We start from the raw sequence: 56,978 nt of genomic DNA, 5'->3' as shown, positions 1-56,978 counted from the left end.
CATACCCGCCGTCGCACCCCAGATAAAGCGGTGTCCACCGTCTTCGCGCGGGTACGGCATCGCATAAAACATCCGTTCACCATCGACCCAGCGGAACAGCCTGCGTTCATGGTGCGAAGGATCCATCAGGAAGGCCAGCGGCACTTCGAAGACGTCGGCCACCTCTGAAGCATCTGGCTGCAGCGTGAAGCCGTCGCGGACGAGTCCTACTACCGGACTGACATGAAAGCCGGTGCCGGTGATGTAGTCCGGCAACGCGCCCAGCACTTCCACGTAGTCCCGCACCAGGCCGACCTCCTCCTCGGTTTCCCGCAAGGCCGTATCGATACGGTTGATGTCATAGCTTTCCTGTCGACCGCCGGGAAAGCTGATCTGACCCGCGTGCGCGCTCAGGTTGGCATTGCGCTCGGTGAGCAGCACGGTCAGGCCATCGCGGCGCTCGACGATCGGCACCAGCACCGCGGCATCGCGCAAGCCGCGGCTGCGGTCGTAGACGCGCGATTCATCGGTGAGTTCGGGTGCCCAGGCGGGCGGCAGCTGCAGCCGGTGGCGGATAAATTCCGACTGCAGACGCGGCGCGCTCAGGGCCGGGCGCTGCGTGTCGGTATCGATGACCGGAAGGGATTCGGGATCAAAGGCGGGGCGCATAACAGGCTCAAGTATGACAGATGCGCGCATTCCGGCAGCGCAGCAATCCTGCACAGTTGCCAAAACGCAAAAAGGGCACCTTGCGGTGCCCTTCCCGAGGAAACGTCCGGCCGGTAATCCCGGCCGGCATGTCCGGCTTACTGAGCAGCCTTGGCTGCCTTCGAAACCAGCTTTTCCTTGATACGTGCGGACTTGCCCGAGCGCTCGCGCAGGTAGTACAGCTTCGCACGACGCACGTCGCCGCGACGCTTCACTTCGATGCCGGCGATCAGCGGCGAGTACAGCTGGAACGTACGTTCCACGCCTTCACCCGACGAGATCTTGCGCACGATGAAGGACGAATTCAGGCCACGGTTACGCTTGGCGATCACCACGCCTTCGTAAGCCTGCACGCGCTTGCGGTTGCCTTCCACCACGTTCACGTTGACGATCACGGTGTCGCCAGGTGCGAATGCGGGGATGGTCTTGTTCGCGGTCAGACGCGCGATCTCTTCCTTCTCGATCTGCTCGATGATGTTCATCGTTTTTTCTCCGTAACCATCGTGCCAGCGTTGTATGCCCCAGGCATTGCCCGGGCCCCGGCAGAGGATGGGGTTTACCTGGCGGGAGACATCTCCCGCCCTTCTTTCACCAACCATTCCGACAAGAATTTCTCATCGGCACGTGTCAGCAAACCTTGCTTGCGAGCCGCCTCGATCAGATCGGGACGCTTTCTCGCAGTATTGGCCAACGCCTGCTGGCGCCGCCACTTTTCAATCTCGGCATGATGGCCACCGAGCAGGATCTCGGGTACCCGCACACCTTCGTACTCTTCGGGCCGCGTGTAATGCGGACAATCGAGCAGCCCGTTGACGAAACTGTCCTGCACCGCCGATTGCGCATCGCCCAGCACACCGGGCAGATGACGCACCACGGCATCGATCAGCGCCATGGCCGGCAATTCACCGCCGGACAGCACGAAATCGCCAAGGCTGATTTCCTCGTGCACGCGACGGTCGATCAGGCGCTGGTCGATGGCCTCATAGCGGCCACACAAGAGCACCAGACCGGGCCGCTGCGCCAGCGACATAACCTTTTCATGCGTCAGCGTCGCGCCCTGCGGCGACATCAGCACCACATGCGGCGCTTCCACGCCAGCCTGCGACTGCGCCGCCGAAGCGGCATCGATCGCATCGTCGAGCGGCCTGGGCAGCATGACCATGCCAGGACCACCGCCGTACGGACGATCATCGATCGTGCGGTAGTTGTCCGTGGTGAAATCGCGTGGATTCCACGTACGCAAGGCATACCGCTGCTGCTTGGCTGCCCGGCTGGTGATACCCCAGTCGGTCAGCGCGCGAAACATTTCGGGAAACAGCGTGATTACATCGAACTGCATCCGCCCTCCCCTCCGAACTGCCGGCTTCGGCAATTCAGTAGTCGAGCCCCCAGTCCACCACGATGCGCTTGCCCGCGGTGTCGACCGTGCGCAGGAACGCATCGACAAACGGAACCAGCCGTTCACCGGCCTTGCCGTCGGGCAATGCGTAAGCCACCTGCAGGATCTGGTGAGCCCCGTTATCGATCAGACCGGACACCTCGCCCAGCAACTCGCCTTGCTCGTTGCTGACAGTGCAGCCGATCAGGTCTACCCAGTAAAACTCATTCTCTTCCGGCGCGGGAAAGTCCGCACGCCGGATCCACACGCGACGGCCCTTGAGCGCTTCGGCCAGATTGCGGTCCGATACGCCGGTCGCCTGCGCAACCACAGTCCCACTGTGCTCGCGCGATTGCGCAACCCGGACGCAGACTGCCTGCGCGCGTGACGCTTCCGCCGTGGCTACGATGCCCGCCTGCGGCGGCGTGAGCAGCCACCACCGGCGCGCATGCAGCAATGCGGATGCGTCGTTGGCATGCGGCTCGACCTTGATCCAGCCACGGATGCCGTAGGCAGCACCGACATAGCCAACCTCCACCAGATCATCCGGCAGCGGATCGGCATACAGGAGCGTCGCCGGAAGCTTGGTCGCCTTCGGCGACTCGCCTTGGGGCCGGTTCAATGGCCTCGGCGCAGCGGCGCCCTGTTTTTGTTCAGTCACGTGTGCAATGAAAACGCGCCCCGCCAGGGGGCGCGTGACAAACTGCTATCAGGCAGCGGCCTTGGCGGCGTTCTGCTTGACCAGGCGAGCAACGGTCGGCGACAGTTGAGCGCCAACGCCTTGCCAGTAGGCCAGACGGTCAGCAACAACGCGCAGACCTTCTTCGCCTTCCGAAGCCAGCGGGTTGTAAAAGCCAACGCGCTCGATGAAGCGGCCATCGCGACGGTTGCGCGAATCGGTGGCGACGATGTTGAAGAACGGGCGCTTCTTGCTGCCGCCGCGAGCCAGACGGATGACGACCATGAGATGATTCCTCAGAAAACTTGGTGTTCGAACACGAAACGCAAGAGTATAGCCCAATTACCGTGGTCAAACAAACACTTAGGTGGTTGACGCGATGTTCGGGCGCGCGCATCGTGGCGAAATCGGCGACTGGGGGCAATCCATGGGAATCGTCCGGCACTTCATCGATCGCACCGCGCGCCTTGCGGCGCTGGTCGGCATCATCCTGCTGACCAGCCCCGGCGCGGCTCTCGCAGCACTGCCGCTGGCGCAGATCCAGTTGCCGCCGGGATTCCGCCTGGAAGTCCTCAGCGATGCCGTCCCCGGCGCCCGCGGCATGGCGCTGACACCGTCCGGCACGCTATTCGTCGGCTCGCGCTCGGAAGGCAAGGTCTATGCGCTGCCCGCGGCGCTCGGCGGCAATCCAGTGGTGCGCGTGGTGGCAAGCGGGCTGACCATGCCGGCCGGCGTGGCGTTCCGCGACGGCAGCCTCTATGCGTCGTCCACCTCCCGCATCGTCCGCCTCGACGACATCGAGGCACGGCTGAACAACCCGCCTGCGCCCGTCGTCGTGACCGACCGGTTCCCGAAAGAAACGACCCACGGCTGGAAATTCATCGCGTTCGGCCCGGACGGCTTCCTCTACGTGCCCGTCGGGGCGCCGTGCAATATCTGCGCGCCGGACGAGAACCGCTACGCCAACATCATGAAGATGAAGCCCGATGGCTCCGACCTTCAGGTGGTGGCCCGCGGCGTGCGAAATTCAGTCGGCTTCGACTGGCATCCGGCAACGCGCGAGCTGTGGTTCACGGACAACGGCCGTGACTATCTCGGCGATGACCAGCCCGACGACGAACTGAACCGCGTCACGCAGGCCGGCCAGCATTTCGGCTATCCGTTCTGCCACGCGGGCACCATCTCCGACCCCGAGTTCGGCAAGCGGCACGCGTGCTCCGAGTTCGTGCCACCGGTCGCAAAGCTCGGCGCCCACGTGGCTGCGCTCGGCATGCGCTTCTATACCGGCACGCAGTTCCCCCCTGACTACCGCAACAACGTCTTCATTGCCGAACACGGCAGCTGGAACCGCAGCGAGCGGGTTGGCTACCGCATCGTGCGCGTGACACTGGATGCCGACGGCAAAGCCGTGCGCCAGGATGTCTTTGCGCAAGGCTGGCTCCAGCATGGCACGCCGTGGGGACGCCCGGCCGATGTGCTGGTCGCTCCAGACGGTTCACTGCTTGTCAGCGACGACCTTGCCGGCGCCGTTTACCGAATACGCTACGCGCCCTGAAACCCGCTGCAGGGCCCGAAAAAAACGGGCGAAACAATCCGTTACACCGGTAACGCGATTGGCATAGGCGGGCCGATGCCCCATGCGTACCATGAACCCAACTTTGAAACTACTACGCTGCGCGTCAGGACCCTGGGATTCCGCATGTTCACCCGCTCACTCCTGCGCGACTTGGTGGCTGGCATCCTCGCAGCTGCGGGCTTGATCGGCGCCGTCGCCGCAAGTCATGCACAAGTCACGTTCTGGCCTCGCGTGAATGCCGAGGCCCGCGTCCCCCGCGTCCAAGCGGCGGGAGGCTGGCAGATGGCCAGCGTGCGCGCCGAGAGCCGTGACCACGTGCAGGCACAGATCGATCGCATGGAGGCGCGTGCGCGCGCCGATGACCGGCTGAGCGGCCGACCGAACGGCCCCAACGGGCCGAACGCCCGCGACGACAACCGTCCCCGCCAGACCGAACGCACCAGCCAGACCGAAGGCGCACGCAACGACAACCGGCCGACCAGCGTTGGACCGGGCTGGCAGGCGCGGGGCCGCGACGGCGGACGCTGAGCGCTGCGGAACTCGCCTCGTATATCGCTGTCTCTATCTCAGTGCGCCCCCAACGCGCGCACAGGCTGCTGCCCGACGCTGCCCGGATTCCCGCAGCGTACCGCCTTGTGCAGACGGCATACCAAACTGACCTGCCTCTGCCCGGCACCTCCCGCAGGGCCGGGATAAAACCCGCCGGGCGCAGCCTCCCAAGCAAAGACCCAGCAAATTGCCGAGGCCTGTCATGACCCGCCTGTTGAGCGACCTGGCTGAGCACGCCGGACAACTGTCGTTATCGATACTTTTCATGCTGTTATTAACGGTGGTCCTGTATGGCGAAACCCATATCAGCGAACACGCCAGCAACCTCTTCCATCACCTCTTCTCTTCCGGCTGGCGTTAGCTGGCCTCCGCGGTAAATCTCCTTCGCGCGAGCTGACGGGACGACGTCGTACAATGTGTCCCGGCTGGCACCTGTTGCCTGCCGAATCCCATTGACCGTTGCCGGCGCGCCCGCAGGCAACCCTTTGCCACGTTGCCCCATGCCCGCAGCCAGCCAAGCGCCTCAAGCATCCCGTTCGACCGCCATGCCGTCCGCGCGGTCCCGATCGAAGCTGCTGACGGTGGCGCTGGCGTTCCTGCTGGGCAGTCTCGGTGCGCACCGGTTCTATCTGGGCGGACTGCGCGACCAGTACGGATGGCTTCACCTGCTGGCCACGTTGGCCGGCGCGATCGGCGTTGCCTCGATGGTGACCGATTCCGGCTCGCCCGCGCTGAACTGGACCTTCGCCGTGGCCGGCGGCGCGTCGGTAATCAGCGCGTTCCTGGCCGCGATCGTCTACGGACTGCGGCCCGATGACAAATGGGATGCCCGCTTCAATCCCGGCGGCCCGCCCACGCGTTCGGGCTGGCCCGTGGTGATCCTGGTGATCCTGTCGTTGCTGATCGGCACGGGTCTGCTGATGGCCGGGCTGGCCATCAGCTTCCAGACCTTCTTCGAGTCGCAGGTCGAAGCGGCACGCGCGCTGTCGCAGTAGCCGTTCCTCCCACGCCGGGCAGCCATGTACTTCGACCTGCTCGACGTCGCGGTCTTTACGCGCGCGGCGGCGCTGGGCAACCTGTCTGCCGCCGCGCGCGACCTCCAGCTTTCCACGTCCACCGCGAGTGCTCGCCTGGCCAGGCTCGAACAAACCCTTGGCACGCGCCTGCTGCACCGGACCACGCGCCGGTTGTCACTGACCGCCGATGGCGAGCGCTTCATCGAGCATGCGCAGCAACTGCTGGCCACCGCCGAGGCCGCCGAACAATCGGTCGGAAAGGGAGCACAGGCACCCCATGGATTGCTGCGCGTCACCGCGCCAGCTTCGTTCGGGCGGCAGCATGTCTCGCCGGCCATCCCCGCTTTTCTCGAGACTTATCCTGAGATACGGCTCGACCTACGCCTGAGCGATCAGGTCGTGCCACTTGTCGACGCCAGCATCGACGTGGCGCTGCGCATGGGCGCGCTGCCGGACTCCTCGCTTGTGGCCCGCGCGCTTGCGCCAAGCCGCCGCGTGATCTGTGCGGCGCCCTCGTATCTCGACGCGCACGGCATCCCCAGGCATCCCGATGACCTGCACGCCCACAATTGCCTGATCCTCGGCGACCAGTCCGCGTGGCGCTTCGACACGCCGCTCGGCGAGACCGCGGTCACCGTGCATGGCAACCTGCGCGTGGACAATGGCGAAGTCATCCGCGATGCGCTGGTGGCAGGCATGGGCATCGCGCTCAAGTCGACCTGGGATGTGGGCGCCCTGCTGCGAAGCGGACAACTCGTGACCGTGCTAGACGAGTATCCGGTCCTGCCGGCCGTTTCCATCTGGGCGGTCTATCCGAGCCGCCATCTTGTTCCCGCCAAGACACGCGCCTTCGTCGATTTCTTTGCGGCACGCTTCGGCAATCCGCCCTACTGGGACCGGGACCGCACCTGAGACGCCACGCCACACGGAGCTGGCGCTTCTGGCAATGTCCAGTGCGATCCCCTTCCAACTTGTCCGCGCGCAAACCCCACCGATGTCAGGTTCCGCTTCCGTGCAAATCGCCCATACTGGAAGCACCCCGCTGGCTTCTGGCGGTAACCAGCCCGGCCGGCCATGACACCGACTGTGCAAAGGAGCAAGACTGACATGCCTACGTATGAAGAAGGACGCCTGGCGGCCATCGCAGTCAGGCTCGCGCTGTCTTCGGGCCTGCCTGCGGCCCGCGCGAGGGCCGCGCTCGAATTGGCAAGCAGCATGATCGGCGACCAGGAAGCGGCCGCCAGCAGTCAGAACAAGGTGCCTTGCGCGTCGTCCGCGACGGTCGTCCAGCTGGGCGGCACGCGGAACCGCGACGTATCAAGCTCGAATCGGTTGTAACGGTATCCCAGCCGGTCTGCCGCCTTGTAGAAGCGCTGGCGCATCAGGTCGGCCCACACCCCAGTCCCGCGCATGCGTGCGGCAAAGCTAGCGTCATAGGCCTTGCCCGCGCGCATGTCGCGCACACGGTTCATCACCCGCTCTGCACGGTCCGGAAAATGGGCCTGCAACCACTCCTCGAAGAGCGGGTGAACTTCCCACGGCAGCCTCAGCACGATGTAGTTGGCGTAGACCGCGCCAGCCTCGTGCGCGGCTTCGAGCACACGCTCCAGGTCGGGTTCGGTGATGAACGGAATCACCGGCGCAATGCTCACGCCGACCGGGATGCCCGCTTCCGTCAACGTCCGAATGGTGCGCAGCCGACGTGACGGCGTCGCCGCCCGTGGCTCGAGCGTCCGTGCGATGCCGGCATCGAGTGTGGTAATCGTCACGGCGGCCACGGCCAGCCCTTTGGACGCCATCGGCGCGAGCAGGTCGATGTCGCGCTCGATCAGCGACGATTTGGTGATCAGTGCGACGGGATGGTCGCAAGCACTGAGCACCTCAAGGATGCCGCGCGTCACCCGATGCTCGCGCTCGATCGGCTGGTAGGCATCGGTATTGACGCCCAGCGCGATCGTCTCGCATCGGTAGGAGGGCCGCATCAGCGCTTCCCGCAGCCGCTCGGCGGCGTTGGTCTTGGCATACAGCTTGGTCTCGAAATCGAGTCCCGGCGAGAGGTCGAGGTAGGCGTGCGTTGGCCGTGCAAAGCAATAGATGCAACCATGTTCGCAGCCGCGGTACGGATTCAGCGAGACGTCGAACGGGATATCCGGCGACGCGTTGCGCGTGAGGATGGAGCGCGCGCGCTCGATGGTGACCTCGGTGCGAAGCGGTGCGAGAGGCACCGCCTCGGCCGGGACGATCGGAATGACGGGCTTGGCAGCCTCTGCAGGATCGTCGGTTCCGGCACTCTCGTCGTCGTAGCTGGTCGCGCTCCAGCCGTCATCGAAAGGCTCACGCTGATCGCGCTCGTACCGGCCCTGGATATTGCTGACCGCGCCGCGCCCCTTGCGCGCCACCGGCGGACGAGGGCCGGCTGCGGTGCCAGTGTCATCGGCATCGCGTTCGCGTCGACTCTCCGGGTACGTATCGGGGGCGGAATCCGGCGGGGAACGTCTCATCGTCAAGCAGCTTGCGCCTTCTCCTCCACGGAAATGGCCAGCGTCTCCTTGATCTCTTCCATCACCACATAGCTCTTCGACTGCGCGGCGCCGGGCAACTGCAGCAGGATGTCGCCGAGCAGCCGCCGGTATTCGCCGATCTCCCGGATGCGCGCCTTGATCAGGTAGTCGAAATCGCCCGATACCAGGTGGCACTCGAGCACTTCGGGAATCCGCAGGACTTCACGGCGGAACTGCTCGAACATATTGCCCGACTTGTTCCCCAGCGAGATCTCCACGAACACCAGCAGCGCGCTGCCAAGCAGCGACGGATTGAGCCGTGCGTAGTAGCCCATGATGACACCATCGCGCTCCATGCGCTTAACGCGTTCGATGCATGGCGTGATGGTCAGCCCGACTGCCTCGGCCAGGTCCTTCATCGACATCCGGCCGTCCGCCTGCAGCAGCGCGAGTATCTTGCGGTCGAGCCGGTCAAGGGCGCGTACGGGCTGGCGACTCGTTCTCATGACTTATTCCTGTTTTCCTGAGAAATTCAATAACTATGACTGGATTAGTTTCAATAGTATAGACACAAATCCTTCAATACCCTGACATCCTGGTTAGGAGCCCCCGAAACATGCGCGTTCTCGTACTTGGCAGTGGCGTCATCGGCGTCACCAGTGCGTGGTATCTGGCCAAAGCCGGTCATGAAGTGACTGTTGTCGATCGCGAGGCCGGGCCCGCGCTTGGCACCAGCTTTGCCAATGCCGGACAGATCTCGCCCGGCTACGCGTCGCCATGGGCGGCTCCGGGCGTGCCTCTGAAGGCGATCAAGTGGATGTTCCAGGAACATGCCCCGCTGTCGATCCGCCCGGACGGGACCCTGTTCCAGCTCCAATGGATGTGGCAGATGCTGCAGAACTGCAGCGCCGAGCGCTACGCCGTCAACAAGGAGCGCATGGTGCGTCTGGCCGAATACAGCCGCGACTGCATCCGCGCGCTGCGCGCTGACACCGGCATTGCCTATGAAGGCCGCCAGCAAGGGACGCTGCAAGTCTTCCGCACGCAGGACCAGCTCGATGGTGCGGCCAAGGACATCGCCGTACTCGACGAAGCCGGCGTGCCCTACCAGTTGCTTTCGCGCGAAGAACTCGCCGCGAGCGAACCGGCGCTTGCCGCCGTCAGCCACAAGCTGACCGGAGGCCTGCGCCTGCCCAACGATGAAACCGGCGACTGCCAGCTGTTTACCCGACAGCTGGCAGCCATGGCCGAGGCGCTGGGCGTGAAATTCCAGTACAACCGCTCGATCAACAGCCTGATGACCCAGGGCGACGCCGTGACCGGCGCCGTAGTGGACGGCGAGCCAATGGCGGCCGACCTCGTCGTCGTGGCGCTCGGCAGCTGGTCGACGCAGCTCGTCAAGCCGTTCCTGCATGGCATGTCGAACCTGCCGGTCTATCCGCTCAAGGGCTTCTCGATCACGGTGCCGATGACCGACGCCGCGCGCAGCCCGGTGTCGACCGTGCTCGACGAAACCTACAAGGTGGCGATCACGCGTTTCGAGGATCGTATCCGCGTCGGCGGCATGGCGCAGATCGTCGGCTACGACCGCTCGCTCGATCCGGCCAAGCGCCGCACGCTCGAGCACGTCGTGACCGACCTGTTCCCGGGCGCCGGCGACGTCAGCGAGGCCACCTTCTGGACCGGCCTGCGCCCAATGACGCCGGATGGCACGCCCATAGTCGGCCCGACCCAGGTGCGCGGCCTGTGGCTGAACACGGGTCATGGCACGCTTGGCTGGACCATGGCCTGCGGTTCGGGCAAGCTGCTTTCCGATCTGGTATCGGGCCGCTCGCCCGCGATCCGCGCCGATGACCTGTCGGTCGGGCGCTATCTGAAGCCGCAGCGCATGCACGGCGTGCCGCGTCCCGCGACCGCCTGAACTTCCGGCGCTGCGCGCCGCACCAGCAAAAAGGGCGACCCAATGGGCCGCCCTTTTTATTTGCCGAGTACCGCCAGATCAGAACTGATCGGGCGAGACAGCATTCACCGGCGCGGCACCCGCGACGATGGCATCGCGCAGCGCGGACGCCTGCGACAGGATGTGCTCCGCAAAGAAGTGCGCCGTCGCGATCTTGGCGTCATGGAAGCCCGGATCTTCAGCACGCTTCGCGTCAGCCGCCAGCATCGCGCGGCCCAGCTGCCAGCCCGAGAACACGATGCCGCACAGTTTCAGGTACGGCACGCTGCCAGCAAAGACCGCGTTCGGGTCCGACTTGGCATTGGCAACCACGAACTCGACCACCGCTTCAAGCGCGGCACGACCCTTGGCCAGTTGCGCCTGCACGGCCGTGAACGCGGCACCGCCATGCTTGCCCAGCGCCGCTTCGGTTTCAGCAATGCTGGCGCAGATGGCACGCGCGACGGCACCGCCATCACGCACCGTCTTGCGGCCGACGAGGTCATTGGCCTGGATGGCCGTGGTGCCTTCGTAGATCGGCAGGATGCGTGCATCGCGATAGTGTTGGGCCGCGCCGGTTTCCTCGATAAAGCCCATGCCGCCATGCACCTGCACGCCCAGGCTTGTCACATCGATGGACAGCTCGGTGCTCCAGCCCTTCACGACCGGCACCAGGAACTCGTAGACCGCCTGGTTTTGCTTGCGCACGGCCTCGTCCGGATGGTTGTGTGCAGCATCGCAAATGCCTGCGGCCACGTATGCCACCGAACGCGCACCTTCAGTCAGGCCGCGCATCGTCATCAACATGCGTTTCACGTCGGGATGATGAATGATCGTCACCGCCTCGCGCGCGGAACCATCCACCGGGCGGCTCTGCACGCGTTCGCGCGCATAACCCACGGCCTGCTGGTAGGCGCGCTCCGAGACCGCGATGCCCTGCATGCCGACCGAGAAACGCGCCGAGTTCATCATGATGAACATGTACTCGAGGCCGCGATTCTCTTCGCCGACGAGCGTACCGATGGCACCGCCGTGGTCGCCGAACTGCAGCACCGCGGTCGGGCTGGCCTTGATGCCCAGCTTGTGCTCGATCGACACGCAATGTGCGTCGTTACGTGCGCCGAGGGAGCCGTCCGCATTGACGAGAAACTTCGGCACGATGAACAGCGAGATGCCCTTCACGCCTTCCGGTGCGTCCGGCGTACGCGCCAGCACGAGGTGGACGATGTTGTCCGCCATGTCGTGCTCGCCGTAGGTGATGAAGATCTTGGTGCCGAAGACCTTGTACGTGCCATCGCCCTGCGGCTCGGCGCGCGTGCGTACCGCGGCCAGGTCCGAACCGGCCTGCGGCTCGGTCAGGTTCATGGTGCCGGTCCACTCGCCAGAAATCAGCTTGGGCAGGAAGGTGGCCTTCTGTTCATCCGAACCGGCCGTCAGCAGCGCTTCGATGGCGCCGTCCGTCAGCAGCGGGCACAGCGCGAACGACAGGTTCGCGCTGTTCAGCATTTCGTTGCAGGCCGTGGCGATCAGCTTGGGCAGCCCCTGTCCCTCGAATTCCTGCGGATGCAGCACGCCTTGCCAGCCGCCTTCGCCGAACTGGCGGAATGCGTCCTTGAAACCAGGTGTTGTGGTGACCACGCCATCTTTCCAGCTGCTGGGGTCCAGGTCGCCCGCACGGTTCAGCGGCGCCACCACCTGCTCATTGAACTTGGCCGCCTCTTCCAGCACGGCCTGCGCCGTTTCCGGCGTGGCTTCCTCAAAGCCAGGCAACTGGCTCACGGCGTCCAGTCCGGCCAGCTCGTTCATCACGAACAGCATGTCCTTGAGCGGTGCGCGGTAGGTCATCGATGTCTCCAATCGTGTATAAAAAAGCCGTTCGCGGGACACGCCCGGAACGGCTTATGCAGCATCTCTGCAGGGCCGGCCACAAGGGCCGGCGATATATCAGCCCAGTGCCGCGACCAGCTCCGGCACCACGGTGTTCAGGTCACCAACCAGGCCGTAGTCAGCCACCGAGAAGATCGGGGCTTCAGCGTCCTTGTTGATGGCGACGATCACCTTGGAGTCCTTCATACCGGCCAAGTGCTGAATCGCGCCCGAGATACCGACGGCGATGTACAGCTGCGGCGCGACGATCTTGCCGGTCTGGCCGACCTGGTAGTCGTTCGGCACGAAGCCGGCATCGACTGCGGCGCGCGAAGCGCCCAGCGCGGCGCCCAGCTTGTCGGCCAGCGGCGTCAGCACCTTGGTGTAGTTCTCGCCCGAACCCACGCCACGGCCACCCGAGACGATGATCTTGGCAGCAGTCAGTTCCGGACGGTCGCTCTTGGCCACTTCGCGCGAAACGAATTGCGACACGCCTGCGTCGGCCACGGCCGGCAGGTTCTCGACAGCAGCCGAACCACCTTCAGCGGCAGCGGCGTCGAACGCGGTGCCACGCACGGTGATGACCTTGATCTTGTCCGAGGACTTCACGGTCGCGATGGCGTTGCCGGCGTAGATCGGGCGCTCGAATGTGTCCGGAGCGTCGACCTTCGAGATTTCCGAGATCTGGGCCACGTCCAGCTTGGCGGCCACGCGCGGCAGGATGTTCTTGCCGTACGGGGTAGCCGGAGCCAGGATGTGGCTGTAGTCGTTGGCGATCGCCAGGGCTTGCTCGGCGATGTTTTCGGCCAGGCCGTCGCCGAAGTAGGCGGCATCGGCCAGCAGGACCTTCGACACGCCGGCGATCTTCGCGGCTGCGGCAGCAGCGGCAGCGGCGTTGGCGCCAGCCACCAGCACGTGGACATCGCCGCCGCATTGGGCAGCTGCCGTCACCGTGTTCAGCGTGGCGGCCTTGATCGATTGATTGTCGTGTTCAGCAATGACGAGTGCAGTCATGTTCTATCTCCCCCGCGCTCAGATAACCTTGGCTTCGTTCTTCAGCTTCTGCACCAGCGTCGCAACGTCCGGCACCATCACACCTGCGCTGCGCTTGGCAGGCTCGACCACCTTCACGGTCGACAGGCGCGGCTTGACGTCCACGCCGAGGTCTTCCGGCTTGACGGTATCGAGCTGCTTCTTCTTGGCCTTCATGATGTTCGGCAGCGTGACGTAGCGCGGCTCGTTCAGGCGCAGGTCGGTCGTCACCACGGCCGGCAGCTTCAGCGACAGGGTTTCCAGGCCGCCGTCGACTTCACGGGTTACCGATGCCTTGCCATCAGCCACGACCACCTTCGAGGCGAAGGTCGCCTGCGGCAGGCCAGCCAGCGCGGCCACCATCTGGCCGGTCTGGTTCGAATCGTCATCGATGGCCTGCTTGCCAAGGATCACCAGTTGCGGTTGTTCCTTGTCGATCAGCGCCTTGAGCAGCTTGGCCACGGCCAGCGGCTGCAGGTCTTCGTTCGACTCCACCAGGATGCCACGGTCGGCGCCGATGGCCATGGCCGTGCGCAGGGTTTCCTGGCACTGGGCCACGCCGCACGACACGGCGATGACTTCGGTCACAACACCTGCTTCCTTCAGGCGGACGGCCTCTTCGACGGCGATTTCGTCGAAGGGGTTCATGCTCATCTTGACGTTGGCCAGATCCACGCCGGTGCCGTCGGCCTTGACACGCACCTTCACGTTGTAATCCACCACCCGCTTGACTGCGACGAGTACTTTCATGCGCTCACTCCACTGATAGCTGATAGTCAGAAATTTGTCCGCTCATCATTATAACCACCGGGTTGGCGGCCTATATATTTTTCGAACGATCGTACTATTTTATAGGCAAAAATTTGCCGGGCATAGCCCGGCTGGCTCTTGCATCCTCGTGATTGTGCCGCAACACGGGCGGCACGCACATCGTCGAATTGGATGAGATCCCCGGCTTACCAGGCCGTAATCACCGATTCCTTGAAGGTAGAAGTGATGTACTGTTTGATTTCCGGCGACTGATAGGCCTTTACGAGCTTGGCGACCCACGGCTTGTTCTTGTCAGCCTCGCGGATGGCAATCAGGTTCGCGTACGGCCCTTTCGGCCCTTCGATGGCGATTGCGTCACGTGTGGGCGACAGGCCAGCCGACTCGGCGTAATTGCCGTTGATGGCGGCGGCGTCCAAGTCATCAAGCGAACGCGGCAGTTGCGCGGCGTCCAGTTCGACGATGCGGATCTTTTTCGGGTTCTCGACGATATCCAGCGGCGTTGCCTTCAGGCCTGCGTTCGGCTTGAGCTTGATCACGCCCTTGCTCTGCAGCAGCAGCAAGCCGCGTCCACCATTGGTCGGGTCGTTCGGCACGCCGACACGCGCGCCGGCCTTGAGCTGGTCCAGCGACTTGATCTTCTTCGAATACACGCCCATCGGGAATGTGACCGTAAAGGCCACGTGCGTGAACTTGTAGCCGCGATCCTTGATTTGCGCTTCCAGGTACGGCAAGTGCTGGTAGCTGTTGGCGTCCAGGTCGCCTGCGGCCAGCGCGGCGTTGGGCTGGATGTAGTCGCTGAACTCGACTACCTGGATGTTCAGGCCGTCCTTGGCGGCGACCTTCTTCACCTGTTCCATGATCTGGGCATGCGGGCCGCCAGTCACGCCAACCTTGATCGGCTTGTCCTCGGCCACCGCACCGGTAGCCAGCGTGGCGCCAAGCGCGGCGCCAAGAATCCATTGCAGCAGGTTGCGACGTTGCATGTCTTGCCTTCTTTCTTGAGTAGCGGCGTAGCGCCTCGCGGCGCGTCGCCTGAATCGTTGATGAATCAGCGGTGGCTGATGCGGCGGACCAGCCAGTCGCCGAAGCTCTGCACAGCCTGCACGAAGATGATCAGGATCACTACCACCGCGACCATCACCTCGGTGATGTAGCGCTGGTAACCATAGCGGATGCCCAGGTCGCCCAGGCCACCGCCGCCAATCGCGCCCGCCATGGCCGAATAGCCGACCAGGCTCACGAAGGTGATGGTCAGGCCGGCCACGATGCCGGGCATCGCTTCGGGCAACAGCACCTTCCAGACGATCTGACCGGTCGTGGCGCCCATCGACTGGGCCGCCTCGACGAGACCCTTATCGACTTCGCGCAGGGCGCTTTCCACGAGCCGCGCGATGAACGGGACCGCTGCGATGGTCAGCGGCACAATCGCCGCCGTGGTGCCGATTGACGAGCCGACGATGAACCGCGTGAACGGAATCACCACCACCAGCAGGATGATGAACGGCACCGAGCGCACGGCATTCACCACCACGCCAATGGTGCGGTTGAACAGCGGGTGCGACAGCACGCCGCCGCGGTTGGTCAGGTGCAGCAGCACGCCGAGCGGCACGCCCAGCAGCGAGCCAACCACGCCCGAGATCACCACCATCAGCAGCGTCTCGTTGAAGGACGTCAGGAACAGGTCAAACATTTCAGACCACATGTTCGATCTCCTCTACCACCACGCCCTGTTGCTGCAGGTATTCCATTGCCGCCTTCACGTCGGCCAGTTCGCCGGTCGCCATGATCGCCAGCGAGCCGAAGGCCTGCCCCTGGATCTCGTCGATATGGCCGTGCAGGATATTGAAGTCGAGACCGTAGCGGCGGATCGCCTGGGCCAGCACCGGCTGGTCCACGCCCTCGCCGGTGAAGGCAAGCCGGTAGACATGGTCGCGCCCGTTGCCGAGCCGACTTTCCACGCGCTTGAGCACGCTTTCGGGCAGTTCCTGCGCGATCACGTCGCCGATCATGGCGCGCGTGACTTCATGCTGCGGGCGCAGGAACACGTCGATCACGCGACCCTCTTCCACCACGCGTCCGGCTTCGAGCACGGCCACGCGGTCGCAGACCTGTTTGATCACCTCCATCTGGTGCGTGATCATCACGATGGTCAGGCCTAGTTCGCGGTTGATCTGCTTGAGCAGGTCCAGGATCGAGCGCGTCGTTTCCGGATCGAGCGCGGAAGTCGCTTCATCGGACAGCAGTACCTTGGGCTTGCTCGCCAGCGCGCGCGCAATGCCCACGCGCTGTTTCTGGCCACCGGAGATCTGCGACGGGTAGCGGTCCTTCAGCACGGACAGGCCGACCAGGTCCAGCAGCGGCAGCACCGTGGCTGCGATTTCCGATTTCGACTTGCCCGCCAGCTCCAGCGGCAACGCCACGTTTTCGAACACGGTGCGCGACGACAGCAGGTTGAAGTGCTGGAAGATCATGCCGATGTCACGGCGTGCCAGGCGCAGCGCGCCGTTGTCCAGCGCGGTCAGGTCCTGGCCGCCAACGATCACGCGGCCGCTCGTCGGGCGGTTGAGCAGGTTGATGGCGCGCACCAGCGTGCTCTTGCCGGCGCCGCTGCGGCCGATGATGCCGAAGACCTCGCCCGCCCCAATGGACAGGCTGACGTCCCGCAAAGCATGCACTTCACCCGACCCGCCGGGGAAACGCTGCGAGAGTCCTTGCAGTTCGATCATGAAAAGTGACCAAAAGAAAACGGCAACAGGCGAGAAAGGTCTCCAGCGCTGTTGCCGCCACGTTATGTTTTATGAAGCGAGCATTTTAAGCGATCCGCTTCATGCAATAAACGAATTTTTTTCGATGGCTTTATGCGTTCAAGGCATATAGCTGCGCCTCATATGCCTCATGAGGCACGCCAGCTGGGCGATCGCTTGTCGATGAAGGCCTGCACGCCCTCGAGCGCGGACTCGTCCATCATGTTGCAGGCCATGGTCTGTCCGGCCAGCTGATAGGCCGCCTCGATGCCCATTTCGAGTTGCCGGTAGAACAGGCCCTTGCCCGCCGCCACGGCAGCCGCCGGCTTGGCGCAGATGCTTGCCGCCAGCCGTGCCACGTCTTCATCGAGCTGGGCCAGCGGCGCGATCCGGTTGACCAGCCCGCGCGCGCAGGCGGTCGCAGCATCGATCATGTCGCCGGTCAGCAGCATCTCCATGGCCTGCTTGCGCGACAGGTTGCGTGACAGGGCCACGCCGGGCGTGGAACAGAACAGCCCGAGATTGACGCCCGATACGGCAAAGCGCGCATCGTCCGCGGCCACCGCGAGGTCGCACATCGCCACCAGCTGGCAGCCCGCTGCCGTCGCAATGCCATGCACGCGTGCAATGACCGGCTGCGGCATCTTCTGGATAGCCATCATCATGCGGGTGCAGCGGTCGAACAGGCCCCGGTAGTAGTCATGCGACGGCGCGGCGCGCATTTCGCGCAAATCGTGCCCGGCGCAGAAGGCCTTGCCCGCGCCGGCCAGTACCACCACACGCACCGACTCGTCCGTGGCCAGGCGGGCGAAGGCGGCAACCAGTTCGTCCAGCAGGCCTTCGGACAACGCGTTGAACGCTTCCGGGCGGTTCATGGTCAGGCGCGCCACGCCGGCGGCATCGCGCGACTCGGTCAGCAGCGGCGCATTCGCGCGCGGGTCGGTATCGGCCATGCGGGCTTGCTCCTTATCGTTCCAGCAGCACTTTCAGGTGCGCCAGCACGCTGCGGCCCAGTGCGCTGAGGTTGTAGCCGCCTTCCAGGCTGCTGACGATGCGGCCGTTCGCATGCGCGCGGGCCACGTCGACGAGCTGGCCGGTGATCCACGCATAATCCTGCTCGACCAGGCCCATCTGACCCAGGTCGTCCTCGCGATGAGCGTCAAAGCCGGCCGAGATGAACAGCATCTGCGGGCGGAATTCGTTCAGGCGCGGGAGCCAGATCGTGTCGACGACCTCGCGCACCGCAAGCCCGTTGGTATAGGCCGGCAGCGGGATATTCGCCATATTCGTGGCGATATGCTCGGTGCCGCTGTAGGGATAGAACGGGTGCTGGAAGAAGCTGCACATCAGCACGCGATCGTCGCCGCGGAACGCTGCCTCGGTGCCGTTGCCGTGATGGACGTCGAAGTCGACGATGGCCACGCGCTCCAGCCCGTGCGCTTCCAGCGCATGGCGGGCCGCGACGGCCACGTTGTTGAAGAAACAGAAGCCCATGGCGCGGTCGGGCTCGGCATGGTGTCCGGGCGGACGCACGCAGCAGAACGCGTTTTCCACCTCGCCCGCCATGACGGCATCGGTAGCCGCTACGGCCGCCCCCGCTGCCAGCTTCGCGGCTGCCAGCGTGTGCGAATTCATCGACGTGTCGGGATCGATCGGGTAGTAACCGCTGGCGGGGCTCGCACGCTCCAGCGAATCGATATAAGCAGCCCCGTGCACGCGTTCGATCTGCTCGCGAGTCGCGGGCGCCGCTTCACGGCGCTCCAGCAGGCCGTCCATGCCGTGGGAAATCAGGTGATCCTCGATCGCCTGCAGGCGTTCCGGGCACTCGGGATGGAAATGACCCATCTCGTGCAGCAGGAACTCCGGATGCGTGTAATAGCCCGTCGGCATGTCTTATCGTCTTTGTTTTGTCTCCAAACGTTACGTTAGCACAGGACAAGCCCCCCAGCGGACCGCCAAGGCCCATGGCGGCGCCATATCCGCGGCAATTGAGCGGCAGACAGGCGGCAGTTCGGCGTCGGAACGTGCAGTGCCATCCGCTATACTCGCTGCGACTTGCTAAGGACACCATGACCGACACCCAGCGTTCATTGCGCCGCCCATTGCTGGGCGCTGCGTTATCCGCTGCCGCACTGGGACTCTGCGGCCTCTCCCCAAGCCTCCTCGCCGCCGGCAAGCGCCGCGTGAGCGTGCGGGAAGAAGAAATCGAGCCCGGGCGCTATCGCGACAATGCACAGACCCGCGCCTTTATCGACGACATGGTGACTCGCCACGGATTCGACCGCGGCACGCTGGAAGGCTGGTTCGGGCAGGCGGTCTATTCCGCCACCGTGGTGCGGCTGGTCATGCCGCCGGCCACGCCGGGGCGCAAGAGCTGGCGCGCCTACCGTTCGCGCTTTATCGAACCGATCCGCATCAACGCGGGCGTGCGCTTCTGGCAGGAGAACCGCGACACGCTGCGCCGCGCCGAAGCCGAATTCGGCGTGCCGGCTTCGGTCATCGTCGGCATCATCGGCGTGGAAACCATCTACGGGCGCGACATGGGCACGTTCCGCGTCATCGACTCGCTCTCGACGCTGGCCTTCGACTATCCGTCCACGCCCAACCGCGACGCCCGGTCGACGCTGTTCCGCAACCAGCTCGCGGATTACCTGATCTGGTGCCGCGACACCCGCACTGATGTCTTTTCGGTGCTGGGCTCGTTTGCCGGCGCCATCGGCATCCCGCAGTTCATGCCGACCAGCCTGCGCGAATATGCGATCGACTATGACGGCAACGGCCGCATCGATCTGCGCAACAGCCCCACCGACGCCATCGGCAGCGTCGGCCGCTTTCTGCAACTGCACGGCTGGGAAGCCAACCGGCCCGTGGTCTGGCGCCTGGCCGGCGACGAAGGCAGCCGCGGCATCGCGGCGGCGGCGGCCGACGGGGAACCGTGGCCGACCCGGACGCTAAACCAGCTCACCCGCGCGGGATTGCGTCTCGATGAACCCGTCGACCTCGCGCGCGAAGGCGAAACCGGCGTCCTGGTGGTCGATCTGCCCACGCCCGACCAGCCAACCGAGTACATGATCGGCCTGCGCAACTTCTATGTGTTAACCCGCTACAACCGCAGCTTTTTCTACGCGCTCTCGGTGTACCAGCTCGGCGAAGCCGTCAAGGCTGCAATGGCCTGACGCCACGCCTGTTGCCGGATACGCCACCGCCTGCCAGCACTCGCCGGCAGGCGGAATCACCGCGTCCGGCGATTGTGCGCCCAAAGCCACCGCAATTTCCAGGCCAGTCCTTGCCCTCCCTTACAATAACGGGCTGACGACGCCACGTGACTTCCCGCGAGCCATTCGTGACACAACCCCAGACCCTGATTCCCGCAGACTTACTGAAGCGGTCGAAAAAGATACTGTTCATCGCCCACCTCGCACTGGGCGACTTCACTTATCTGCAGAACTTCTTCAAGGCCTTCGCGCAGGCGAACCCGCACCTGGACATCCACCTGTGGGTCGACGAAGTGCGCCGCACCAGCGATACCAAGGCCTGGGAGCACCTGCGCAAGTATTCGCTCTACGACTGGCTGGCCGCTTGCCCGTTTTTCAGCAAGGTCTATACGCGCACCTATAGCCCGGAACTCTACGAGGCATCGATCCGCGAGGCGCAGCAGGAGCACTACCCGATCGTGGTGTCGCTGGCGACGCTACGGCCGCCGCAGTACGCGGACCTCGCACGCACGATCAGTCCGGACGGATTCGTGGTCGGCATGACACGGCCTGTCCGGTTCTATCAGCCGCACCACCTGTTTGCCTACCGCAAGCTCGACGCCTCGATTCCGCCGTACAAGGTCGACCGGGCCTCGCCGCAGCACATCAGCGACGTGTACGCGCACTGGTTCCGCCAGATCGGCGGCCTGGACGTCAGACCGGCCGAGCGCTTTCCTTTTGTCGACATTCCTGCGCAATGGCAGCAGTATGCGCAGGACACGCTTGCCGCCTGGGGCTTTTCCCCGCGCGAGGGCAAGCTCGTATTCATCAACCCGTACGCCAAGACGAAGAAACGCTGCTGGACGCTGGAACAGGTCGCCGCGCTGATCCAGGCCATGCAGCAGCACCCGCGCTGGCGCGACAGCTGCTTCATCGTCAATGCGGTGCCACAGGAGCTGGCACATGCGCGCGAGGTCCTCAGCAGCTACGCCTTGGCGCGCACCGAGCTGTTCAGCGCCGAAGACAACTTCTTCCAGCTGCCAGCGATCCTGGCGCAATGCGACCTGATTATCTCGGTGGAAACGGCCGTGATGCACCTCGCGAACGCCGTGCATGTGCCGGTCATCGCGCTGATGCGTCAGAAGAACCCCGAGTGGGTGCCGATCGACAGGCAGAACAGCACTGTCATCACCGCAGCGAATCGCCGGGACTGGGTCAAGGCCATTCCCGTCGAACAAGTCATGAAAGCCATCCAATGAACCTGCCCGCATCCGACAACACCTCAATGGCTCCGATGACAGGCAGCAATGGCAAGCCGTCGTTCCATATCGCCTTCTGCGTCGACGACAACTATTTCCGCGCGATGGGCGCGACGATCGCGTCGATCATCGACAACAATCCGGGACAGCATTTCACCTTCCATGTGCTGACGTTCTCAGCGCTGGAAGAGAATCAGCGCCGCCTGAAGCAGCTCGAAGAGATGTACCCGGTCAGCACCCAGCTGCACGTGCTGGACCTGGCGTCGTTCACGCAGTTCTCGCATTTTCTCGGGCACTCGCACTATTCGCTGTCGATCTTCACCCGGCTGGTAATCCCCGAGGTGCTGCAAGGGCAGACCGACCGCGTGCTGTACCTCGATGCCGATATCCTGTGCGTCAACCGCCTCGATGAGCTCGTGGACATGGACATCAGCAACGAGATCGCGGTCGTCGTGCCCGATGCGCCCGTCACGCTGCGCCGGCGCGTCGCCGCGCTCGGCCTCGCTCATGCCGAGTATTTCAATGGCGGCGTGCTGTTCATCAATATCGAGAAATGGCTGGCCGAGAACATCACGCCCCAAACCCTGGAAGCGTTGCTCGATACCAGCACCGATATGCGTTTCAACGACCAGGACGCGCTCAACAAGGTGCTCAACGGCCGCGCGAAATACATCTCGCCGCGATGGAATTACCTGTATGACCTGATTCACGACCTGAACGTCAACAGCTTTGCGATGCGTCCGGTCGGCAAGGCGGTCTTCATCCATTTTGCGGGCTCGGTCAAACCGTGGGCCGACTGGAGCGGCCATGAAGCGCGCGGACTGTTCCGCAAGTATCTGGCCTTGTCACCGTGGCGCGACATGCCGCTGGATCCGGAACCGAGAAACACCAAGGAAATGCGCATGCATTCGCGCTTCATGTTCCGTCAGCACAAGCCGGTGGAAAGCCTGAAGTGGTATTTGCGGTATTTGCGCAAGCGGGCGCAACGGTAATGCCCGGATGGCATGCCCCTACCCTGCTCTCACATCGAAGATAAATGGCAATCCGAAGCAACCACATACTGGTCAGCCGCACCGACAATATCGGCGACATAGTACTGACTTTGCCAATGGTCGCTCGACTGAGGCAATTGAATCCGACAGCGAAGATCAGCTTCCTGTGCCGCGCCTATGCCGCGCCGCTGGTCCGCTTCTGCACGGATATCGATGAAGTCATCGAACTGGAAAGCATCGCCAGTGACCCGGCCGGATTCTTGAAAAAGTCAGGCATCGATACCGTGATCCTGGCGCAGCCCGACCGCAAGCTGGCACTCGCCGCATTTCGCGCCGGCGTCCGGCACCGTATCGGCAATGCGCGCCAGAAGCTCTACCTGCTGTTCTATTGCAACCGCAGGGTGCGTTTCAGCAAGCGGACCACGGAAGACCACGAGGCGCAGATCAACTTCCGCTTCCTGAGCCCGTACGGCAGCCGCGACATTCCGACTCGCGAGGAAATCCCCGGCCTGTATCACTTCGATATCCCGGTGGACAAGGCCATTGCCGACATGCAGGCCCCTTATGCGTTCAATCTGGTCCTCCACACCAAGTCCAACGGCCACGGCCGCGAATGGCCGATCGAACACTACGCTGCGCTCGCGGAACTGCTGTCGGCGAGACGCGATGTGCATCTGTGGCTGTCGGGCAGCGCAAAGGAAGGAGAGTGGCTGAAAGCCAATGGCGGCGCGTTGCTGGCCAAGCCAAACGTCACGAGCCTTTGCGGAACCCAGACGCTGGGTCAGCTGACTACCTTCATCCACCAGGCAGATGGCTTGATCGCGAGTGGCACCGGACCGCTGCACCTGTCGGCCGCGATTGGCCAGCGCACGTTGGGGCTATTCCCGCCGACGCGTCCGATGCATCCGGGCAGATGGGCGGCACTGGGGGAAAGAGCCCAGAATCTCGTGCGGGACAAGAGCTGCAGGGATTGCGAAAAGCTCGATACGATCAGTTGCGACTGCATGTATCAACTCAGCCCGCAATCCGTCCTTGAAATTGTCGAGGGCTGGATCCGCGACAAGTCCGCGAGATAAGAGCATCAGTACCCTGCAACGGAATCATCCATCGCAGGGTGCTTTAGATCCCCGGCTTCGACGGAAACTCAGGCGGGAAATACGCCTGTGGACAGGTATCGATCTCCCCGGTCGCAAACCACGAAAACGATCGTCGCGTTTTCCACCTCTTCAGCGACTCGCAAGGCGACGCATAGCGCGCCTGCTGCCGAGATACCGCTAAAGATGCCTTCCTCGCTCGCCATGCGCCGTGCCATATGCTCGGCATCGGCCTGACTGACGGGTTCGGTACGGTCCACAAACTTCGCGTCGTAGATCTTCGGCAGATAAGCCTCCGGCCACTTGCGAATACCGGGAATCCGCGAGCCTTCCGCCGGCTGCGCACCGATGATCTCAATGGCCGGGTTCTGCTCTTTCAGGTAACGCGAAACACCGGTGATGGTGCCAGTCGTACCCATGGCCGATACGAAATGCGTAATCCGCCCTTCCGTATCGCGCCAGATTTCCGGGCCGGTGGTTTCATAATGGGCCAGCGGATTATCCGGATTCGCGAACTGGTCCAGGATGACGCCCTTGCCGTCGCGCTCCATGGAATCCGCGAGATCGCGCGCATACTCCATGCCGCCCTTTACCGGAGTCAGGATGATCTCGGCCCCATACGCGGCCATGCTCTGGCGGCGCTCCAGGCTCAGATCTTCCGGCATGATCAGCACCATCTTGTAGCCGCGGATAGCCGCAGCCATGGCGAGTGCGATGCCGGTATTGCCGGACGTGGCTTCGATCAGCGTGTCGCCGGGCTTGATGCGGCCGCGCGCCTCAGCGCGGGCGATCATCGACACGGCCGGGCGATCCTTGACCGACCCTGCCGGGTTGTTACCCTCGAGCTTGCCCAGGATGACGTTGCCGCGTGCGTCGTTGGCGGCACCGGGAATGCGCTGCAGTCTGACCAGCGGCGTATTGCCGATGGTGTCTTCGATTGTCTTGTAGGCCATGGTGCGGGGTCGAAAATGTCCCGCACATTGTAATCCAGGCCCCAGACCCGCGCCGGCAGCGGCCCGTTGGGCCCACTGCCAGTGTGGATGCCCCGGCTTAGGCCTCCTTGTTGCCTTCGCCGAGCAGGTGATAAAGCAGGATGCAACCGAACGTCGCAGTGCCAATACCGCCCAGCGTCATGCCACCGAGCCTGAGCGTCAGGTCGCCGGCCGCTACCGTCAGCGTCGCGCCGACCGTGATGAGGTTGCGCGAGCTGGAAAAGTCCACGTGATTCTGGACCCAGATGCGGCCAGCCGTGGCGGCAATCAGACCAAACACCACGATGGTCAGCCCGCCGATCACGGGGCCCGGAATGGTCAGGATCAGCGCACCGAACTTCGGCGAGAATCCGAGCAGGATGGCAACCGCCGCGGCCACGACGAAGATCAGCGTCGAATAGATCTTGGTGACAGCCATCACGCCCATGTTCTCGGCATACGTCGTGACGCCAGTACCGCCGCCACTGGCAGACAGCATGGTCGCCACACCATCGCCAATAAATGCGCGGCCGATATACGGATCGAGGTTGCGGCCCGTCATCACGCCAATGGCCTTGATGTGGCCGAGGTTCTCCGCGACCAGCACGATGGCCACCGGTGCGATCAGCAGCATGGCGCTGCCTTGGAATACCGGCGCGGTGAACGCCGGCAGGCCGAACCAGTTCGCGGCGGCCACGCCAGCGAAATCGATCGGCTTGCCCAGGCCCATCAGGTTCGTGCCGACGAAATAAATCAGGTAGCCGAACAGGCCGCCGATCAGCACCGGAAGGCGTCCGATCATGCCAGGCGCGCGCACCGCCACCAGTCCGACCGCCAGCACGGTCAACAATCCGACCCACGTATCGAACGACGATCCGCTCACGGCCTTCACCGCCACCGGCGCCAGGTTCAGGCCGATGGCCGCGACGATCGCGCCAGTGACCACGGGCGGCATCAGCTTTTCCACCCAGCTATAGCCGACCGCCTGCACAACGAGGCCGATCACCGTGTACAGCGCGCCCGCGGCAATGATGCCGCCCAGCGCGACCGGGATATTGGTATTGGGTCCGCTGCCCGCATACCCGGTGGCCGCGATCACGACGGCGATGAACGCGAAGCTGGAGCCCAGATAGCTGGGCACGCGGCCACGCACGCACAGGAAAAAGATCAGCGTGCCGATGCCGGAGAAGAGGATGGCGATGTTCGGGTTGAACCCCATCAGGATCGGCGCGATCGCCGTGGAACCGAACATCGCCACCACGTGCTGGATGCCGGCAAGCACCGTCTGCCCGGTCGGCAGGCGCTCGTCCGGACCGATAACCCCTTCCGTCTTCAGCCGCCACTTCGGCAGGAACCCTGTGTCCTCGCCATTGGTCATTGTTATGCTCCCTGTTGTTCTGCCGGGCTCTCCCTGGCCCACTGGAAAGTGGCGAGCCTGGCCTGGTTATACAGATCGCGCGGCCGGTGAATCCGTCCGGCCCGCGCTGGCTGCCGCATGATACTCCGCCGCTCCCGGCAAGCGAAGAACAGTGCGCCTGACTAGCACAAGCCATACCAATGGCACAACATCGAATCTGACACAAGGAACAAGGAGGCGAAGGACCTCGGCACCCCGGCGGCCCCCTTTGCGCCGGGGTGCCATGCGTGATCAGCGCTTGGCGGAGCCGCTGCTGCCGGCGCAGCCTTGGCGCCGATCGTCAGGCCCGCCTCCTGCATGCGGGCAACCGATTTGGTTCCCACGCCGCTGACGCGTTCGGCAAGATCAGCCGCACTCTTGTAGGGCCCGTGTTTGGTGCGTTCGTCGATGATGTTCTTTGCGGTCGCTGGCCCGATGCCTTTCACCGAAGTCAGCGCGGTCGCGTCGGCCGTGTTGACATCCACAGCAGCCATCGCCGCACCGGTGAGCGCCATCCAGACCGCGGCGGCCATGCAGCCGCGCTTGAACAATGCCTTGAACATTTGTGAGTTCCCCTTCCGTTTGAGTTGCCTTGCCGGGATTGGCAAGGTGCGCTCAGGATAGGACCCGCCGCATGCGCCAGCGCATGCGGCAACAAACGTTCACGTGGATTGCACGGAGATGTTTCCGAGCGTCGAAGCTTCGTTGGGCGCGCTCACTGGCCGCGTTCGAGCAGCCACTGGCAATAGCGCGTCACGCCTTCCTCCATGGGAACGAAGGGCGCGGTGAAGCCAACTTCGCGAAGGCGCGAACTGTCCGATTGCGTGAAGCTCTGGTACCGCCCACGCAGCGCATCGGGAAAGCGCAGGTATTCCAGCAACCCTTCCTGCACGAGTTCCTCCAGCGTCAACGGCGGCTTGTCCTCTGCCGCGCGCAGTGTATTGACGACAACACCGGCGACATCGTTGAACGAACGCGCATGGCCGGAACCGACATTGAAGATGCCCGATCGGCGCGGATGGTCGAGGAAGAACAGGTTCACCTTGACCACATCCTCGATGGAAACGAAATCGTGGCTTTGGCACCCCGGCCCATGGCCGCCGTGCTCGCCGAACAGCTTGACGGTGCCTTCGGCACGGAATTGCTCGAACTGCTGGCACACGATCGAGGCCATGCGGCCCTTGTGCGCCTCGCCCGGGCCATACACGTTGAAATAGCGCAGGCCGACGACCTGCGACAGCGCGCTATCCAGCCTGTCGCGCACGGCCTGGTCGAACAGGAACTTGGAATAGCCGTAGACGCTCAGCGGCCGCTCGTACTCACGCGCTTCACGAAAGGAACGCGACTCGCCGTAGACCGCCGCAGACGACGCATAGATGAACTGGGTGTCCTGCGCGAGGCAGAGCTCCATCAGCGTCTTGCTGTAGCGGTAGTTATTCTCCATCAGGTAGCGCCCGTCCTGCTCCATCGTGTCGGTGCAGGCCCCAAGATGGAAAACAGCGCGTACCCGGCCGAACTCGCCGCGCTCGAAGCGGGACAGGAAATCGTCCTTGTCGAGGTAGTCGCGGATTTCACAGTCCACCAGGTTGTGGAATTTGTCCGCGCGGTGGAGATTGTCGACCGCGACAATGTGGTTCTCGCCGCGCGCGTTCAATCCCTTGACGAGGTTGCTGCCGATGAATCCCGCAGCGCCGGTGACGATGATGGTCATGATCGGTCCGACAGAGAGTTCAACACGACGCGCCGGCAGACACTGGCGCTCAGCCGGCCGCGCCGAACAGTTCCGGGTAGCTGACGACGGCAGTACCCAGCTTGCCCACGACAATGCCGCCGGCGCGGTTGGCGAACTGCACCGCCTGCTTCAGCGACACGCCGGCCGCCAGCATGGTCGCCAGCGTGGCGATCACGGTATCGCCGGCACCTGATACATCATAGACTTCCCGCGCCTGTGCCGAGACGTGCAGCACCTCCGCCTCCGTGTACAGGGTCATGCCCTCTTCCGAACGGGTGAGCAGCAGCGCTTCGAGCTGCAGGTCGCGGCGCAGGTTCTGGGCGCGCGCGGTGAGGTCCTGTTCGCTTTTCCAGGCACCCACGACGCGCCGGATCTCGGCGCGGTTGGGAGTGATCAGCGTGGCACCGCGATAGCGCGAATAGTCGTCGCCCTTGGGATCGACCAGCACCATGCGCCCGGCCGCGCGGCCGGCCTCGACCATGCGGCCAACGTGGGTCAGCCCGCCCTTGCCATAGTCCGACAGCACCAGCACCTCGTACTGCTTCACGAGTTCCTGGAACCCATCGAGCACGGAAAGCAGGACTTCATGCGTCGGCGGGTTCTCGAAATCCACGCGCAGCAGCTGCTGCTGGTGCGCGAGCACGCGCAGCTTGATCGTCGTGTTGACGCTGGCATCGCGGTGCAGGTACGGCTGGACCTTGCACGCCGACAGCAGCGATTCAATGGTGCGGCCCGGCTCGTCGTCGCCGACCACGCCGAGCATGCCGACCTGCGCGCCGAGCGCGGCAGAGTTGCGGGCCACGTTGGCGGCGCCGCCCAGGCGCTCATCACTGCGCTTGATCTGGACAACCGGTACCGGCGCCTCCGGCGAAATGCGTTCGACGTCGCCGAACCAGTAGCGGTCCAGCATCATGTCGCCGACTACCAGGATGCGTGCCTGGCCGATCTGATCCTGCGAAATTTGATTCATACCCATGATTCCTCCGGCAAACCTGTCCGTCTTCGGACAGGCCCGCTGCTGATGCGTTCAGCGCTTCGCGGCCGATCGCCCGATCGCGTGGTATTCGATGCCAGACTGCGCCATGGCTTCCGGCTCGTACAGGTTACGGCCATCGAAGATCACCGGCGTCTTCAGGCGCCGCTTGATCTGCTCGAAATCCGGGCTGCGGAACACCTTCCACTCGGTGACGATCACGAGAGCATCGGCACCATCGAGGGTCTCCATCTGGGCGGCGTGGAAACTGAGCCGGTCGATGCCACCCGGGATGTCGGCGAGATCCGCTTCCAGCACGCGCCTCGCCTCCTCCATGGACACCGGATCGTGCATGCGCAGCGATGCCCCGCGCGAGACCAGTTCGCGCGCGATCACCCGGGACGGCGCTTCGCGCATATCGTCGGTATTCGGCTTGAACGCCAGCCCCCAGATCGCAAAGGTGTGGCCGCTCAGGTCATCGCCAAACCGGCGCACCACCTTGTCGCCCAGCACCTGCTTCTGCGCGCCATTGACGGCCTCGACGGCCTCCAGCACGCGCATCGGCTTGCCATGGTCCGATGCCGTGCGCATCAGCGCCTGCACATCCTTCGGGAAACACGAACCGCCATAGCCGGCACCCGCATACAGAAAACTGTAGCCGATACGCGGGTCCGAGCCGATGCCCATGCGAACGAGTTCGATGTCGGCACCGACCTCGTCGGCCAGGTTAGCCAGTTCGTTCATGAACGAAATACGCGTGGCCAGCATGGAGTTGGCGGCGTACTTGGTGAATTCCGCCGAGCGCACATCCATGTAGAAGGTGCGTTCGTGGTTGCGGTTGAACGGCGCGTAGAGCTGGCGCATGGTGGCCTGCGCGTGGCGCCCGGCGGCGTCGGCGCTGCAGCCGAGCACGATGCGATCCGGACGCATGAAGTCTTCGACCGCGGCGCCTTCCTTGAGGAATTCCGGGTTCGATACCACAGAGTACTGCAGGTCCTCGAGGCCACGCGCGGCAAGTTCCTCGCGAATCACAGCGGCAACGCGGTCACCCGTGCCGACCGGTACCGTGGACTTGTCGACCACGACCTTGAAGCCGGTCATATGGCGGCCGATATTGCGCGCCGCCGCGAGCACATACTTGAGATCCGCGGAGCCGTCTTCATCGGGCGGCGTGCCAACGGCGATGAATTGCACATCGGCGTGCTCGACGCTGGCCGCCACGTCGGTCGAGAACGTCAGACGCCCGGCCGCACGGTTGCGCTGGATGATTTCCTGCAGGCCCGGCTCGTAGATCGGCACACCGCCGGCGTTAAGCAGGGCAATTTTCTTTTCGTCGACGTCGAGGCAGAACACATCGTTGCCGAGTTCGGCCAGGCACGCGCCGGTAACGAGGCCAACATAGCCACTGCCGATAATGGTGACTTTCATAGCATGTACATGAAATTAGTTCGCGTGGCGGCCTGGTCAGCCGAGCGCTTCGGATCGCCGGGGCGCATAGGTCTCCCAGCGATTGCAGCCGGGACACTGCCAGTAGAAAAGGCGCGCGCGGAAGCCGCATTCGCGGCAGGTGTAACGGGCCAGGTTGCGCGTACGCAATTGCAGCAGGTCGCGGATCGCCGTGACCTCCTTTGTCTTGTCGCCCTCAACCGTCTCGCCTGCATCGGCTTCGCTGCCATTGCCGGCGATCGCGCCGGCTGGCGCCAGACTGGCGGCCTGCGCCTCGAAGTACCGCGTCAGGGCCAGCAGCGTCGGCTGGCGGCGCAGTTGCTCGCGCATCAGCCGGGTCGCTGCTTCCGGCCCGTTCTGTTCGAGTTCGGTCTTGAACGCAACGTCGAGCAGTTCAGCCGCAAGATTGCCCTTCAGCAGACCGCGCAGCCATTCCAGCGCGACGCCTTGTTCGCCAAGGCCGGCATAGGCTTTCACCACGCGCTCTGCGACTAGTGGCAGGAACGACGCGTCCTGTCGCTCGATGCCAAGCCAGTGGCCCAGTGCAGCACGCGCATCGCCCGCCGCCGCAGCCACATCGCCGAGCAGGATCGGCGCGCGCACATTGGCGGGATTTTCCTGGGTCGCCTGGTTCAGCCACTTGACGGCGTCTTCGGGACGCTTGCGTTGCAGTGCATCCTGCGCCAGTTCGCAGCAGAACTGGGCAATCTGCAGGCGATAGTCTTTCTTCTCGAGCGCCTGCAGCTCGCGCGCGGCATCGATCGCCTTCTGCCACTCTTTCTCCACTTCGTAGAGCTCAAGCAGCACCCGCTTGGCCGACGCCGCGTACGGGCCGGACATCAGCCGGCGCAACGACTCTTCGGCGCGATCGAGCAGGCCGGCACGCAGGAAGTCCTGCCCCAGTTCATACAGCGCGTGCTCGCGCTCTGGCTCGGGCAGATCCGGACGTGTGGCGAGGTTCTGGTGCACACGGATCGCGCGCTCGGTTTCCCCGCGGCGACGAAACAGTGCGCCCAGCGCAAAGTGCAGTTCGGTCGTCTCCGGATCGAGCCGCGCGACTTCGATGAAGGCGTCGATGGCCTGGTCCGGCTGCTCATTGAGCAGGAAATTGAGGCCCTTGAAATACGAGCGCGGCAAGGCACCCTGCTCGCTGATGAGCTGGCGCACGTCGAAGCGTGCCGCCATCCATCCAAGGCCAAAGACAAGTGGCAGCGCAAGCAGCCACCAGGTTTCAAACATCATGGATCAGACTTTCGGGCCAATTACGTTGTAAGGAGCGCTTTTGCCGTCACGTACGGCATTGTCGGGTACGGGCTGGCGACCGGCATCGCCGAGCGCACGGCGCAGCCGCGCCACCTCCATGCGCTGGCGCATCAGACCTGGCGCTACCGCTGCCAGCGCCGCAACGGCGCCGAGGACGAAGGCCACGAACAGGATGAGGATCAGCGGGGCGCGCCAGACGGCGTCAAAGAAAAGCTGCAGCGAAGCGTCCGCGGTATTGCGCAGCGCGAGCACGAACAGCAGCGCAAACAGGACGATGCGAATAATCCAGGCGACGAGTTTCATGCGGTATAGGCAGGCGTGGCGTTGCGGGAGCGCACAGGCGCATCGCTGGAGTGCGACAGACCCCGGCATTGTAGCGGAATCACTTCCAGCAAACGAAAACGGCACGTTTCCGATGGGATGCCCAAAATGAAAAAGCGCCCCGCAATGGAGCGCTTTTTCATTTGCGACAACACAGTGCCGGCAGACGGATCGCGTCAGGAGCGGGCCAGGTTCAGCCCGCCACCTTCATGCAGCACCGCCGGGCTGCCCGGCGCGGCGCCCTGAGGGCCCTTGCCGGACGGCGTACCGGTCAGGTGTCCGTTACCCGAACCGCCCGAAGACGGCGTGAGGTTCCGGTCCACCCGTTCGCGCAACTCCTTGCCCGCCTTGAAGTGCGGCACCCGCTTTTCGGGCACCAGCACACGCTCGCCGGACTTGGGGTTGCGCCCAACGCGCGGCGGACGCCGGTTCAGACCAAAACTGCCGAATCCGCGGATCTCGATGCGGTGGCCGTCGGCCAGCGCATCGGACATCGCGTCGAGTATCGTTTTCACCGAGATGTCCGCATCCCGCAGCAGCAACTGCGGAAAGCGGGCAGCCAGTTTTTCGACGAGCTCCGACTTGGTCATGGGCGTTCGCGCGGGCGTCAGGGCCTGCGATTACTGGTTGTCCTGGCCGAGCTTGGCCTTCAGCAGAGCGCCCAGGTTGGTCGTACCAGCGGTGCTGGTGTCGGCCTGGAACTTCTGCATGGCTTCCTGCTGCTCGACGTTGTCCTTGGCCTTGATCGACAGGTTGATGTTGCGCGACTTGCGGTCGACGTTCACCACCAGAGCGGTGATCTGCTCGCCTTCCTTCAGCACGTTGCGGGCATCTTCCACGCGGTCAGCGGAGATTTCCGATGCGCGCAGGTAGCCTTCCACGTCGTCAGCCAGCTGAACCACGGCACCCTTCGGATCGACAGCCTTGATGGTGCCGGTCACGAGCGAGCCCTTGTCGTTGGCCGAGATGAAGTTGTTGAACGGATCGCCCGACAGCTGCTTGATGCCCAGCGAGATGCGTTCCTTGTCGACGTCGATGCCCAGGACAACGGCTTCCACTTCGTCGCCCTTCTTGTACTTGCGCACAGCCTCTTCGCCGGTCTCTTGCCACGACAGGTCGGACAGGTGCACCAGGCCGTCGATGCCGCCCGGCAGACCGATGAACACGCCGAAGTCGGTGATCGACTTGATCTGGCCGCTCAGCTTGTCGCCCTTCTTGTGGTTGCGCGAGAAATCGTCCCACGGATTGGCCTTGCACTGCTTCATGCCCAGGCTGATACGACGCTTGTCTTCGTCGATATCCAGGACCATGACTTCCACTTCGTCGCCCAGCTGGACAACCTTCGACGGAGCCACGTTCTTGTTGGTCCAGTCCATTTCGGACACGTGCACCAGGCCTTCGATACCGGCTTCGATCTCGACGAACGCGCCGTAGTCGGTCAGGTTGGTCACCTTGCCGAACAGGCGGGTGCCTTGCGGGTAGCGGCGCGAGATGCCCACCCACGGATCTTCGCCCAGCTGCTTCACGCCCAGCGAAACGCGGTTCTTCTCTTGGTCGAACTTGAGGATCTTGGCGGTGATTTCCTGGCCAACCGACAGCACTTCGCTCGGATGACGCACACGACGCCATGCCAGGTCGGTGATGTGTAGCAGGCCGTCGATGCCGCCCAGGTCCACGAACGCGCCGTAGTCGGTGATGTTCTTGACGATACCGTTGACGATGGCGCCTTCCTTCAGGGTTTCCATCAGCTTCTGGCGCTCTTCGCCCAGCGTGGCTTCAACCACGGCGCGGCGCGACAGCACAACGTTGTTGCGCTTGCGGTCCAGCTTGATGACCTTGAATTCCAGGGTCTTGCCTTCGTACGGGGTGGTGTCCTTGATCGGACGCACGTCAACCAGCGAACCCGGCAGGAACGCGCGGATGCCGTTGACCATGACCGTCAGGCCGCCCTTGACCTTGCCGGTCACGGTACCCGAGATGATTTCGCCGTCTTCCAGCGCCTTCTCGAGGTTCAGCCACGATGCCAGGCGCTTGGCCTTGTCGCGGGAAAGGATGGTGTCGCCATAGCCGTTCTCGAGTGCGTCGATGGCCACGGAGACGTAGTCGCCGGCCTGCACTTCGAGTTCGCCCTGGTCGTTCAGGAACTCCTCCACCGGCACGAAAGCCTCGGACTTGAGGCCAGCGTTGACGACCACGAAGTTGTGGTCGATGCGCACGACTTCAGCGGAGATCACTTCGCCAGCCTTCATATTGGAGCGGGCGATCGATTCCTCGAACAGTGCGGCAAAGGATTCGTTAGTTTGCAGGTCGGACATAAACGTAAGTATCAATCCGCGGTACACCGGCCGGCGCGACGATCACGCTCAGTCTGCCATGTGCAGCGGGGTCAGGTTGAACACTGCCGGCCACGCTTTGTGGGGGCCGACACCTGGTACGGGAAGCGTCCACCGCTTGGGTACGCCCTGACAATGTCAGGATTTGCGCACAGCAGCGAACCACTCCAGCACCTGCGCCACTGCCTGATCCACCGTCATGTCGGAGGTATCGAGCAGTTTCGCATCCTCGGCGGGACGCAGCGGCGCGGCTGCACGGTTTCGATCCCGTGCATCGCGCGCCTCAAGGTCACGCAAAAGGTCTTCGATATTAGCAGAAATTCCCTTATCAATCAATTGTTTATAGCGCCTGCGAGCGCGCGCTTCAACACTTGCGGTCAGGAATACCTTGAGCTGGGCATCGGGGAAGATCACCGTTCCCATATCGCGCCCGTCCGCGACCAGGCCCGGCAGCTTGCGGAAGTCGCGCTGCAGCTTGGTCAGCGCGTCGCGCACCGGCTGGTGCACGGCGATGGCGGAGGCGCGATTGCCGATGGCTTCGGCCCGGATCGCCAGGCTGACTTCCTCGCCGGACAGCCAGACACGGTCGGGACCGAACTTGACATCGAGGCGGGACGCGGTTTTTGCAAGGCCATCGACATCTTCGATATCCACGCCGATGCGGTCGCTGGCGAGCGCCACCAGGCGGTACAGCGCCCCGCTGTCGAGCAGATGATAGCCAACCGCGTCAGCTACCTTGTGCGCGACAGTGCCTTTGCCTGAGGCGGTTGGACCGTCAATGGTGATGACGTGAACGATAGTCATTGCTGATGATGCCGACAGAAAACTTCGATTGGAAATTCAATTGAGAATCATTATCATTTGATTCATCGCACCCCGGTGCCGCATTTCCACTATTCCCGCTACATCCCTTCGTTCGCGAGGCAATCTACCATGGCCAAGACCCTGACGTTCGGCATCATGCACCTCGGCATTGCGTTCAGCGTGACTTACGCGCTGACAGGCAGCCTGGCCGTCAGCGGCGCGGTCACGTTTATCGAGCCTGCCATCAACACTGTGGCGCACTACTTCTTCGATCGCTACTGGGACCGGCGGGAACAGCGGGAGCACCGGCACGAACCGGTGCAGGCTGGCACCCCGGCGCTTAACGCGTAACGCCGCCGAACACCGCGAAGTAGTCCGGGAACGTCTTCGCCACGCAGCCCGGGTCATTGATCCGGACCGGCAGCGGGCCAAATGCGGCCAGCGAGAAACACATCGCCATGCGATGGTCATCATAGGTGCCAATGCCGTCGGCCGGCGTCTGCCACTGCGCGGGCGGCGTTACCTTCAGGTAGTCGGCCCCCTCTTCCACCGTCGCGCCGAGCTTGCGCAGTTCGGTCGCCATGGCCGAGATGCGATCGGTTTCCTTGACGCGCCAGCTCGCGATATTCGTGAGCGTGGTCGTGCCTTCGGCGAACAGCGCCGCCACCGCGAGCGTCATCGCGGCATCGGGAATATGGTTGCAGTCCAGTTCGATGCCATGCAGGCGGCCATCGTCGCGCTCGGTGCCGCGCACTTCGATCCAGTTGTCGCCTGCCATGACATTGGCACCCATCCGGTTGAGCGCCTCGGCAAAACGCACGTCGCCCTGGATGCTGCTCATGCCGACGCCTTCCACGCGCACCGGGCCGCCGCCGATCGCGCCGGCCGCCAGGAAATAGGAGGCCGACGAGGCATCGCCTTCCACGTAGATTTCGCCCGGCGAACGGTACACCGCGCCGGCCGGGACGATAAAGCGCTCCCAGCCTTGCCGCTCCACGTTGATGCCGAAGCGTGCAAGCAGGTTGAGCGTGATCTCGATATAGGGCTTGGAGATCAGTTCACCGATCACCTCGATCTCGATCTTGCCGTTTGCCGCCTGCGCCATCGGCAACGTCATCAGCAGCGCGGTCAGGAACTGGCTCGACACATCGCCGCGCACGCGGATCGGCGCATCGATGCGGATCTGCGCGGGACGGATATGCAAGGGCGGAAACCCTTCATTGGCGAGATAGCCGATGTCCGCGCCCACCTGGCGCAGGCCGTCCACGAGATCGCCAATTGGCCGTTCGTGCATGCGCGGCACGCCGGACAGCTTGTAGTCGCCGCCCTGCAGCGCGAGCGCGGCCGTCAGCGGGCGGATCGCCGTGCCGGCATTGCCCATGAACAGCTCGGCCGCCTTGACCGGGAAATTACCGCCCGAACCGGTCACGATGTAGTCGCTGCCTTCCTGGCGCCAGGCGACGCCGAGCGTCTTCAGCGCCTGCAGCATGACGCGGGTGTCGTCGGAATCGAGCAGGTCGCGCACGCGCGTCTCGCCGCCGGCCAGCGCAGCCAGCAGCAGCACGCGGTTCGAAATGCTCTTCGAGCCCGGCAAACGGACAGTGCCCGTGGCGCGGGTAAGAGGGCCAAGCGTCAGGTGTTCCATGGTATTCACACTAGGCACGGCTCGCGGCCGCGCCAGTTCAGGGTTCAGTATTCGCCGCGGCTGCCCGGTCGGCGCCCCATTGCAGGCGAGTCTTGCTCGCGCGCGCAAAGATGCGTTCCAGCGCCGCGCCGTCGCCCTTCTCGATCTGCGTCTTCAGATGCGTCAGCACCGACTGGTAGGTGTTCAGCTCGCGCAGCAGCGCCTCGCGGTTGGCCACACAGATATCGCGCCACATCTCCGGCGACGATGCGGCAATGCGCGTGAAATCGCGGAAGCCACCGCCTGCAAACGCCAGCTTGAGCGCTGCGTCTTCCGCATTGCCGACCTGCGCCACCAGCGCATACGACAGCACGTGCGGCAAATGGCTGACCGACGCGAACACCGCGTCGTGCTGCACGGCGGACATGACATGGCATTCGGCCCCCGCGCTTTCCCACATCGCGCGCACGGCAGCGACATCGGCACGCGAGTTTTCCTGCAGCGGGCACAGTACGGTCTTCTTGCCGACGTAAAGGTCCGCAAGCGCGGCCTCGACGCCATTGAGTTCGCGCCCCGCAATCGGATGCGCGGGAACAAACTGCGCGACCTTGTCGCCGAGCGCAGTCTTGGCCGCCATGATGACATCCGACTTGGTACTGCCCGCATCGGTCACGATCGTACCCGGCTGCAGGTGTGGTTCCAGCGCATGCAGCAACGCGAAGTTCTGCGCGACCGGCGCGCACAGCACGATCAGGCTGGCGTCGCGCGTCGCCTCTTCCAGCGAAGCGGCCTCGTCGATGACACCCAGATCCAGTGCCTTTTGCAGCGACGCGGGCGAGCGACCCACACCGACCACGGTCCCAACGACGCCCGCGCGCTTGAGCGCAAGCGCAAGCGAACCGCCAATCAGGCCGACACCGACAATCACAACACGGGAAAAATGCAGAGCGCTCACAATCTCAGCCCTCGGGGGCGGGCAATACAGGAAATTCGAAAAAGGAAATGCATGGCCGTCGCGCGGTTACTTCAGCGCGCGCTCCAGCGCCGCGATGAAGGCGGTGTTTTCGTCAGGCAAGCCGATCGTGACACGCAGCCAGCGCGGCATGCCGTAATTGCCGACGGGCCGCACGATCACGCCCTGCTTCAGCAGCGCCACGTTGACGCGCGCACCGGCGTCATCGTCATCGCCGACGCGCACCAGCACGAAGTTGCCGGACGATGGTACAAACTCAAGCCCGAGGCGCGAAAACGCTTCGACGAGCTGGGCCTTGCCCGCCCGGTTGAGTTCGGCGCTGCGCTGCAGGAATGCCGTGTCGCCAAGCGCGGCCACAGCGGCAGCCTGCGCCACGCTGTTGACATTGAACGGCTGGCGGATGCGATTCAGCAGATCCGTCAGCTCCGGCTGCGCCACGGCATAGCCGATGCGCAGCCCTGCCAGTCCGTAAGCCTTCGAGAACGTGCGCGACACCAGCAGGTTCGGATAGCGGCGAACCCACGCCACCGAATCATATTGCTGGTCGTCATCGAGATATTCGTTGTACGCCTCGTCCAGTACCACGACTACCTGGGCCGGCACCTTGGCCAGGAACGCTTCCAGCGCCGCCGCGGGCACGAACGTGCCGGTCGGGTTGTTCGGGTTGGCGATGAACACCAGACGCGTGTCGGACGTGATCGCCGCCGCCATGGCGTCGAGATCATGGCCATAATCGCGCGCCTTCACCACGATCGCGCGTGCGCCGATTTCCTGCGTCGCAAGTGCGTAGACCGCGAACGAATACTCGGCGTACACCACCGACTGGCCCGGCGTCACCAGCGCGTGTGCGGCCAGTTCGAGGATGTCGTTGCTGCCGTTGCCGAGCGTAAGCCAGTCCTGCGGCACACCGAGCTTTGCAGAGAGCGCGCCCTTCAGTTCGAAGCCGTTCGAATCGGGGTAACGCCCGAGTTCGGCAATGGCCGCGGCTGCCGCCTGTTTCGCGGACTCCGGCATGCCCAGCGGGTTCTCGTTCGACGCGAGCTTCACGATGCCGGCCTCGTCCAGGCCGAACTCGCGTGCCACCTCGGAAATCGGCTTGCCCGCGATGTAGGGCGAGATCGCCCTGACGTAATCCGGGCCGAACGGTACCTTGCCGCCTTGCTTGCCTTGCTCTGCCATCTTGCCTCCTTGCCTCTTGGCCACGCGCGTGCTTACTTGCTCGACGGGTATGACCCGAGCACCTTCAGGTACGCGGCATTGCGCCGCAGCGTCTCGATCGCGCGTGCCACCGCCGGCTCGTGCTGGTGGCCTTCCACATCCACGTAGAAGTAGTACTCCCACGCGCCACTGCGCGCGGGGCGCGATTCGAAGCGGCACATCGACACACCGTTCTCCGCCAGCGGCGCGAGCAGCTGGTAGACCGCGCCGGCCTTGTTGGGCACCGACAGGATCATCGAAGTCTGGTCGCTGCCCGATGGCTCGGTCTCGTACCGGCCAATCACGGCAAAGCGCGTGCGGTTGTGCGGATCGTCCTGGATATGCGGCCGGATGATATGGAGGTGATAGCGATTAGCCGCCGATTCGCCGGCAATGGCCGCGACCGTAGGATCTTCGCTCGCCATGCGCGCCGCCTCGGCATTGCTCGATACGGCCTGCCGCTCGAGATGCGGATAGTTGGCGGTCAGCCAGTGCTGGCACTGCGCCAGCGCCTGCGCATGCGCGCGCACGACCGTGACGCCCTTCATGTCCGGAGAAGCAGCCATCAGGTTATGGTGAACCTTCAGCGCGATTTCGCCGCTGATCTTCAGCGAGGTCTGCAGGAACAGGTCCAGCGTGCGCGACACGGCGCCTTCGGTGGAGTTCTCCACCGGGACCACGCCATACTCGACGGTCCCCGCCTCCACGGCGCGGAACACTTCGTCGATGCTCGGGCACGGCACGCCGCTCACTTCATGGCCGAAGTGCGCATACAGGGCCTGCTCCGAGAACGTACCGGCCGGGCCGAGGAAAGCGATCTCGAGCGGCTTTTCCAGTCCGCGGCAGGCCGACATCACCTCACGCCAGATCGACGCGACGCTCTCGCCGAGCAGCGGACCCGGATTGGCCGCCTGCACCTTGCGAATGACCTGCAGTTCGCGCTCGGGACGGAACACCGGCGCGCCATACTTCTTCTTTACCTCGCCGACATCGAGCGCAAGCTGCGCGCGCCGGTTCAGCATGGTCAGCAGTTCACGGTCGACGGTATCGATCTGCTCGCGCAGCGGGGCCAGTTCGGCGCCGAGCGCACGCTCAGCCTCGCTCGGGGAAGCACCGCTCTGCTGCGTCTCCTCGCGCGCGGTGTTGTTGTCTTCGCTTGTCATTTGCAGGAACCGGTTGGGCCGCTCCGCAGGAGGGGCCTGAGAATAAAACAAGGCCGCGCGCCACTCGCGCGCGGCGGTCCGCCGCAACGCCGTCAGGCAGCGCTGCGCGCGAACTCACGCATGAAATCGATCAGCGCATACACGCCCTCGATCGGCATGGCGTTGTAGATGCTGGCGCGCATGCCGCCCACGGACTTGTGGCCCTTGAGTTGCAGCAGGCCATTGGCGCGGGCCTGCTGCAGGAATGCCTCGTTGCGGGTCTCGTCAGCGAGGAAGAACGGCACGTTCATGCGCGAACGGCAGCTCGGGTCGATCTCATTGCGATAGAAATCGCTCTGGTCGAGGAAGTCGTACAGTGCCTTCGCCTTGGCGATATTGCGTTGCTCGATCGCCGGCACGCCACCCTGGCGCTTGAGCCACTTGAAGACCAGCCCCGCGATGTAGATGGCGTACGTCGGCGGCGTGTTGTACATCGAGTCATGCTCGGCGACGATACGCCAGTTAAACGCCGACGGGCACAGCGGATGAGCATGGCCCAGCAGATCTTCGCGCACGATCACGATCGTCACGCCAGCTGGCCCGATGTTCTTCTGCGCACCGCCATACATCACCTGCACGCGCGACCAGTCCACCGGACGCGACAGCATGTGGCTCGATGCATCGGCCACCACGACGCGGCCCTTGTCCTGCCCAATGTCCGGAACCTCGTGGAACTCCACGCCGCCGATCGTTTCGTTGGTGCAGAGATGCACGTAGGCGGCGTCATCCGACAGCTTCCAGTCGGCAACGGCGGGGATGTCATGGAATTTGCGGTCCGCGCTCGATGCAGCGATGTTGACCTCGCCGTAGCGCCGGGTTTCCTGCTCGGTCTTGACCGACCACGACCCGGTCACCACAAAGTCCGCCTTGGGGTGGTCGGCATTGCGCAGCCGCATCAGGTTAAGCGGCACGATCGCGTTCTCGCCGATGGCGCCGCCCTGCAGGAACAGGATGCGGAAGTTCTTCGGGATATTGAGCAGCTCACGCAGGTCTGCGGTCGTTTCCGCAAGAATGCCTTCGAACTCACGGCTGCGGTGGCTCATCTCCATGACCGACACGCCCGTCCCATGCCATGACAGCATCTCTTCTGCGGCCTGTTGCAGCACTTCAGCGGGAAGTGCGGCCGGGCCCGGGGAGAAGTTGAAGACGCGTTCGGCCAATGCACGCTGCATGCCGGCGAGGGCGGGAGTCTGTGGATCGTTCATGAACTGGAAAAGAAAAATGGCTGCCGGGGATACCCCCAAGCAGCCATTATCCCTCAAACCCGCATCCCGTTGGGCGATGCGGGCGGGCGCAGGACCTGCGCCCTGTCGCCGGAAGTTACTTCGCGGCGGCCGCGATTTCCTTCTCGGCGGCGTCGCGCATCGACTTGCCGACTTGCGGGCCGTACTTCTGCATCATCGAACCCCAGATCTCCTGGGTCGCCTTGCCCTGGTTAGCCATGAACTTCTGGCCGGTCGGCGACTTCAGGAACGTGGTCAGGTCCTTGAGTTCCTGGGCGCTGTAGTACTTGCCGAAGGCGTCGTAGTGAGCCTGGATCGCGTCCTTCCTGAAGCCATCGGTGTTGAACGCCGTACCAGCGCCATCCACCATGCGCTGCACCGCGCCGTTCTTCTTCAGCTTCTCGACAGCGGCTTGCTTCTGCTTGTCGCTCAGCGTCTTGTTCTCGACCAGTACCTGCTCCAGCACCAGCGGGGCTTCCTGCTTGGCGCCTTGCTGCCAGTTCTCTGCCTGGCCCTTCACGGCCTGGTCAGCCTGCATGACGGAAAGCAGTTCCTTGATGGCTGCCGTCTTGTCCGCATCCTGTGCGTGCGCATGCTGCGCCACCATGAACGTCGGAACGAAAGCAGCCAGAACAGCGATACGTCGATAGGTTTTGAGCATTGTGACTCCCTGGAAAATATGTCCGTTTTAGTCCGGAGCGCCATCTGGCGAGTTCCGGCTGGTGTCCTATTGTTGCAACAACTTACGAATTGGCATCGGCATCGGCGGCACCATCCGCCTCTTCCGCCTCTTCTGAGCCAGCGTTATCAGCATCGGTTTCCACGATGCGCTGCAGGCCCGAGAGCTTGGTGCCTTCGTCGACATTGATCAGCGTGACGCCCTGCGTCGCGCGGCCCATCTCGCGGATTTCGGCCACGCGGGTGCGGATCAGCACGCCGCCGGTGGTGATCAGCATGATCTCGTCATCGGGCGAAACCAGTGCAGCAGCCACCACACGGCCGTTGCGCTCGCTCGTCTGGATCGCAATCATGCCCTTGGTGCCACGGCCGTGTCGAGTGTACTCAGCGATCGGCGTACGCTTGCCGTAGCCGTTCTCGGTCGCGGTCAGGACGCTGCCCGGCGAGCCGGCTTCGGTCTGCTCCGCCGTCTCTGCCGGCGCCACCAGCATGGCGATGACGGTTTGCGACTCATCCAGGTTCATGCCGCGTACGCCACGTGCCTGGCGGCCCATCGGGCGCACGTCGTTCTCATCGAAACGCACGGCTTTGCCGGCGTCCGAGAACAGCATCACGTCATGCTGGCCATCCGTAACGGCGGCGCCGATCAGGTAGTCGCCTTCATCGAGGTCGACGGCGATGATGCCGGCCTTGCGCGGGTTCGAGAATTCCGTCAGCGCTGTCTTCTTGACCGTACCGCGCGCGGTGGCCATGAAGATGAAGTGCTCGGCGTCGAACTGGCGGACCGGCAGGATGACGTTGATCTTCTCGCCATCCGACAGCGGGAACATATTGACGATCGGCCGGCCGCGCGAGTTGCGCGAGCCTTGCGGCACTTCATAGACCTTGAGCCAGTACAGGCGACCACGGTTCGAGAAGCACAGGATGTAGTCGTGGGTGTTGGCCACGAACAGCGTGTCGATCCAGTCGTCTTCCTTGGTCGCCGTCGCGAGCTTGCCGCGTCCGCCGCGCTTCTGGGCACGGTATTCGGAAATCGGCTGGCTCTTCATATAGCCACTGTGGGACAGCGTGACCACCATGTCCTGCGGGGTGATCAGGTCCTCGGTATCCAGCTCGGTCGCATTCAGCTCGATCTGCGAGCGGCGCTCGTCGCCGAATTCCGCGCGGATAGCGGTTAGTTCGTCGGAGATGATGGTGGTAATGCGCTCCGGCCGAGCCAGGATGTCCAGCAGATCGGCGATGATCGCCATCACATCGCGGTATTCCTGGACGATCTTGTCCTGTTCGAGACCCGTGAGGCGTTGCAGGCGCATCTGCAGGATTTCCTGCGCCTGGGAATCCGACAGGCGGTACAGGCCATCGCCCTGCATGCCGAAGACCGCTGGCAGGCCATCCGGGCGGTACGACGCACGGCCACCCGGTGTGTCGGCTTCGGCACGTGCGAGCATGTCGCGCACCAGGCCCGAATCCCACGACTTCGCCATCAGCTCCTGCTTGGCGATAGGTGGCGTCGGCGCCGCCTTGATGATCGCGATGAACTCGTCGATGTTGGCCAGCGCCACGGCCAGGCCTTCCAGCACATGGCCACGCTCGCGCGCCTTGCGCAGTTCGAACACCGTGCGACGCGTCACCACTTCCCGGCGGTGCTGCAGGAAGTACTCGAGCATCTGCTTCAGGTTCAGCAGGCGCGGCTGGCGGTCGACCAGCGCCACCATGTTCATGCCGAACGTGTCCTGGAGCTGGGTGTTCTTATATAGGTTGTTGAGAACGACCTCGGGAACCTCGTTGCGCTTGAGCTCGATCACCACGCGCATGCCGGACTTGTCCGACTCGTCGCGGATGTCCGAGATGCCCTCGACCTTCTTCTCGGTGACCAGCTCGGCGATTCGCTCGAGCAGCGTGCGCTTGTTCACCTGGTACGGCAGCTCGTCGACGATGATCGCCTGGCGCTGGCCGCGGTCGATGTCCTCGAAGTGCGTGCGCGCGCGCATGACCACGCGGCCGCGACCGGTGCGGTAGCCTTCGCGCACGCCCTGAATACCGTAGATAATGCCGGCGGTCGGGAAATCGGGCGCGGGAATCAATTCAATCAGCTCATCCACCGTTGCCTGCGGATTGCGCAGCAGGTGAAGACAGCCGTCGACGATTTCATTCAGGTTATGCGGCGGGATATTGGTGGCCATGCCGACCGCAATACCCGACGAACCATTGATAAGCAGATTCGGAATTCGCGCAGGGAGAATAGCGGGCTCTTTTTCCGAACCGTCATAGTTCGGATCGAAATCGACAGTTTCCTTGTCGATGTCGTGGAGCATCTCGTGGGCGATTTTCGAAAGGCGGATTTCGGTATAACGCATTGCTGCCGCGTTATCGCCGTCCACCGAACCGAAATTCCCCTGCCCGTCGACGAGCATGTAGCGCAGGGAGAAATTCTGCGCCATGCGAACGATCGTATCGTATACAGCAGTGTCGCCGTGCGGATGGTACTTACCAATCACATCACCGACGATACGGGCCGATTTCTTGTACGCCCGGTTCCAGTCGTTGTTGAGCTCATGCATCGCATAGAGCACGCGCCTGTGAACCGGCTTCAGGCCATCCCGCACATCGGGAAGCGCCCGCCCTACGATCACGCTCATTGCGTAATCCAGATACGAGCGGCGCATTTCCTCTTCAAGGGAGACCGGAAGGGTTTCTTTTGCGAATGGATCCATTGCGGCGTGGTTTATGCGGCGGGTTTAAGCGAAAGGAGGGCCGTGTTTTCCGCTCAATGCGCGAGGGCATCCGGCGGTAGGCCAACATGCCATTCTACCATGCGCGCGGACCCGCCTCCGACCCCCTGCGCCGGCCCGACAAACCCGTTCGCGCGCGTCTCGGCCAAACCCGCAAAGCCTGATGCCACAAGGCTTTGCGGGTAGTTCAAGACCCATGTTGCACAAACACCACAGGCCTAAAAGGGGTTGATTGAATCGAATATATTTACTTCTTAGGAAACGAGCCTTGTGGCACAATTCCCCAGCGAAGAGCCAGACATTGTTCGAAGTGGAGCATACACCACATCGAGAATGTTATACTCCGAAGAATGTATGACTTGTTTTCGTCCATTTGCTCGCAGTAACCCTGCGGTGATCTCATCCTGAGAGGAGAAATATGAAAAAATTTGCCAAGCTCGCGCTCGTTGCAGCTACCGCAGTAATGGCTGCATCCGCTCAAGCCCAGTCCGTCCCCTATGAAAAGAAGGCCGTGAACGATAACTGGGGCAACGGTACGAGCGAGTACGTGTGGAAGAACGGCACGAACGAGCTCTGCTGGCGCGACAGCTCCTGGACCCCGGCTACCGCCAACGCCCTGTGCGACGGCGCGCTGGCCCCGGCCGCTGCCCCGGCACCGGCACCGGCACCGGTGGCTCCGCCGGTCGTCTCCAGCGAGAAGGTCACTTTCGCAGCTGACACCCTGTTCGACTTCGACAAGGCTGTCCTGAAGCCGGAAGGCAAGGCCAAGCTGGACGATCTGGTCTCGAAGCTGCAAGGCATCACCCTGGAAGTCATCATCGCCGTTGGCCACACCGACTCGTTCGGTTCGGACAAGTACAACGATCGCCTGTCGATCCGTCGTGCTGAGTCGGTCAAGGCTTACCTGGTGAGCAAGGGCGTTGAAGCCAACCGCGTCTACACCGAAGGCAAGGGCAAGCGCCAGCTGAAGGTCGATCCGAAGTCGTGCAAGGGCAACCGCACCGCCCAGATCGCCTGCCAGCAGCCGAACCGCCGCGTGGAAGTCGAAGTGGTCGGCACCCGCAGCGCACGTTAATCGGATTCTTTCCGATGCAAGAAAGCCCAGCGCAAGCTGGGCTTTTTTTTTGGTACAGTGGCCAGACACCCTCCTATCTGCCGGCTCAGGCACTTCGTCCGTACCGGCACTGCAAACCATGACGTCGCCTTCGCAAGTCCTGCCGGCCTCCGCTGGCAAACCCACCGGCCCCAACGCCGATCCCAAGGAAATCGACAAGTTCAGCGAGCTGGCCCACCACTGGTGGGACCCGAACAGCGAGTTCAAGCCGCTGCACGACCTGAACCCGCTGCGTCTGGGCTGGATTGACGGCATTGCCGGGCTGGCGGGCAAGAAGGTCGTGGATATCGGGTGCGGCGGCGGCATCCTGTCCGAAAGCATGGCGCGCCTTGGCGCCAATGTGCGTGGCATTGACCTCTCGACGAAGGCGCTTCGGGTGGCCGACCTGCACAGTCTCGAGTCCGGCGTTGCCGTCAACTACGAGGAGATCGCCGCGGAAGCGCTGGCGGCGCGCGAGCCGGGCAGCGTGGATGTCGTGACTTGCATGGAAATGCTTGAACATGTGCCCGATCCAGCGTCGATCGTCCAGGCGTGCGCGACTCTGGTCCGACCGGGCGGCCACGTCTTTGTTTCGACGATCAACCGCAACCTCAAGGCCTATTTGATGGCGGTCGTGGGCGCCGAGTACATCCTGCAGATGCTCCCACGTGGCACGCACGACTACGAGAAATTCATCACACCGTCCGAAATGGCCCGCTTTGCCCGCAACGCCGGACTGGATCTCGTCGAAATGCGCGGCATGACCTATAACCCGCTATCGCAGATTTATTCACTGAGCCGTGATACGGACGTCAATTACATGATGGCGTTTCGCCGGGTTGCAGAATGATGACTGGAATCGACGCCGTATTTTTCGATCTCGACGGCACGCTGGCCGACACCGCTCCGGATCTTGCCGCAGCTGCCAACCGGTTGGTCATCGAGCATGGTCGCCCGCCTGTTGCCTATGAAAAGCTGCGCCCCGTGGCGTCGCATGGCGCGCGCGGCCTGCTGGGCGCCGCTTTCGGCAAGCATCCCGACGATCCTGACTTCCCTGCCCTGCGCGACCTGTTTCTCGACTATTACGAAGCCGATATCGCCGTGCATACGCGCCTGTTCGACGGCATGCCGCAGGTACTCGATGCACTGGAAAGTGCAGGCATCCGCTGGGGCATTGTCACCAACAAGATCGCCCGATTCACGGTGCCGCTCGTGACCGCAATCGGGCTGGCGCCGCGCGCGTCTGCCGTGGTCAGCGGAGATACGACGCCCCATGCGAAGCCACATCCGGCTCCGCTGCTTCGGGCCGCGGAACTCAGCGGCGTATCGCCCCGGCGTTGTGTGTATGTGGGCGATGACTTGCGCGATATCCAGGCGGGCAAGGCAGCGGGCATGCTCACGGTCACGGCCGCGTACGGCTACTGCGGCGAAGGTGAACCGCCGGAAACCTGGGGCGCGGACTACCTCGTGCGCCACCCTGCCGAGTTGATTCCGCTGCTCATGCCGACCTGATTGGCATCTGCAAGCAAAAACGGAACCCGCCACGGCAAGTTGCGTCCAAACCGGGTACAATCCGATTTCTCATCACTGGGGCCGACCTGGTTTCGACGTGGGTTGCGAAGCAGTGGAGGGCATACCGAGGACCCGTCACCTCGTTAATCAATGGGAATGTAATAACTGCTAACGACGAACGTTACGCACTGGCAGCCTAAGGGCCGCCGTCCTCGCACTGGCTCGCTGACGGGCTAGGGTTCGCAAGAACCAGCGAGGTCATTTACGTCAGATAAGCCCCGTCGGTGTCACGACTGCGGGGATGAAAACCAAGTGACTCGCCGTCGTAGAGCGTGTTCGTCCGCGATGCGGCGGTTAAATTAAATGACAGAACTAAGTATGTAGAACTCTCTGTGGAGGGCTTGCGGACGCGGGTTCGATTCCCGCCGGCTCCACCAGTATTTCCGAAACCCAGCCTGCACAGGCTGGGTTTTTTCTTGCCTTCGCTTCGTCTCTCGTACGGTTGGCCGCTCGTTCCGGCGACTACAATACCGTCCTGCAGCCCGCCTCGTCGCCTAGCCATGTCCGACTATCCCCGCTTCACCATCAACCGCGCCCTGGTCGCGATCGTTCCCGAGCAGCCGTTTCTGGACTGGATTCAGGCGGTAGATCCGGAGCCCGTGCCAAACCTGACACTCGAACATATTCGCGAGGACCAGAGCGTTTTCCTGTTGCCCGAGGAGATTGCGGACACCACCGACAGCGCCCGCCATTGGGTGGAAAAGCGCTGGCGCGGCTTCTTCGAATTCATGCTCGCCGAGTGGTTCGACGAGTCACTGTGGCCCGAGACCCTGTCGCTGCAGATGTTCCGCGACTGGTTCAGCGTGCACTATCACTCGTCGGTCTTCGACATGGTCCCGGACATCCCGCTGATGCATGACGACATGGACGAAGACGACGACGGCGAGGAACTGCTGCACTGAGGCGGCGGCCCCGCCCCAACGCAACCGCTCAGAGGAAGCGGTCCAGGATCTTGCGGCTGGCCCGGTCCAGCGCCATCAGGTCGCGGATCAGGTAGTGGATGCCGTGGTTGTCTGAAATCAGCAACGTGGTGCCCGCCAGGCGGCGGATATCTTCCTCGCCGCGCAGCACCAGCGTGGTCTGGCCACGGTCGGTCTGCACGGTCCACTCGCTCGGCGTAGAGAACGTCGACACGCTGACGATGCGCCGGATCTCCGGCATGAACTCGCGCGCAGCCAGTTCTTCTTCGACCATGGCGCGTTGCGGCGCGGGCAGACGATCGAGCCGCGCAATCCAGGCCAGTTCATGGCCATCCGTGCTCATCATGCCGATGCCATCATCGGGCGCGCCGATCGGGAATGCGCGCACGGGGACCACGCCCTCGTGCGCCGTGCCATCGCCAAGTGTCAGCACCAGGCGGCCAAAGCCATTGCGGGTCAGCGTGAATTCCGTGTCAGGCATCTCACTCGCTTGAAGATTGGCATCATTGAGCATTGGCAGCCTCCGCTTCCCTCGCAAGCACCTGGCTTTCGCTCTCGGTGTCGTCGTCCTCGGTATCGACATTGCGCGCTTGCGCCTGGTACAGCTTGTAGTAGGCGCCCTCTTTCGCGAGCAGTTCGTCGTGGCCGCCAACTTCGACGATCTTGCCGCGGTCCATCACCACGAGGCGATCGGCCTTGCGCAGCGTCGAAAGCCGGTGCGCGATCGCGATGGTGGTCCGTCCCTGCACAAGGTTGTCGAGCGCCTTCTGGATTTCCTTCTCGGTCTGCGTATCCACCGATGACGTGGCCTCGTCCATGATCAGGATGCGCGGATTGATCAGCAGCGCGCGCGCGATCGAAATACGCTGGCGCTCGCCGCCGGACAGCGCTTGCCCGCGTTCGCCGACGAGCGAGTCATAGCCGTGCGGCAGGCGCAGGATAAATTCGTGCGCGTGCGCGGCGCGCGCTGCCGCGACGATTTCCTCGCGCGTCGCATCGGGCTTGCCGTAAGCAATGTTCTCGGCGATCGTGCCGAAGAACAGGAACGGCTCCTGCAGCACCAGGCCGATATGGCGACGGTATTCCGACACCGGCAGCGAGCGGATGTCGATGCCATCGACGCGGATCGCACCTTCGGACACGTCATAGAAGCGGCAGATCAGGTTGACCAGCGTACTCTTGCCCGAGCCGCTGTGGCCGACCAGGCCGATCATCTCGCCCGGCGCGATCGACAGATCCAGCCCTCGGATCACCGCGCGGTTGCCGTAGCGGAAGCCGAGGTCGCGCATCTCGATGGCGCCCTCTACCTTGTCCAGCTTTGCCGGGCGCACGGGCTCGGGCACGCTCGAAACATGGTCGAGAATATCGAAGATGCGCTTCGCGCCCGCCGCAGCCTTCTGCGTGACCGAGACAATCCGGCTCATCGAGTCGAGCCGCGTGTAGAAGCGGCTGATGTACGTGAGGAAGGCCACCAGCACACCGACCGTAATGGCGCTGTGCGACACCTGCCAGATGCCGAACACCCACACCACCAGCAGGCCGATTTCCGTGAGCAGCGTGACGGTCGGCGTGAACAGCGACCATACCGCGTTCACGCGATCGTTAATGGCGAGGTTGTGCTTGTTGGCTTCGCGGAACCGGGCGACCTCACGCTTTTCCTGCGCGAATGCCTTGACCACGCGGATGCCAGGAATCGTGTCGGCCAGCACATTGGTGATCTCCGACCAGATCCGGTCGATCTTCTCGAAGCCATGGCGCAGCCTGTCGCGCACGAGGTGGATCATCCAGGCGATGAACGGCAGCGGCACCAGCGTCACGAGCGCGAGCCACGGGTTGATCGACACCAGGATCACCGCCGTCATCACGATCATCAGCACGTCGGTCGCGAAGTCGAGCAGGTGCAGCGACAGGAAGACGCAGATGCGGTCGCTTTCCGAGCCGATGCGCGCCATCAGGTCGCCCGTACGCTTGCCGCCGAAATACTCGAGCGACAGCTTCAGCAGATGTTCGTAGGTGGTGGTGCGCAGGTCCGCGCCGATGCGTTCCGACACGCGCGCCAGCAGGTAAGTGCGCGCCCAGCCCAGGCTCCATGCCACCAGCGCCGCGCCGAGCAGCCCTGCCAGGTACACGCGTACGAGGTCGTAGTTGATCGGCACCCCGTTCTGGAACGGGATCAGCACCTTGTCCATCAGCGGCATGGTCAGGTACGGCGGCACCAGCGTGGCCGCGGTGGACAGCAGCGTCAGCATGAAGCCGGTGAGCAATTCCCAGCGGTACGGGCGCGCAAAACGCCACAGGCGCAGCAGTGCCCATGTCGACGACGGGGTTTCCAGCTCGCGGCTGCACTGCGGGCATTCTTCCTCGCCCGGTGGCAGGGGTGCCTTGCACGTGGGGCACAGCACTTCGCCATCGTCCTGCGGGGCGGCGGAAACAGCCCTATCGCGGCGTGCTTCGAACTGATCCACCAGCCGCAGCGCGGCGGGATTGTAACCAAGCGTGTAGCGCCAGCTGGCGAGCCGGCCCCCGGTATCGCAGAGTTCCAGGGTGCCGACGCCGGCGTGGTCGGTATGGGCCAGGCGCAGGCCCGGCTCGATGGCCCATTCCCGCACACTTTTTTCACCGGGAGCGCGGGCCAGAAGCCGCTGGTCCGTCACAACCAGCCACCCTTGGGTAAAATGCAGCCTCGCGTCGAGGTCGAGTTCCAGTCCAGCCAGAACGGTCTCGCCGGGACGAAGCGTCGCGCCGGCTTCGGCACGCCACGGCTCCTCCGGGGCGAGGCTTTGAGAGACAGGCAGGGAAGACTGGGTCATTGTCGGCGCGCCTTGCAGCGTCCAGCGGAAACGGACATAACTTGAAACAATTTAGAATGGCCGCACTCTGGCGGCCGGCGATTTTGCCCGCAAGTATACATAACGCCAACCAGCGGGTGCTCCTGATGCATTGCACAATCGGATGTCAGCTAAAGAAGTCAACCTGACGTATGCTGTAACGTTATTGAAAGGTTAGGCTTCCATTTCTCGGGCGGTCCCGCCCATTGCCTCAAGCTAAATCAATGAAAAAGAAGGACATTGAGATTTTCGATGTCATGTCGCTGCGCGGCCCGAATATGTGGACATATCGGCCCGTGCTGGAGGCGTGGGTCGATATCGGGGAGCTGGAGGATTTTCCCTCCAACACGATTCCGGGGTTCTATGAACGGCTGTCGACGTGGCTGCCCTCGCTGATCGAGCATCGCTGCAGCATCGGCGAGCGCGGCGGCTTCCTGCAGCGCCTCAAGGAAGGCACGTGGCCGGGCCATATCCTGGAGCACGTGACGCTTGAGCTGCAGAACCTGGCTGGCATGCCCGGCGGCTTCGGCAAGGCGCGCGAGACGCCGATCCGCGGCGTCTACAAGGTGATCGTGCGCGCCTGGCATGAGGAAGTCACGCGCGCCGCGCTGTTCGCGGCGCGCGACCTGGTCATGGCCGCGATCGAGGACCGTCCGTTCGACGTGCCCGCCGCTGTGGACAACCTGCGCCGCCTGGTCGACGAGCACTGCCTCGGTCCGAGCACGGCCTGCATCGTCGATGCCGCGGACGACCGCGACATCCCGTCGATCCGCCTGTCCGACGGCAACCTCGTGCAGCTTGGCTACGGCGCGCGTTCGCGCCGCATCTGGACGGCCGAGACCGACCGTACCAGCGCCATCGCCGAAAGCATCTCGCGCGACAAGGACCTGACCAAGAGCCTGCTGGAATCGTGCGGCGTGCCGGTGCCGGAAGGCCGCATGGTCGAGTCGCCCGAAGACGCGTGGGAAGCCGCCGAGGACATCGGCGTGCCGGTGGTGGTCAAGCCGTACGACGGCAACCATGGCCGCGGTGTCTTCACCAACCTGGTGACGCGCGAGGAAGTCGAGACCGCCTACGCCGTTGCCATCGAGGAAGGCAACGGCGTGATCGTCGAGCGCTTCGTACCCGGCAACGAACACCGCCTGCTGGTGGTGGGTGGCCGCCTGGTCGCCGCTGCGATGGGCGAAACGGCCAGCGTAGTGGGCGACGGCAAGTCGACCATCGAGCAACTGATCGAACTGCAGATCAACTCGGACCCACGCCGTGGCAGCACCGAAGACCATCCGCTGAACCGCGTGCGCCTTGACTCTGCCGCCCGTCTGGAGCTGAAGCGCCAGAACATGGATGGCGAGTCGGTGCCGCCCGCAGGCAAGACCGTGCTGATCCAGCGCACCGGCAACGTGGCGTTCGACGTGACCGACCGCGTGCACCCGAGCGTGGCAGCGAATGCCGCGCTGGCTGCGCGCGTGGTCGGCCTGGACATCGCGGGCGTCGATCTGGTGGCCGAAGACATTTCGCGACCGCTGGCCGAACAGCGCGGCGCCATCGTCGAAGTCAACGCGGGCCCCGGCCTGCTCATGCACCTCAAGCCGGCAGAAGGCACGCCGCGCCCGGTGGGCCGCGCCATCGTCGATCACCTGTTCCCCGAGGCCGACGACACGTATCCCGGCCGCATCCCGGTGGTTGGCATTACCGGCACCAACGGCAAGACGGTTGTGGCCAAGCTGGTCGCGCGCCTGCTGCAACTGTCGGGCAAGCACACCGGCCTCGCGTGCAGCGACGGCCTGTTCCTGGACCGTCGCCTGGTCCAGGGCGGCGACCGCGGCAACTGGGACGCCGGCCACCGCATCCTGATGAACCGCGCGGTCGAAGCCGCCGTGTTCGAGAACGACAGTGGCGCGATCCTGTCCGAAGGTCTCGTCTATGACCGCTGCCAGGTCGGCGTGGTCACCAACTTCGACACGCCCGACCATATGGGCGACTACTACGTCGAAGACGAAGACCGCATGTTCAACGTGCTGCGCACGCAGATCGACGTGGTCCTCAAGAACGGCGCCGCGGTGCTCAACGCGCGCGACGAGCGCGTGGTCGAGATGGCCGAGCTGTCGGACGGCGACGTGATCTTCTTCGGCCTGTCTGCCGAGCTGCCGGCGATCGTCGCGCATCGCGCCAAGGGCAAGCGCGCGGTGTTCGTGCGCGACGGCAAGGTCGTGCTGGCCACCGGCAACAGTGAAACGCCGCTGACCGATGTCGCCGCAATTCCGGTGACCTATGCCGGCCGCGTGTCCTTCCAGGTCGAGAACGTGCTGGCGGCTGTGGCGACAGGCTGGGCGCTGGGCATCTCCAATGACCTGATCCGCGCCGGCATCGTGACGTTCGACGTCGGCCAGGTCGATGTGCCGGGCCGCTTCACGCTGTTCGAGCGCAATGGCGCCACGGTGATCGTGGACGACGCGCACAACGCACCGGCGCTTGAGGCGCTCGCCACCGCGCTGGACCGCTTCCCTGCGGAGCGCCGCATGATCGTCTACGGTGCCGGTGTGCAACGCCGCGACGAAGACATGGTCCGCCAGGGCAAGGTCATTGGCGCCACGTTCGACCGCGTGTTCCTGTGCGAGGACCGCAGCGTCAAGCGCGCGCTGCCTGATGCCGAGGCGCGCGCCCTGCTCAAGCAGGGGCTGTACGAAGGCCGCCGCGTCACCAAGATCATCGACGAAGGCTCGCGCCAGGACGCCATTGAAACCGCGCTCGGCCAGCTGGTGGCCGGCGACCTGCTGGTCCTGCAGAGCGACGAAGGCGCTACCGCTGCCACCGTCGACCGCGTGCACCAGTGGATGGGCCAGCCCCCGCGCCGCGCCTGACGGCCCGAAGAAGAACGGATACCAGAATCTATGGAAGTCTCTCGCATCCGGGCCCTGCGCGGCCCGAACCTGTGGTGCCGCCACACCGCCGTCGAGGCGATCGTGGCCTGTCCCGAGCCGTCGGACATGGTCGCCACCCTGCCCGGCTTTGAAGACCGCCTGCGCGCGCGCTTTCCCGACATCGGCCCGCTGCATCCGGATGAGGACGCCGGCGAGCTGTCGCTCGCGCACGTGCTCGAAGCGGCTACCCTGCGCCTGCAGGCCGCGGCCGGCTGCCCGGTCACGTTCAGCCGCACTGCGCAGACCGTCGAGCCGGGCACCTACCAGGTGATCGTGCAGTACAGCGAGGAAGAAGTCGGCCGCCTGGCGTTCGATCTGGCCCAGGCGCTGTGCCTGGCCGCGCGCGACGATGCCCCGTTCGACCTCGACGACGCGCTGCACCGCCTGCGCGAACTCGACGAAGACGTGCGCCTCGGGCCCAGCACGGGCTCGATCGTCTACGCGGCCGTGGCACGCGGCATTCCGTACCGCCGCCTGACGCAGGGTTCGATGGTGCAGTTCGGCTGGGGCAGCAAGCAGCGCCGCATCCAGGCTGCCGAAACCAGCGCGACCAGCGCCGTGGCCGAATCGATCGCGCAGGACAAGGAACTGACCAAGAGCCTGTTGCATGCGGCCGGCGTACCGGTGCCGCTGGGCCGTTCGGTGCGCAGCGCCGAGCAAGCCTGGGAAGCCGCGCAGGAAATCGACGCGCCCGTGGTCGTGAAGCCGCGCGACGGCAACCAGGGCAAGGGCGTGGCGGTGCGCATCCGCACGCGCGAGGAAGTGATGACGGCGTACGAAGTGGCGTCCGACATCAGCTCCGACGTGATCGTCGAGCGCTACATCCCGGGCCATGATTTCCGCCTGCTGGTGGTCGGCAAGCACCTCGTTGCCGCCGCGCGCCGCGATCCGCCGCAAGTGATCGGCGATGGCGCGCATACCGTCCGCCAGCTCGTCGAGGAAGTGAACCGCGACCCGCGCCGTGGCGAAGGCCATGCGACCTCGCTGACCAAGATCCGTTTTGACGACATCGCGCTTGCCACGCTGGCCAAGCAAGGCCTGACCGCCGAGTCCGTGCCTCCGAAGGGCACGCGCGTGGTCCTGCGCAACAACGCCAACCTGTCGACCGGCGGCAGCGCCACCGACGTGACCGACGACGTCCACCCGGATATCGCCGCGCGCGCGGTCGCCGCTGCACAGATGGTCGGCCTCGACATCGCCGGCGTGGACGCCGTGTGCGAGACCATGCTGAAGCCGTTCGAGGAACAGGCCGGCGGCATCGTCGAAGTCAACGCCGCGCCGGGCCTGCGTATGCACCTGCAGCCGTCGTACGGCAAGGGCCGCGCGGTCGGCGAAGCGATCGTGTCGACCATGTTCTCCGACGGTGACGATGGCCGCATTCCGGTGGTCGCGGTATCGGGCACCAATGGCAAGACCACCACGGTTCGCCTGATCACGCACCTCATGGCCACGAGCGGCCTGCGCATGGGCATGACCGGCACCGACGGCGTGTATATCCGTGGCGAACGCATCGACACCGGTGACTGCAGCGGCCCGCGCAGCGCGCGCAACGTGCTGCTGCACCCGGACGTGGATGCTGCCGTATTCGAGACCGCACGCGGCGGCCTGCTGCGCGAGGGCCTGGCCTTCGACCGCTGCGATGTGGCCGTGGTCACCAACGTCGGTGAAGGCGACCACCTGGGCCTGTCCTTCATCAGCACGGTGGAAGACCTGGCCGTGCTCAAGAGCGTGATCGTGCAGAACGTGGCGCCTCACGGCATGGCCGTGCTCAACGCCGCGGATCCGATGGTGGTGCGCATGGCTGATGCCTGCCCGGGCCTGGTGACCTTCTTCGCGCACGACCCGGGCCAGCCGGCCATGGCTACGCACCGTGCCCAGGGCAAGCGCGTGGTGTTCGTCGACGGCGATCACATCGTGGCGTCGGAAGGCGACAACGAAATGCGCATCCCGCTGGCCGAGATCCCGCTCACGCGCAATGGCACGATCGGCTTCCAGGTCGAGAACGCCATGTCGTCGATCGGCGCGGCGTGGGCGCTCGGCATCGACTGGGCCATCATCCGCCGCGGCCTGGCCACCTTCGTCAACGACGCGCAGACGGCTCCGGGCCGCTTTAACGTGTTCGACTACCGCGGCGCGACGCTGATCGCCGACTACGGCCACAACCCGGATGCCATCCAGGCGCTGTGCAACGCTGTGCAGACCATGCCGGCCAAGCGCCGCGTGGTGGTGATCAGTGGCGCAGGCGACCGGCGCGACGAGGACATCCGCAAGCAGACGCAGATCCTCGGCGGCGTGTTCGACGAGGTCATCCTGTACCAGGACCAGTGCCAGCGCGGCCGCGCCGATGGCGAGGTGCTGGCGCTGCTGCGCGAAGGCCTGCAAGGTGCCACACGCACCAGCACGGTCGAAGAGATCCGCGGCGAGTTCGTGGCGATCGACACGGGGCTGTCGCACCTGCAGCCGGGCGACCTCTGCCTGATCCTGGTGGACCAGGTCGACGAAGCGCTCGCGCACATCGCCGGTCGCGTCGCGCAGGGTTAAGCAAGCATCCTGGATGCACAAAGGGCCAGTCTTTCGGACTGGCCCTTTTTTATGATTCTTCGACGTATTGTGGGGGTGTCGTTCTTGGCATGCGCTGCGGTTTCGCCGGCGTAGCCGGCGAGTCACTTTTTGTCCGAGCGACAAAAAGATGGAATGAACGCGCCCCGGCCCACTAAGCAGAAGGCACCGGCAATTCAGTTGTAGATCTGGGGAACGTGAGCGAGTAGGCGGGCCCTCCATCGCAAAACGGCATCGATGTGCCAAAGTGGAAGTGTCTGCAACCACGTGGATGGAGGGACCCGAGATGAATGCTACGACTTATGGCCTGGACATTGCAAAGACTGTCTTCCAACTCTATTGGGTTGAGCCGTCGGGGAAGAGTTTCAACCGGAGCTTCAGTCGCCCGAAACTGATCGAGTTCCTGGCGAGGCGTGAGCCGGGCCGCGTGGTGCTCGAGGCGTGTGGCAGCGCACACTGGTGGGCCCGTCAGTTGCGAGCGCTGGGGCATGAGGCGGTGCTGCTGCATGCCAGCTATGTGCGTCCGTTCGTGCAGAGGAACAAGACGGATGCGGCCGATGCGAAGGCGATCTGGACGGCGGCACAGCAGCCGGACATGCCGGTGGTGGCCGCGAAGACCGAGGCCCAGCAGTGCATGCTCGGGCTGCACTCCCTGCGTCAGTTGCGCGTCAAGATACGCACCATGCTGGTCAACCAACTGCGTGGGTTGCTCTACGAATTTGGCGTCTCGATCCGGCCGGGAATGCGTGCGGGGCTGCAGGAGATCGTGCAGCGGATGGACGAAATCGAGCAGAGCCTGCCGCCAGTGCTGTTCATGTGCGCGCGCGAACAATTGCAGAGCCTCGCACAGCTCGATGAGGTAATTGGCCGGCTGGAGCAGCACATCGAAACCCTGGGGCGGGAGGACCGCTCCTGCCGGGCCATTCTGGCGATCCCGGGG

53 protein-coding genes and 1 other RNA gene (1 of these 54 running past the window's edge) are annotated in these 56,978 nt (G+C 64.0%); 19 read left to right on the top strand and 35 right to left on the bottom strand.

Features of this window, described 5'->3' with window-relative positions; all coding sequences use genetic code 11:
- The 5 genes from KHO41_RS11655 to rpsP form a co-directional block, all read right to left on the bottom strand.
- Positions 1–648, bottom strand: partial view of a CoA pyrophosphatase gene (locus tag KHO41_RS11655; protein ID WP_211953440.1) — the 5' portion only. The gene continues 33 nt to the left of window position 1, outside the view; only the first 648 of its 681 coding nucleotides appear in the window; it begins with the start codon at positions 646–648; its stop codon lies off the left edge, out of view.
- 137 nt (positions 649–785) lie between these two features.
- A complete protein-coding gene (gene rplS / locus KHO41_RS11650) occupies positions 786–1,169 on the bottom strand; it encodes a 50S ribosomal protein L19 (protein WP_011298686.1) in 384 nt (127 codons plus the stop codon).
- Positions 1,170–1,243: 74 nt separating this feature from the next.
- Complete coding sequence (trmD, locus tag KHO41_RS11645; protein WP_211953439.1) at positions 1,244–2,026, bottom strand: tRNA (guanosine(37)-N1)-methyltransferase TrmD; 783 nt, start codon at positions 2,024–2,026, stop codon at positions 1,244–1,246.
- Positions 2,027–2,060: 34 nt separating this feature from the next.
- On the bottom strand, positions 2,061–2,726 hold the full coding sequence (gene rimM, locus KHO41_RS11640) for a ribosome maturation factor RimM (RefSeq protein WP_211953438.1): 666 nt from the start codon (positions 2,724–2,726) through the stop codon (positions 2,061–2,063).
- Positions 2,727–2,774: 48 nt separating this feature from the next.
- The gene (gene rpsP / locus KHO41_RS11635) at positions 2,775–3,029 is read right to left on the bottom strand and encodes a 30S ribosomal protein S16 (RefSeq protein ID WP_011298689.1); all 255 of its coding nucleotides are present in this window, start codon (positions 3,027–3,029) and stop codon (positions 2,775–2,777) included.
- A gap of 142 nt (positions 3,030–3,171) precedes the next feature.
- Between rpsP and KHO41_RS11630 the strand changes: the two genes are divergently transcribed.
- From KHO41_RS11630 to KHO41_RS11610, 5 genes are all read left to right on the top strand, one after another.
- Positions 3,172–4,299 (top strand): PQQ-dependent sugar dehydrogenase, encoded by a 1,128-nt coding sequence (locus tag KHO41_RS11630; RefSeq protein ID WP_211953437.1) that lies wholly within the window; start codon positions 3,172–3,174, stop codon positions 4,297–4,299.
- Between the two features lie 144 nt (positions 4,300–4,443).
- Positions 4,444–4,848: a hypothetical protein gene (locus KHO41_RS11625; protein WP_211953436.1), complete on the top strand. Its 405-nt coding sequence runs from the start codon at positions 4,444–4,446 to the stop codon at positions 4,846–4,848.
- A 223-nt stretch (positions 4,849–5,071) separates the two neighbouring features.
- The gene (locus KHO41_RS11620; protein WP_211953435.1) at positions 5,072–5,230 is read left to right on the top strand and encodes a hypothetical protein; all 159 of its coding nucleotides are present in this window, start codon (positions 5,072–5,074) and stop codon (positions 5,228–5,230) included.
- Between the two features lie 139 nt (positions 5,231–5,369).
- Positions 5,370–5,864 (top strand): NINE protein, encoded by a 495-nt coding sequence (locus KHO41_RS11615; RefSeq protein ID WP_211953434.1) that lies wholly within the window; start codon positions 5,370–5,372, stop codon positions 5,862–5,864.
- 24 nt (positions 5,865–5,888) lie between these two features.
- Entirely contained in the window at positions 5,889–6,797 is a 909-nt protein-coding gene (locus KHO41_RS11610) for a LysR family transcriptional regulator (protein ID WP_211953433.1), read from the top strand.
- 335 nt (positions 6,798–7,132) lie between these two features.
- On the opposite strand, the gene KHO41_RS11605 is transcribed toward KHO41_RS11610, so the two are convergent.
- A complete protein-coding gene (locus KHO41_RS11605; RefSeq protein ID WP_244873802.1) occupies positions 7,133–8,386 on the bottom strand; it encodes a PA0069 family radical SAM protein in 1,254 nt (417 codons plus the stop codon).
- 2 nt (positions 8,387–8,388) lie between these two features.
- Positions 8,389–8,892: an Lrp/AsnC ligand binding domain-containing protein gene (locus tag KHO41_RS11600; RefSeq protein WP_211953432.1), complete on the bottom strand. Its 504-nt coding sequence runs from the start codon at positions 8,890–8,892 to the stop codon at positions 8,389–8,391.
- A 110-nt stretch (positions 8,893–9,002) separates the two neighbouring features.
- Between KHO41_RS11600 and KHO41_RS11595 the strand changes: the two genes are divergently transcribed.
- Positions 9,003–10,307, top strand: a complete 1,305-nt coding sequence (locus tag KHO41_RS11595) for a D-amino acid dehydrogenase (RefSeq protein WP_211953431.1) — start codon at positions 9,003–9,005, stop codon at positions 10,305–10,307.
- A gap of 78 nt (positions 10,308–10,385) precedes the next feature.
- Here KHO41_RS11595 and KHO41_RS11590 read toward each other — a convergent pair whose 3' ends face one another.
- From KHO41_RS11590 to KHO41_RS11555, 8 genes are all read right to left on the bottom strand, one after another.
- Positions 10,386–12,170, bottom strand: coding sequence for an acyl-CoA dehydrogenase (locus KHO41_RS11590; RefSeq protein ID WP_211953430.1), 1,785 nt, complete (start codon positions 12,168–12,170; stop codon positions 10,386–10,388).
- A 99-nt stretch (positions 12,171–12,269) separates the two neighbouring features.
- A complete protein-coding gene (locus KHO41_RS11585; RefSeq protein ID WP_011298698.1) occupies positions 12,270–13,205 on the bottom strand; it encodes an electron transfer flavoprotein subunit alpha/FixB family protein in 936 nt (311 codons plus the stop codon).
- An 18-nt stretch (positions 13,206–13,223) separates the two neighbouring features.
- Complete coding sequence (locus KHO41_RS11580) at positions 13,224–13,973, bottom strand: electron transfer flavoprotein subunit beta/FixA family protein (protein WP_011298699.1); 750 nt, start codon at positions 13,971–13,973, stop codon at positions 13,224–13,226.
- Between the two features lie 206 nt (positions 13,974–14,179).
- The gene (locus KHO41_RS11575) at positions 14,180–14,977 is read right to left on the bottom strand and encodes a MetQ/NlpA family ABC transporter substrate-binding protein (protein ID WP_211953429.1); all 798 of its coding nucleotides are present in this window, start codon (positions 14,975–14,977) and stop codon (positions 14,180–14,182) included.
- Between the two features lie 65 nt (positions 14,978–15,042).
- Complete coding sequence (locus tag KHO41_RS11570; protein ID WP_011298701.1) at positions 15,043–15,696, bottom strand: methionine ABC transporter permease; 654 nt, start codon at positions 15,694–15,696, stop codon at positions 15,043–15,045.
- Positions 15,686–16,720 (bottom strand): methionine ABC transporter ATP-binding protein, encoded by a 1,035-nt coding sequence (locus KHO41_RS11565; RefSeq protein WP_211953428.1) that lies wholly within the window; start codon positions 16,718–16,720, stop codon positions 15,686–15,688. Before KHO41_RS11565 ends, KHO41_RS11570 begins: the two co-directional genes overlap by 11 nt.
- Before the next feature lie 167 nt (positions 16,721–16,887).
- Positions 16,888–17,691 carry an enoyl-CoA hydratase gene (locus KHO41_RS11560; protein WP_211953427.1) on the bottom strand — a complete coding sequence of 268 codons (804 nt, stop codon included), beginning with the start codon at positions 17,689–17,691 and terminating at the stop codon, positions 16,888–16,890.
- A 13-nt stretch (positions 17,692–17,704) separates the two neighbouring features.
- Entirely contained in the window at positions 17,705–18,628 is a 924-nt protein-coding gene (locus KHO41_RS11555) for a histone deacetylase family protein (protein WP_211953426.1), read from the bottom strand.
- A gap of 179 nt (positions 18,629–18,807) precedes the next feature.
- Between KHO41_RS11555 and mltB the strand changes: the two genes are divergently transcribed.
- From mltB to KHO41_RS11535, 4 genes are all read left to right on the top strand, one after another.
- Complete coding sequence (gene mltB, locus KHO41_RS11550; RefSeq protein ID WP_211953425.1) at positions 18,808–19,914, top strand: lytic murein transglycosylase B; 1,107 nt, start codon at positions 18,808–18,810, stop codon at positions 19,912–19,914.
- Positions 19,915–20,081: 167 nt separating this feature from the next.
- A complete protein-coding gene (locus KHO41_RS11545; RefSeq protein WP_211953424.1) occupies positions 20,082–21,191 on the top strand; it encodes a glycosyltransferase family 9 protein in 1,110 nt (369 codons plus the stop codon).
- Positions 21,188–22,183, top strand: coding sequence for a glycosyltransferase family 8 protein (locus KHO41_RS11540; RefSeq protein WP_211953423.1), 996 nt, complete (start codon positions 21,188–21,190; stop codon positions 22,181–22,183). The genes KHO41_RS11545 and KHO41_RS11540 overlap by 4 nt, the downstream gene beginning before the upstream one ends.
- Positions 22,184–22,227: 44 nt before the next feature.
- Positions 22,228–23,259: a glycosyltransferase family 9 protein gene (locus tag KHO41_RS11535; protein ID WP_211953422.1), complete on the top strand. Its 1,032-nt coding sequence runs from the start codon at positions 22,228–22,230 to the stop codon at positions 23,257–23,259.
- Positions 23,260–23,327: 68 nt separating this feature from the next.
- Here KHO41_RS11535 and cysM read toward each other — a convergent pair whose 3' ends face one another.
- From cysM to cmk, 11 genes are all read right to left on the bottom strand, one after another.
- Positions 23,328–24,230 carry a cysteine synthase CysM gene (gene cysM / locus KHO41_RS11530; protein ID WP_211953421.1) on the bottom strand — a complete coding sequence of 301 codons (903 nt, stop codon included), beginning with the start codon at positions 24,228–24,230 and terminating at the stop codon, positions 23,328–23,330.
- A gap of 97 nt (positions 24,231–24,327) precedes the next feature.
- The gene (locus tag KHO41_RS11525; protein WP_211953420.1) at positions 24,328–25,626 is read right to left on the bottom strand and encodes a solute carrier family 23 protein; all 1,299 of its coding nucleotides are present in this window, start codon (positions 25,624–25,626) and stop codon (positions 24,328–24,330) included.
- Positions 25,627–25,787: 161 nt separating this feature from the next.
- Positions 25,788–26,207 carry a ComEA family DNA-binding protein gene (locus KHO41_RS11520; RefSeq protein ID WP_244873801.1) on the bottom strand — a complete coding sequence of 140 codons (420 nt, stop codon included), beginning with the start codon at positions 26,205–26,207 and terminating at the stop codon, positions 25,788–25,790.
- A 152-nt stretch (positions 26,208–26,359) separates the two neighbouring features.
- Positions 26,360–27,355, bottom strand: coding sequence for an ADP-glyceromanno-heptose 6-epimerase (rfaD, locus tag KHO41_RS11515; RefSeq protein ID WP_211953419.1), 996 nt, complete (start codon positions 27,353–27,355; stop codon positions 26,360–26,362).
- A gap of 49 nt (positions 27,356–27,404) precedes the next feature.
- Positions 27,405–28,352 carry a D-glycero-beta-D-manno-heptose-7-phosphate kinase gene (gene rfaE1 / locus KHO41_RS11510; protein WP_211953418.1) on the bottom strand — a complete coding sequence of 316 codons (948 nt, stop codon included), beginning with the start codon at positions 28,350–28,352 and terminating at the stop codon, positions 27,405–27,407.
- Between the two features lie 51 nt (positions 28,353–28,403).
- On the bottom strand, positions 28,404–29,777 hold the full coding sequence (locus KHO41_RS11505) for a UDP-glucose dehydrogenase family protein (RefSeq protein WP_211953417.1): 1,374 nt from the start codon (positions 29,775–29,777) through the stop codon (positions 28,404–28,406).
- A 36-nt stretch (positions 29,778–29,813) separates the two neighbouring features.
- Positions 29,814–31,037 carry a lipopolysaccharide assembly protein LapB gene (lapB, locus tag KHO41_RS11500; protein WP_211953416.1) on the bottom strand — a complete coding sequence of 408 codons (1,224 nt, stop codon included), beginning with the start codon at positions 31,035–31,037 and terminating at the stop codon, positions 29,814–29,816.
- A gap of 3 nt (positions 31,038–31,040) precedes the next feature.
- Complete coding sequence (locus tag KHO41_RS11495; protein WP_211953415.1) at positions 31,041–31,361, bottom strand: lipopolysaccharide assembly protein LapA domain-containing protein; 321 nt, start codon at positions 31,359–31,361, stop codon at positions 31,041–31,043.
- 194 nt (positions 31,362–31,555) lie between these two features.
- The gene (locus tag KHO41_RS11490; protein ID WP_011298717.1) at positions 31,556–31,969 is read right to left on the bottom strand and encodes an integration host factor subunit beta; all 414 of its coding nucleotides are present in this window, start codon (positions 31,967–31,969) and stop codon (positions 31,556–31,558) included.
- Positions 31,970–31,999: 30 nt separating this feature from the next.
- Positions 32,000–33,694 (bottom strand): 30S ribosomal protein S1, encoded by a 1,695-nt coding sequence (gene rpsA, locus KHO41_RS11485; RefSeq protein ID WP_011298718.1) that lies wholly within the window; start codon positions 33,692–33,694, stop codon positions 32,000–32,002.
- A gap of 156 nt (positions 33,695–33,850) precedes the next feature.
- Positions 33,851–34,516 carry a (d)CMP kinase gene (gene cmk, locus KHO41_RS11480; protein ID WP_211953414.1) on the bottom strand — a complete coding sequence of 222 codons (666 nt, stop codon included), beginning with the start codon at positions 34,514–34,516 and terminating at the stop codon, positions 33,851–33,853.
- 129 nt (positions 34,517–34,645) lie between these two features.
- Here cmk and KHO41_RS11475 point away from each other — a divergent pair, with 129 nt between their 5' ends.
- Entirely contained in the window at positions 34,646–34,867 is a 222-nt protein-coding gene (locus KHO41_RS11475; protein ID WP_211953413.1) for a DUF2061 domain-containing protein, read from the top strand.
- Here KHO41_RS11475 and aroA read toward each other — a convergent pair.
- The 7 genes from aroA to gyrA all read right to left on the bottom strand — a co-directional run bounded on the left by aroA (position 34,857) and on the right by gyrA (position 44,127).
- A complete protein-coding gene (aroA, locus tag KHO41_RS11470; RefSeq protein WP_211953412.1) occupies positions 34,857–36,161 on the bottom strand; it encodes a 3-phosphoshikimate 1-carboxyvinyltransferase in 1,305 nt (434 codons plus the stop codon). The genes KHO41_RS11475 and aroA overlap by 11 nt on opposite strands.
- A gap of 37 nt (positions 36,162–36,198) precedes the next feature.
- Complete coding sequence (locus KHO41_RS11465) at positions 36,199–37,095, bottom strand: prephenate dehydrogenase (RefSeq protein WP_211953411.1); 897 nt, start codon at positions 37,093–37,095, stop codon at positions 36,199–36,201.
- Between the two features lie 66 nt (positions 37,096–37,161).
- Complete coding sequence (hisC, locus tag KHO41_RS11460; protein ID WP_211953410.1) at positions 37,162–38,292, bottom strand: histidinol-phosphate transaminase; 1,131 nt, start codon at positions 38,290–38,292, stop codon at positions 37,162–37,164.
- A 32-nt stretch (positions 38,293–38,324) separates the two neighbouring features.
- Entirely contained in the window at positions 38,325–39,473 is a 1,149-nt protein-coding gene (pheA, locus tag KHO41_RS11455; protein WP_211953409.1) for a prephenate dehydratase, read from the bottom strand.
- A gap of 92 nt (positions 39,474–39,565) precedes the next feature.
- Positions 39,566–40,717 carry a 3-phosphoserine/phosphohydroxythreonine transaminase gene (gene serC / locus KHO41_RS11450; protein WP_211953408.1) on the bottom strand — a complete coding sequence of 384 codons (1,152 nt, stop codon included), beginning with the start codon at positions 40,715–40,717 and terminating at the stop codon, positions 39,566–39,568.
- Positions 40,718–40,832: 115 nt separating this feature from the next.
- Positions 40,833–41,396: a DUF2059 domain-containing protein gene (locus KHO41_RS11445; protein WP_211953407.1), complete on the bottom strand. Its 564-nt coding sequence runs from the start codon at positions 41,394–41,396 to the stop codon at positions 40,833–40,835.
- A gap of 82 nt (positions 41,397–41,478) precedes the next feature.
- Positions 41,479–44,127 carry a DNA gyrase subunit A gene (gyrA, locus tag KHO41_RS11440; protein WP_211953406.1) on the bottom strand — a complete coding sequence of 883 codons (2,649 nt, stop codon included), beginning with the start codon at positions 44,125–44,127 and terminating at the stop codon, positions 41,479–41,481.
- A gap of 436 nt (positions 44,128–44,563) precedes the next feature.
- Here gyrA and ompA point away from each other — a divergent pair, with 436 nt between their 5' ends.
- The 5 genes from ompA (at position 44,564) to KHO41_RS11415 (ending at position 47,712) form a co-directional block, all read left to right on the top strand.
- Positions 44,564–45,220 carry an outer membrane protein OmpA gene (gene ompA / locus KHO41_RS11435; RefSeq protein WP_011298728.1) on the top strand — a complete coding sequence of 219 codons (657 nt, stop codon included), beginning with the start codon at positions 44,564–44,566 and terminating at the stop codon, positions 45,218–45,220.
- A gap of 118 nt (positions 45,221–45,338) precedes the next feature.
- Positions 45,339–46,088, top strand: coding sequence for a bifunctional 2-polyprenyl-6-hydroxyphenol methylase/3-demethylubiquinol 3-O-methyltransferase UbiG (ubiG, locus tag KHO41_RS11430; protein WP_211953405.1), 750 nt, complete (start codon positions 45,339–45,341; stop codon positions 46,086–46,088).
- Complete coding sequence (gene gph / locus KHO41_RS11425; protein ID WP_376989603.1) at positions 46,088–46,750, top strand: phosphoglycolate phosphatase; 663 nt, start codon at positions 46,088–46,090, stop codon at positions 46,748–46,750. Before ubiG ends, gph begins: the two co-directional genes overlap by 1 nt.
- A 77-nt stretch (positions 46,751–46,827) precedes the next feature.
- Positions 46,828–47,187: a transfer-messenger RNA gene (ssrA, locus tag KHO41_RS11420) on the top strand.
- A 123-nt stretch (positions 47,188–47,310) separates the two neighbouring features.
- Positions 47,311–47,712 (top strand): hypothetical protein, encoded by a 402-nt coding sequence (locus KHO41_RS11415; RefSeq protein ID WP_211953403.1) that lies wholly within the window; start codon positions 47,311–47,313, stop codon positions 47,710–47,712.
- Between the two features lie 28 nt (positions 47,713–47,740).
- On the opposite strand, the gene KHO41_RS11410 is transcribed toward KHO41_RS11415, so the two are convergent.
- Both KHO41_RS11410 and KHO41_RS11405 read right to left on the bottom strand, forming a co-directional pair.
- Positions 47,741–48,211, bottom strand: coding sequence for a cyanophycin metabolism-associated DUF1854 family protein (locus KHO41_RS11410; protein ID WP_211953402.1), 471 nt, complete (start codon positions 48,209–48,211; stop codon positions 47,741–47,743).
- A gap of 22 nt (positions 48,212–48,233) precedes the next feature.
- Positions 48,234–50,540 carry a cyanophycin metabolism-associated ABC transporter gene (locus KHO41_RS11405; RefSeq protein ID WP_211953401.1) on the bottom strand — a complete coding sequence of 769 codons (2,307 nt, stop codon included), beginning with the start codon at positions 50,538–50,540 and terminating at the stop codon, positions 48,234–48,236.
- Between the two features lie 242 nt (positions 50,541–50,782).
- Between KHO41_RS11405 and cphA (KHO41_RS11400) the strand changes: the two genes are divergently transcribed.
- From cphA (KHO41_RS11400) to KHO41_RS11390, 3 genes are all read left to right on the top strand, one after another.
- Positions 50,783–53,419, top strand: coding sequence for a cyanophycin synthetase (gene cphA / locus KHO41_RS11400; RefSeq protein ID WP_211953400.1), 2,637 nt, complete (start codon positions 50,783–50,785; stop codon positions 53,417–53,419).
- Positions 53,420–53,449: 30 nt separating this feature from the next.
- Entirely contained in the window at positions 53,450–56,020 is a 2,571-nt protein-coding gene (gene cphA / locus KHO41_RS11395) for a cyanophycin synthetase (RefSeq protein ID WP_211953399.1), read from the top strand.
- A gap of 304 nt (positions 56,021–56,324) precedes the next feature.
- Positions 56,325–56,978 (top strand): IS110 family RNA-guided transposase (locus KHO41_RS11390; RefSeq protein ID WP_211953536.1); only part of this gene is annotated, 654 nt, incomplete at its 3' end.

Origin of the sequence: Cupriavidus numazuensis (assembly GCF_905397435.1) — a bacterium.
GTDB lineage: Bacteria > Pseudomonadota > Gammaproteobacteria > Burkholderiales > Burkholderiaceae > Cupriavidus > Cupriavidus numazuensis.
This window is presented reverse-complemented; position numbering and strand designations above follow the sequence as displayed.

Bases quoted from the DNA above. Each gene is read 5' to 3' on its own strand.
- KHO41_RS11565 (WP_211953428.1), bottom strand. From the start codon at position 16,720: ATGATCGAACTGCAAGGACTCTCGCAGCGTTTCCCCGGCGGGTCGGGT.
- KHO41_RS11495 (WP_211953415.1), bottom strand. From the start codon at position 31,361: ATGAAACTCGTCGCCTGGATTATTCGCATCGTCCTGTTTGCGCTGCTG.
- KHO41_RS11580 (WP_011298699.1), bottom strand. From the start codon at position 13,973: ATGAAAGTACTCGTCGCAGTCAAGCGGGTGGTGGATTACAACGTGAAG.
- KHO41_RS11525 (WP_211953420.1), bottom strand. From the start codon at position 25,626: ATGACCAATGGCGAGGACACAGGGTTCCTGCCGAAGTGGCGGCTGAAG.
- KHO41_RS11410 (WP_211953402.1), bottom strand. From the start codon at position 48,211: ATGCCTGACACGGAATTCACGCTGACCCGCAATGGCTTTGGCCGCCTG.
- KHO41_RS11590 (WP_211953430.1), bottom strand. From the start codon at position 12,170: ATGACCTACCGCGCACCGCTCAAGGACATGCTGTTCGTGATGAACGAG.
- KHO41_RS11415 (WP_211953403.1), top strand. From the start codon at position 47,311: ATGTCCGACTATCCCCGCTTCACCATCAACCGCGCCCTGGTCGCGATC.
- KHO41_RS11585 (WP_011298698.1), bottom strand. From the start codon at position 13,205: ATGACTGCACTCGTCATTGCTGAACACGACAATCAATCGATCAAGGCC.
- KHO41_RS11605 (WP_244873802.1), bottom strand. From the start codon at position 8,386: ATGAGACGTTCCCCGCCGGATTCCGCCCCCGATACGTACCCGGAGAGT.
- lapB (WP_211953416.1), bottom strand. From the start codon at position 31,037: ATGATGTTTGAAACCTGGTGGCTGCTTGCGCTGCCACTTGTCTTTGGC.
- pheA (WP_211953409.1), bottom strand. From the start codon at position 39,473: ATGACAAGCGAAGACAACAACACCGCGCGCGAGGAGACGCAGCAGAGC.
- trmD (WP_211953439.1), bottom strand. From the start codon at position 2,026: ATGCAGTTCGATGTAATCACGCTGTTTCCCGAAATGTTTCGCGCGCTG.
- KHO41_RS11630 (WP_211953437.1), top strand. From the start codon at position 3,172: ATGGGAATCGTCCGGCACTTCATCGATCGCACCGCGCGCCTTGCGGCG.
- KHO41_RS11625 (WP_211953436.1), top strand. From the start codon at position 4,444: ATGTTCACCCGCTCACTCCTGCGCGACTTGGTGGCTGGCATCCTCGCA.
- ompA (WP_011298728.1), top strand. From the start codon at position 44,564: ATGAAAAAATTTGCCAAGCTCGCGCTCGTTGCAGCTACCGCAGTAATG.
- serC (WP_211953408.1), bottom strand. From the start codon at position 40,717: ATGAACGATCCACAGACTCCCGCCCTCGCCGGCATGCAGCGTGCATTG.
- KHO41_RS11575 (WP_211953429.1), bottom strand. From the start codon at position 14,977: ATGCAACGTCGCAACCTGCTGCAATGGATTCTTGGCGCCGCGCTTGGC.
- cphA (WP_211953399.1), top strand. From the start codon at position 53,450: ATGGAAGTCTCTCGCATCCGGGCCCTGCGCGGCCCGAACCTGTGGTGC.
- KHO41_RS11475 (WP_211953413.1), top strand. From the start codon at position 34,646: ATGGCCAAGACCCTGACGTTCGGCATCATGCACCTCGGCATTGCGTTC.
- KHO41_RS11490 (WP_011298717.1), bottom strand. From the start codon at position 31,969: ATGACCAAGTCGGAGCTCGTCGAAAAACTGGCTGCCCGCTTTCCGCAG.
- KHO41_RS11615 (WP_211953434.1), top strand. From the start codon at position 5,370: ATGCCCGCAGCCAGCCAAGCGCCTCAAGCATCCCGTTCGACCGCCATG.
- KHO41_RS11535 (WP_211953422.1), top strand. From the start codon at position 22,228: ATGGCAATCCGAAGCAACCACATACTGGTCAGCCGCACCGACAATATC.
- cphA (WP_211953400.1), top strand. From the start codon at position 50,783: ATGAAAAAGAAGGACATTGAGATTTTCGATGTCATGTCGCTGCGCGGC.
- cmk (WP_211953414.1), bottom strand. From the start codon at position 34,516: ATGACTATCGTTCACGTCATCACCATTGACGGTCCAACCGCCTCAGGC.
- rplS (WP_011298686.1), bottom strand. From the start codon at position 1,169: ATGAACATCATCGAGCAGATCGAGAAGGAAGAGATCGCGCGTCTGACC.
- KHO41_RS11600 (WP_211953432.1), bottom strand. From the start codon at position 8,892: ATGAGAACGAGTCGCCAGCCCGTACGCGCCCTTGACCGGCTCGACCGC.
- gyrA (WP_211953406.1), bottom strand. From the start codon at position 44,127: ATGGATCCATTCGCAAAAGAAACCCTTCCGGTCTCCCTTGAAGAGGAA.
- rpsP (WP_011298689.1), bottom strand. From the start codon at position 3,029: ATGGTCGTCATCCGTCTGGCTCGCGGCGGCAGCAAGAAGCGCCCGTTC.
- KHO41_RS11405 (WP_211953401.1), bottom strand. From the start codon at position 50,540: ATGACCCAGTCTTCCCTGCCTGTCTCTCAAAGCCTCGCCCCGGAGGAG.
- rfaE1 (WP_211953418.1), bottom strand. From the start codon at position 28,352: ATGGGTATGAATCAAATTTCGCAGGATCAGATCGGCCAGGCACGCATC.
- KHO41_RS11610 (WP_211953433.1), top strand. From the start codon at position 5,889: ATGTACTTCGACCTGCTCGACGTCGCGGTCTTTACGCGCGCGGCGGCG.
- KHO41_RS11620 (WP_211953435.1), top strand. From the start codon at position 5,072: ATGACCCGCCTGTTGAGCGACCTGGCTGAGCACGCCGGACAACTGTCG.
- gph (WP_376989603.1), top strand. From the start codon at position 46,088: ATGACTGGAATCGACGCCGTATTTTTCGATCTCGACGGCACGCTGGCC.
- aroA (WP_211953412.1), bottom strand. From the start codon at position 36,161: ATGGAACACCTGACGCTTGGCCCTCTTACCCGCGCCACGGGCACTGTC.
- cysM (WP_211953421.1), bottom strand. From the start codon at position 24,230: ATGGCCTACAAGACAATCGAAGACACCATCGGCAATACGCCGCTGGTC.
- rfaD (WP_211953419.1), bottom strand. From the start codon at position 27,355: ATGACCATCATCGTCACCGGCGCTGCGGGATTCATCGGCAGCAACCTC.
- KHO41_RS11570 (WP_011298701.1), bottom strand. From the start codon at position 15,696: ATGTGGTCTGAAATGTTTGACCTGTTCCTGACGTCCTTCAACGAGACG.
- KHO41_RS11540 (WP_211953423.1), top strand. From the start codon at position 21,188: ATGAACCTGCCCGCATCCGACAACACCTCAATGGCTCCGATGACAGGC.
- KHO41_RS11505 (WP_211953417.1), bottom strand. From the start codon at position 29,777: ATGAAAGTCACCATTATCGGCAGTGGCTATGTTGGCCTCGTTACCGGC.
- KHO41_RS11560 (WP_211953427.1), bottom strand. From the start codon at position 17,691: ATGGCCGATACCGACCCGCGCGCGAATGCGCCGCTGCTGACCGAGTCG.
- hisC (WP_211953410.1), bottom strand. From the start codon at position 38,292: ATGGCAGAGCAAGGCAAGCAAGGCGGCAAGGTACCGTTCGGCCCGGAT.
- ubiG (WP_211953405.1), top strand. From the start codon at position 45,339: ATGACGTCGCCTTCGCAAGTCCTGCCGGCCTCCGCTGGCAAACCCACC.
- mltB (WP_211953425.1), top strand. From the start codon at position 18,808: ATGACCGACACCCAGCGTTCATTGCGCCGCCCATTGCTGGGCGCTGCG.
- KHO41_RS11445 (WP_211953407.1), bottom strand. From the start codon at position 41,396: ATGCTCAAAACCTATCGACGTATCGCTGTTCTGGCTGCTTTCGTTCCG.
- KHO41_RS11520 (WP_244873801.1), bottom strand. From the start codon at position 26,207: ATGTTCAAGGCATTGTTCAAGCGCGGCTGCATGGCCGCCGCGGTCTGG.
- rpsA (WP_011298718.1), bottom strand. From the start codon at position 33,694: ATGTCCGACCTGCAAACTAACGAATCCTTTGCCGCACTGTTCGAGGAA.
- KHO41_RS11555 (WP_211953426.1), bottom strand. From the start codon at position 18,628: ATGCCGACGGGCTATTACACGCATCCGGAGTTCCTGCTGCACGAGATG.
- KHO41_RS11595 (WP_211953431.1), top strand. From the start codon at position 9,003: ATGCGCGTTCTCGTACTTGGCAGTGGCGTCATCGGCGTCACCAGTGCG.